The 57671-nt window shown below is 70.9% G+C and carries 54 protein-coding genes and 2 pseudogenes (1 of these 56 running past the window's edge); 47 read left to right on the plus strand and 9 right to left on the minus strand.

What is annotated here, in order from left to right; genetic code table 11:
• Positions 1-329: 329 nt before the first annotated feature.
• The 4 genes from ABZ208_RS02655 to ABZ208_RS02670 are packed head-to-tail and all read left to right on the plus strand — an operon-like array spanning position 330 to position 4437.
• Positions 330-1259, plus strand: coding sequence for an alpha/beta hydrolase (locus ABZ208_RS02655; protein WP_356907946.1), 930 nt, complete (start codon positions 330-332; stop codon positions 1257-1259).
• A complete protein-coding gene (locus ABZ208_RS02660; protein WP_356907752.1) occupies positions 1252-2421 on the plus strand; it encodes an acyltransferase in 1170 nt (389 codons plus the stop codon). The genes ABZ208_RS02655 and ABZ208_RS02660 overlap by 8 nt, the downstream gene beginning before the upstream one ends.
• Before the next feature lies 1 nt (position 2422).
• Positions 2423-3721 carry a sensor histidine kinase gene (locus ABZ208_RS02665; RefSeq protein ID WP_356907753.1) on the plus strand — a complete coding sequence of 433 codons (1299 nt, stop codon included), beginning with the start codon at positions 2423-2425 and terminating at the stop codon, positions 3719-3721.
• Between the two features lie 41 nt (positions 3722-3762).
• A complete protein-coding gene (locus ABZ208_RS02670) occupies positions 3763-4437 on the plus strand; it encodes a response regulator transcription factor (RefSeq protein WP_356907754.1) in 675 nt (224 codons plus the stop codon).
• 27 nt (positions 4438-4464) lie between these two features.
• Here the strand turns inward: ABZ208_RS02670 and ABZ208_RS02675 are convergent, their stop codons facing one another.
• Complete coding sequence (locus ABZ208_RS02675; RefSeq protein ID WP_356907755.1) at positions 4465-5265, minus strand: IclR family transcriptional regulator; 801 nt, start codon at positions 5263-5265, stop codon at positions 4465-4467.
• Positions 5266-5667: 402 nt separating this feature from the next.
• Between ABZ208_RS02675 and allB the strand changes: the two genes are divergently transcribed.
• The 9 genes from allB (at position 5668) to ABZ208_RS02720 (ending at position 14701) form a co-directional block, all read left to right on the plus strand.
• The gene (gene allB / locus ABZ208_RS02680; protein WP_356907947.1) at positions 5668-7008 is read left to right on the plus strand and encodes an allantoinase AllB; all 1341 of its coding nucleotides are present in this window, start codon (positions 5668-5670) and stop codon (positions 7006-7008) included.
• Positions 7008-8123: an allantoicase gene (gene alc / locus ABZ208_RS02685; protein WP_356907948.1), complete on the plus strand. Its 1116-nt coding sequence runs from the start codon at positions 7008-7010 to the stop codon at positions 8121-8123. Before allB ends, alc begins: the two co-directional genes overlap by 1 nt.
• A 188-nt stretch (positions 8124-8311) precedes the next feature.
• Positions 8312-8932 carry a dihydrofolate reductase family protein gene (locus ABZ208_RS02690; RefSeq protein WP_356907756.1) on the plus strand — a complete coding sequence of 207 codons (621 nt, stop codon included), beginning with the start codon at positions 8312-8314 and terminating at the stop codon, positions 8930-8932.
• A gap of 95 nt (positions 8933-9027) precedes the next feature.
• Positions 9028-9954 (plus strand): DMT family transporter, encoded by a 927-nt coding sequence (locus ABZ208_RS02695; RefSeq protein ID WP_356907949.1) that lies wholly within the window; start codon positions 9028-9030, stop codon positions 9952-9954.
• 11 nt (positions 9955-9965) lie between these two features.
• Entirely contained in the window at positions 9966-10346 is a 381-nt protein-coding gene (locus ABZ208_RS02700; protein WP_356907757.1) for a hypothetical protein, read from the plus strand.
• 484 nt (positions 10347-10830) lie between these two features.
• Positions 10831-11466, plus strand: coding sequence for a hypothetical protein (locus tag ABZ208_RS02705; RefSeq protein ID WP_356907758.1), 636 nt, complete (start codon positions 10831-10833; stop codon positions 11464-11466).
• A complete protein-coding gene (locus tag ABZ208_RS02710; RefSeq protein ID WP_356907759.1) occupies positions 11463-12806 on the plus strand; it encodes a CopD family protein in 1344 nt (447 codons plus the stop codon). The genes ABZ208_RS02705 and ABZ208_RS02710 overlap by 4 nt, the downstream gene beginning before the upstream one ends.
• Before the next feature lie 62 nt (positions 12807-12868).
• On the plus strand, positions 12869-13900 hold the full coding sequence (locus ABZ208_RS02715; RefSeq protein WP_356907760.1) for a cupredoxin family copper-binding protein: 1032 nt from the start codon (positions 12869-12871) through the stop codon (positions 13898-13900).
• Between the two features lie 96 nt (positions 13901-13996).
• Entirely contained in the window at positions 13997-14701 is a 705-nt protein-coding gene (locus tag ABZ208_RS02720) for a cupredoxin family copper-binding protein (protein ID WP_356907761.1), read from the plus strand.
• A gap of 58 nt (positions 14702-14759) precedes the next feature.
• On the opposite strand, the gene ABZ208_RS02725 is transcribed toward ABZ208_RS02720, so the two are convergent.
• Complete coding sequence (locus ABZ208_RS02725) at positions 14760-15401, minus strand: maleylpyruvate isomerase N-terminal domain-containing protein (RefSeq protein WP_356907762.1); 642 nt, start codon at positions 15399-15401, stop codon at positions 14760-14762.
• 230 nt (positions 15402-15631) lie between these two features.
• On the minus strand, positions 15632-15841 hold the full coding sequence (locus tag ABZ208_RS02730) for a hypothetical protein (protein WP_356907763.1): 210 nt from the start codon (positions 15839-15841) through the stop codon (positions 15632-15634).
• A 146-nt stretch (positions 15842-15987) separates the two neighbouring features.
• Here ABZ208_RS02730 and ABZ208_RS02735 point away from each other — a divergent pair, with 146 nt between their 5' ends.
• From ABZ208_RS02735 to ABZ208_RS02760, 6 genes and pseudogenes are all read left to right on the plus strand, one after another.
• Positions 15988-17217, plus strand: coding sequence for a histidine kinase (locus tag ABZ208_RS02735; protein WP_356907764.1), 1230 nt, complete (start codon positions 15988-15990; stop codon positions 17215-17217).
• A complete protein-coding gene (locus ABZ208_RS02740) occupies positions 17205-17885 on the plus strand; it encodes a response regulator transcription factor (RefSeq protein ID WP_356907765.1) in 681 nt (226 codons plus the stop codon). Before ABZ208_RS02735 ends, ABZ208_RS02740 begins: the two co-directional genes overlap by 13 nt.
• Positions 17886-18038: 153 nt before the next feature.
• Positions 18039-18170 (plus strand): annotated as a pseudogene (locus ABZ208_RS02745) (cytochrome P450); the annotation flags it as partial.
• Between the two features lie 6 nt (positions 18171-18176).
• Positions 18177-18872 (plus strand): hypothetical protein, encoded by a 696-nt coding sequence (locus ABZ208_RS02750; protein WP_356907766.1) that lies wholly within the window; start codon positions 18177-18179, stop codon positions 18870-18872.
• The gene (locus ABZ208_RS02755; RefSeq protein ID WP_356907767.1) at positions 18869-19087 is read left to right on the plus strand and encodes a hypothetical protein; all 219 of its coding nucleotides are present in this window, start codon (positions 18869-18871) and stop codon (positions 19085-19087) included. The genes ABZ208_RS02750 and ABZ208_RS02755 overlap by 4 nt, the downstream gene beginning before the upstream one ends.
• Positions 19084-20277, plus strand: a complete 1194-nt coding sequence (locus ABZ208_RS02760) for a cytochrome P450 (protein ID WP_356907768.1) — start codon at positions 19084-19086, stop codon at positions 20275-20277. The genes ABZ208_RS02755 and ABZ208_RS02760 overlap by 4 nt, the downstream gene beginning before the upstream one ends.
• Before the next feature lie 76 nt (positions 20278-20353).
• On the opposite strand, the gene ABZ208_RS02765 is transcribed toward ABZ208_RS02760, so the two are convergent.
• On the minus strand, positions 20354-21361 hold the full coding sequence (locus ABZ208_RS02765) for a Gfo/Idh/MocA family oxidoreductase (RefSeq protein ID WP_356907769.1): 1008 nt from the start codon (positions 21359-21361) through the stop codon (positions 20354-20356).
• A gap of 156 nt (positions 21362-21517) precedes the next feature.
• Between ABZ208_RS02765 and ABZ208_RS02770 the strand changes: the two genes are divergently transcribed.
• The 11 genes from ABZ208_RS02770 (at position 21518) to ABZ208_RS02820 (ending at position 31757) form a co-directional block, all read left to right on the plus strand.
• Positions 21518-22237 carry a GntR family transcriptional regulator gene (locus tag ABZ208_RS02770; RefSeq protein WP_328405449.1) on the plus strand — a complete coding sequence of 240 codons (720 nt, stop codon included), beginning with the start codon at positions 21518-21520 and terminating at the stop codon, positions 22235-22237.
• A gap of 205 nt (positions 22238-22442) precedes the next feature.
• Complete coding sequence (locus ABZ208_RS02775) at positions 22443-23441, plus strand: sugar ABC transporter substrate-binding protein (RefSeq protein ID WP_356907770.1); 999 nt, start codon at positions 22443-22445, stop codon at positions 23439-23441.
• Between the two features lie 119 nt (positions 23442-23560).
• Positions 23561-24577 carry a sugar ABC transporter substrate-binding protein gene (locus ABZ208_RS02780; protein ID WP_356907771.1) on the plus strand — a complete coding sequence of 339 codons (1017 nt, stop codon included), beginning with the start codon at positions 23561-23563 and terminating at the stop codon, positions 24575-24577.
• Positions 24574-25638 (plus strand): ABC transporter permease, encoded by a 1065-nt coding sequence (locus ABZ208_RS02785; protein WP_356907772.1) that lies wholly within the window; start codon positions 24574-24576, stop codon positions 25636-25638. The genes ABZ208_RS02780 and ABZ208_RS02785 overlap by 4 nt, the downstream gene beginning before the upstream one ends.
• A complete protein-coding gene (locus ABZ208_RS02790) occupies positions 25605-26480 on the plus strand; it encodes an ATP-binding cassette domain-containing protein (protein WP_356907773.1) in 876 nt (291 codons plus the stop codon). The genes ABZ208_RS02785 and ABZ208_RS02790 overlap by 34 nt, the downstream gene beginning before the upstream one ends.
• Positions 26481-26716: 236 nt before the next feature.
• On the plus strand, positions 26717-27883 hold the full coding sequence (locus ABZ208_RS02795; RefSeq protein WP_356907774.1) for an ROK family glucokinase: 1167 nt from the start codon (positions 26717-26719) through the stop codon (positions 27881-27883).
• Positions 27880-28458 carry a hypothetical protein gene (locus tag ABZ208_RS02800; protein WP_356907775.1) on the plus strand — a complete coding sequence of 193 codons (579 nt, stop codon included), beginning with the start codon at positions 27880-27882 and terminating at the stop codon, positions 28456-28458. The genes ABZ208_RS02795 and ABZ208_RS02800 overlap by 4 nt, the downstream gene beginning before the upstream one ends.
• 39 nt (positions 28459-28497) lie before the next feature.
• A complete protein-coding gene (gene pcaC, locus ABZ208_RS02805; RefSeq protein ID WP_356907776.1) occupies positions 28498-29790 on the plus strand; it encodes a 4-carboxymuconolactone decarboxylase in 1293 nt (430 codons plus the stop codon).
• A 13-nt stretch (positions 29791-29803) separates the two neighbouring features.
• A complete protein-coding gene (locus ABZ208_RS02810) occupies positions 29804-30436 on the plus strand; it encodes an MBL fold metallo-hydrolase (RefSeq protein WP_356907777.1) in 633 nt (210 codons plus the stop codon).
• Between the two features lie 30 nt (positions 30437-30466).
• A complete protein-coding gene (locus ABZ208_RS02815; RefSeq protein WP_356907778.1) occupies positions 30467-31246 on the plus strand; it encodes an exodeoxyribonuclease III in 780 nt (259 codons plus the stop codon).
• Between the two features lie 58 nt (positions 31247-31304).
• Complete coding sequence (locus ABZ208_RS02820) at positions 31305-31757, plus strand: DUF6278 family protein (protein ID WP_356907779.1); 453 nt, start codon at positions 31305-31307, stop codon at positions 31755-31757.
• Positions 31758-32017: 260 nt separating this feature from the next.
• Here the strand turns inward: ABZ208_RS02820 and ABZ208_RS02825 are convergent, their stop codons facing one another.
• Positions 32018-33616: an alpha/beta fold hydrolase gene (locus ABZ208_RS02825; RefSeq protein ID WP_356907780.1), complete on the minus strand. Its 1599-nt coding sequence runs from the start codon at positions 33614-33616 to the stop codon at positions 32018-32020.
• Positions 33617-33806: 190 nt separating this feature from the next.
• Here ABZ208_RS02825 and ABZ208_RS02830 point away from each other — a divergent pair, with 190 nt between their 5' ends.
• Positions 33807-35057, plus strand: a complete 1251-nt coding sequence (locus ABZ208_RS02830) for a cytochrome P450 (protein WP_356907781.1) — start codon at positions 33807-33809, stop codon at positions 35055-35057.
• A 79-nt stretch (positions 35058-35136) separates the two neighbouring features.
• On the opposite strand, the gene ABZ208_RS02835 is transcribed toward ABZ208_RS02830, so the two are convergent.
• Positions 35137-35922, minus strand: coding sequence for a hypothetical protein (locus ABZ208_RS02835; RefSeq protein WP_356907782.1), 786 nt, complete (start codon positions 35920-35922; stop codon positions 35137-35139).
• A gap of 104 nt (positions 35923-36026) precedes the next feature.
• On the opposite strand from ABZ208_RS02835, the gene ggt reads away from it, so the two are divergent.
• The 10 genes and pseudogenes from ggt to ABZ208_RS02885 all read left to right on the plus strand — a co-directional run bounded on the left by ggt (position 36027) and on the right by ABZ208_RS02885 (position 47832).
• Complete coding sequence (ggt, locus tag ABZ208_RS02840) at positions 36027-37832, plus strand: gamma-glutamyltransferase (protein WP_356907783.1); 1806 nt, start codon at positions 36027-36029, stop codon at positions 37830-37832.
• A 553-nt stretch (positions 37833-38385) separates the two neighbouring features.
• Positions 38386-38973: pseudogene (locus tag ABZ208_RS02845) on the plus strand (glycoside hydrolase family 75 protein); the annotation flags it as partial.
• Positions 38974-39063: 90 nt separating this feature from the next.
• A complete protein-coding gene (locus ABZ208_RS02850; protein ID WP_356907784.1) occupies positions 39064-39411 on the plus strand; it encodes a VOC family protein in 348 nt (115 codons plus the stop codon).
• A 90-nt stretch (positions 39412-39501) separates the two neighbouring features.
• Positions 39502-39882, plus strand: a complete 381-nt coding sequence (locus ABZ208_RS02855) for a PPOX class F420-dependent oxidoreductase (protein WP_356907785.1) — start codon at positions 39502-39504, stop codon at positions 39880-39882.
• Between the two features lie 96 nt (positions 39883-39978).
• Complete coding sequence (locus ABZ208_RS02860) at positions 39979-41511, plus strand: hypothetical protein (RefSeq protein ID WP_356907786.1); 1533 nt, start codon at positions 39979-39981, stop codon at positions 41509-41511.
• 161 nt (positions 41512-41672) lie between these two features.
• Entirely contained in the window at positions 41673-42515 is an 843-nt protein-coding gene (locus ABZ208_RS02865) for a nitrilase-related carbon-nitrogen hydrolase (protein ID WP_356907787.1), read from the plus strand.
• Entirely contained in the window at positions 42512-43792 is a 1281-nt protein-coding gene (locus ABZ208_RS02870) for an aspartate aminotransferase family protein (RefSeq protein ID WP_356907788.1), read from the plus strand. The genes ABZ208_RS02865 and ABZ208_RS02870 overlap by 4 nt, the downstream gene beginning before the upstream one ends.
• A 34-nt stretch (positions 43793-43826) precedes the next feature.
• The gene (gene hydA / locus ABZ208_RS02875) at positions 43827-45233 is read left to right on the plus strand and encodes a dihydropyrimidinase (RefSeq protein WP_356907789.1); all 1407 of its coding nucleotides are present in this window, start codon (positions 43827-43829) and stop codon (positions 45231-45233) included.
• Between the two features lie 21 nt (positions 45234-45254).
• A complete protein-coding gene (locus ABZ208_RS02880) occupies positions 45255-46256 on the plus strand; it encodes a TIGR03842 family LLM class F420-dependent oxidoreductase (RefSeq protein ID WP_356907790.1) in 1002 nt (333 codons plus the stop codon).
• Between the two features lie 37 nt (positions 46257-46293).
• Positions 46294-47832, plus strand: a complete 1539-nt coding sequence (locus tag ABZ208_RS02885; protein ID WP_356907791.1) for an NCS1 family nucleobase:cation symporter-1 — start codon at positions 46294-46296, stop codon at positions 47830-47832.
• On the opposite strand, the gene ABZ208_RS02890 is transcribed toward ABZ208_RS02885, so the two are convergent.
• Positions 47819-48781, minus strand: a complete 963-nt coding sequence (locus ABZ208_RS02890) for a nucleotidyl transferase AbiEii/AbiGii toxin family protein (protein ID WP_356907792.1) — start codon at positions 48779-48781, stop codon at positions 47819-47821. The genes ABZ208_RS02885 and ABZ208_RS02890 overlap by 14 nt on opposite strands.
• Positions 48782-48852: 71 nt before the next feature.
• A complete protein-coding gene (locus tag ABZ208_RS02895; RefSeq protein ID WP_328394475.1) occupies positions 48853-49644 on the minus strand; it encodes an SDR family NAD(P)-dependent oxidoreductase in 792 nt (263 codons plus the stop codon).
• 55 nt (positions 49645-49699) lie between these two features.
• Here ABZ208_RS02895 and ABZ208_RS02900 point away from each other — a divergent pair, with 55 nt between their 5' ends.
• The 5 genes from ABZ208_RS02900 (at position 49700) to ABZ208_RS02920 (ending at position 55436) form a co-directional block, all read left to right on the plus strand.
• On the plus strand, positions 49700-51130 hold the full coding sequence (locus tag ABZ208_RS02900) for an amidase (RefSeq protein ID WP_356907793.1): 1431 nt from the start codon (positions 49700-49702) through the stop codon (positions 51128-51130).
• A 5-nt stretch (positions 51131-51135) separates the two neighbouring features.
• Positions 51136-51723: a TetR family transcriptional regulator gene (locus ABZ208_RS02905; RefSeq protein ID WP_356907794.1), complete on the plus strand. Its 588-nt coding sequence runs from the start codon at positions 51136-51138 to the stop codon at positions 51721-51723.
• 248 nt (positions 51724-51971) lie between these two features.
• On the plus strand, positions 51972-52640 hold the full coding sequence (locus tag ABZ208_RS02910) for a M15 family metallopeptidase (RefSeq protein WP_356907795.1): 669 nt from the start codon (positions 51972-51974) through the stop codon (positions 52638-52640).
• Positions 52641-52713: 73 nt separating this feature from the next.
• Positions 52714-54510 carry a gamma-glutamyltransferase gene (locus ABZ208_RS02915; RefSeq protein WP_356907796.1) on the plus strand — a complete coding sequence of 599 codons (1797 nt, stop codon included), beginning with the start codon at positions 52714-52716 and terminating at the stop codon, positions 54508-54510.
• Between the two features lie 107 nt (positions 54511-54617).
• A complete protein-coding gene (locus ABZ208_RS02920; RefSeq protein ID WP_328394465.1) occupies positions 54618-55436 on the plus strand; it encodes an inositol monophosphatase family protein in 819 nt (272 codons plus the stop codon).
• Positions 55437-55494: 58 nt separating this feature from the next.
• On the opposite strand, the gene ABZ208_RS02925 is transcribed toward ABZ208_RS02920, so the two are convergent.
• Positions 55495-56268: a nucleotidyltransferase domain-containing protein gene (locus tag ABZ208_RS02925; RefSeq protein WP_356907950.1), complete on the minus strand. Its 774-nt coding sequence runs from the start codon at positions 56266-56268 to the stop codon at positions 55495-55497.
• A gap of 131 nt (positions 56269-56399) precedes the next feature.
• Here ABZ208_RS02925 and ABZ208_RS02930 point away from each other — a divergent pair, with 131 nt between their 5' ends.
• On the plus strand, positions 56400-57671 hold the 5' portion of the coding sequence (locus ABZ208_RS02930; protein WP_356907797.1) for an NAD(P)/FAD-dependent oxidoreductase. 144 nt of this gene lie beyond the right edge of the window; the window shows 1272 of its 1416 coding nt (coding positions 1-1272); its start codon is at positions 56400-56402; its stop codon lies beyond the right edge, outside the window.

The raw sequence follows: 57671 nt of genomic DNA on the forward strand, positions 1-57671 counted from the left end.
GCCCCGCGCGGCGGGGCCTCACAGACGGCGCTGTGGCGGTGTCAGGGATTGCCCGGGCGCACCTCCGGCTCCGGCCGGACGCATCGGCTCATAGAACCTGGGTTCCCCTTGTAGTACTTCGGAGCTACTCGCAAGATGCATCCCCCGGCGGGACGCGGGCGACAGAGCGGGCTCCATAGCTTCGGTACCGGACATCACGACCGACGTCCGGTACGGAAGGATCACCCGCCATGGCGTCCCGCCAGCGCACAAGCCGTCTGCGTACAAGCTCTCTGCGCGCAAGCCGTCCGCGTACAAGCTCTGTGCGCGCAAGTCCGCTGCGCCGCACCTTGCTCGCCGCCTTCATCGCCGCCTCGGTGGCCCTGCCCGTGTCGGGGGCGGTCCGCCCTTCGGCCGTCCCGGCACCCGCACCCGCTGCCCTCGCGCCTCTTGAGGACGCGACTTCCCTCGCCCTCGCCGAGCGCTACGCCGCCCAGCGCGACGAGATCCGGGCGGCCGGGCGCAGCGCCGCCGGACACGGCGACCGGAGACGGGCCAAGGCGCTGCGTGCCATGGCGGCCCCGGCACGCAGCTTCCTCTTCTTCGACGGCCGGGACGGTGGCCGCTCGGCCGAAGTCTTCGGAGACCTGTCCCGGGCCGGGCGGATCGCCGTCCTCGTCCCGGGCTCGGACACCAACCTCGACTCGTACGGACGTTTCCGGGCCGGTGCCGAGGCGCTGGCGCGGGAGCTGGGCAGCGGGTCCGCCGTCGTCGCCTGGCTCGGCTACGGGACGCCCAGCACCGTGAGCCCAGCGGTAGTGACTCCCTCCCGCGGACAGGACGCGGCCCCCGAACTCCGTTCCTTCGTACGGGAACTGAGCCAGGCCCGGCCTACGGCGCGGGTCTCGCTCGTCTGCCACTCCTACGGATCCGTGGTCTGCGCCCGCGCCGCACGCACCCTCGAGGTCACGGACGTCGTCCTGTACGGCAGCCCGGGCGTGGGCTACGACCACGCCGCGGACCTCCGCACCCCGGCCACCGTCTGGGCCGGGCGAAGCACCGGCGACTGGGTCGCCCACGTGCCGCACACACAACTCGAACTCTCCTTCACCGCAGTCGGATTAGGCGCCGACCCGATCTCGCCCGAGTTCGGCGCCCGCCGGTTCGAGGCCGGCGACGGAGGCCACAGCGACTATCTGAAGCCGGGTTCCGTACCGCTGCGCAACATCGCCCGGATCGTCTCCGGACAGACCCCCTCCGAGGGCGGCCGTCATGCGTGACCTCGTCCGGCGGATCGAAGCCGCCACGCCTCCCGACCGCGACCGTGCCGTCGACGCACTGCGTGCGCTCGCCATCCTCGGGGTGGTGCTCGGCCACTGGCTGGTCACCGCGCTGGTCGCCGACAGCGGCACACTGCGCGGGGCGAGCCCGCTCCGGCATCTGCCCGAACTCGCGCCCGTGTCCTGGGCGTTCCAGACACTGGCTGTCTTCTTCCTGGTGGGCGGGCACGTGGCCGCGCAGAGCTACGCCGCCGCCCGCATCTCGGGTACCACGTACGGGCGGTGGTTCGGCACCCGGATGGCACGGCTGTGCAGGCCGGTCGTTGCCCTGCTGGTGGTGTGGACCGTGGTGGCGGGCGTGATGCTCGCGTCCGGCGTCGGCCTGGACACCGTCCGCGTGCTGGGCAAGCTCGTGCTGTCCCCGCTCTGGTTCCTGCTGGTCTTCGCGGTGCTGACGGCGGCCACGCCCCTCGTGACGAGGCTGCACCCGCTCTGGCCGCTCGCCGTCGTTCTGCACATCGACCTGGTCCGGTTCGGCCTGGACGGGCCCGAGCGGCTCGGCTGGATCAATGTGGCGGCCGGCTGGCTGGTTCCGTACTGCCTGGGCGCAGCCTGGGCCCGGGGCGGCCTGCAACGGCGCACGACCGCATGGGCGTTGGTGCTCGGGGGAGCCGGCGCCACCACCGGACTCGTCCTGTGGGCCGGCTACCCGGCCGCCATGGTCGGGGTGCCCGGTGCCGGGATCTCGAACCTCAACCCGCCCACCCTCGCGGCCGTCACCTTCGGTCTCGCCCAGTGCGGAGCCGCTCTGCTGCTGCTCGAACCGCTGCGGCGGGCGCTGCGACGCCCCGCCGCCTGGGCGGCGGTGGCACTGGTGAACCTGTCGGCGATGACCGTCTTCCTGTGGCACCAGACCGCCATGATCACGGTCATTGCGACCGGCCTGCTCGCGGGCGGTCCGCTGCCCGGACTGCACACCGTTCCCGACGGCGGCGGCTGGGTGCTCGCCCGCCTGGCCTGGCTGCCGGTGTTCGCGGTGGCGCTGACGGTGTGCTGGGCGGCCTTCTGGCCTCACGAACAGAGGCGGCGGGGGAGCCGCGGTGGCACTCGGGTCGTACGCGAACAGCGGGCTGCCCGGCCCACGGCGAAGGGACGTACCTAGGATGGATCTTGTGGACGACGGGGGAGGAAGGAACATCGGGGGGCGGCTGACGTCCGCGGTGCTTTCGGCGCCACGCGCCCTGCGGGAGGACCTGTGGACGGTGGCCCGCGATCCGCTGCCGCGCCGGGGCTGGCTGGGGTGGCTGCCGCATGTCCATGTGGTGCTCATCGCAGTCCTCTTGGGCTGGTGGCTGCCCGCAGAGGTTCTCGACCGGTCGGGGTCTTCGCGTGACCTCGTGCTGCTGCTCGCCGTGCTCCAGACGGCGGCCGCCGTCCTCGCGCTGTCCCGGCCGCTGCCCGCCTGGTGGCTGTCGACGAGCGTGCTCTTCCTGAGCGCGCAGGTCGTGGAGGGCACCACCGGTCCCGACGCCCACTGGCCCTGGAGCGCCCCGGCGATCTTGCTGCACACCCTCGTACTGCTGCTGCTCGCGTTGCGGGTCCGGCCGCGGATCGCGGTCGAGGCACTGGGGATCACCATGCTGACGGGGCTGGCCAACACCGCCTCTGCCGAGCATGTCCACAACGGTGTCCTCACACAGTGGGGGGTCGGCGCCTTCGTGATCGCCGTGGTGATCGGTACCTCCCAGCGCAGGAGCCGCGTGGCCCGGGAACGGCTGGTCGAACAGCAGGTACTCACCGCCGAGGAGCGCGGCCGCCGCACCGTGCTGGAGGAGCGCAACCGCATCGCCCGGGAGCTGCACGACGTGGTCGCCCACCACATGTCGGTGATATCGATCCAGGCCCAGGTCGCCCCGCACCTGGTGCAGAACCCGTCGGACGAGCTGAAGGAGAATCTCGCGGGCATCCGCGAGAACGCGGTCGAGGCCCTGACCGAACTGCGCCGGGTGCTCGGCGTGCTGCGCTCCGAAGACGCACAGGCGGACGGGGTACGGCACGCCCCGCAGCCCACTCTCGACCGGCTGGAAGAACTCGTCGGCAACGTGCGCGGCGCCGGGCTCACGATCACCACCGAGACCACCGGAAGGCCGCGCCCGCTGTCACCCGGCGTCGAACTGTCCGCGTTCCGCATCGTGCAGGAGGCGCTGAGCAATGCCATGCGGCACGCGCCCGGCGCGAGCGTACGGGTGGAGATCGGCTACGGCTCCGAGGAGCTCACCCTCCGGATCGCCAACACCGCGCCGGACGCCCCCGCCCCGCCCTCGCCCGGTGCCGGGCACGGGCTGCTCGGCATGCGCGAACGCGCTGCCATGCTCGGTGGCCACCTCGCCACCGGCCCCACCCCGCAAGGCGGTTACGAAGTGGCCGCGACCCTGCCCGCACGACGCCCCGCAGCCGACTGACCGACCTTGCTGCTCAATCCACCTTGTTGAGGACGACGCCCATGACGATCCCCATCCGTGTACTGATCGCCGACGACCAGATGATGGTCCGTCAGGGCTTCACGGTGCTGCTCAACGCCGAACCCGGCATCGAGGTCGTCGGCCTGGCGGTGAACGGTCTCGAGGCGATCGCCAAGGTCGCCGAACTCGACCCGGACGTGGTCCTGATGGACATCCGGATGCCCGAGCTCGGCGGCATAGAGGCGACCCGCCGCATCACCGAACCGGACGGCGCCACCGTCAAGGTCCTCGTACTGACCACCTTCGACCTCGACGAGTACGTGTACGAGGCGCTGCGCGCGGGCGCGTCCGGGTTTCTGCTGAAGGACGCCTCCGCCGGCGAACTCGCCCAGGCGGTACGGGTGGTGGCGGCCGGCGACGCGCTGCTCGCCCCGAACGTCACCAAGCGGCTCATCGCCGAGTTCTCCCGGATGACGCGCTCCCCGCGGGCGCCGCTCAAGGACCGCGTCGGCGGCCTGACGGAACGCGAGACGGAGGTCCTGTCCCTCATCGCGCAGGGCCTGTCGAACGCGGAGATCGCCGGGCGTCTGGTCGTGGCGGAGCAGACCGTGAAGACCCATGTGAGCCGCATTCTGGTCAAGCTGGGTCTGCGTGACCGGACCCAGGCCGCGGTCTTCGCGTACGAGACGGGCCTGGTGCGCCCGGCAGGTCACTGACCGCCGGGGACGCGTACCGGGACGGGATCAGCCCTGCCCGGAGGTGTTCGCCAGCGCCTCGGAGAGATCCTTCGCCACCTGCTGCAGCACAGGGACGATCTTCTCGGTGGCCGCCTCGGTGACCCGTCCGGCCGGTCCGGAGATCGAAATCGCGGCAGAGGTAGGGGAGTTGGGGACCGGAACCGCGAGACAGCGGACCCCGATCTCCTGCTCGTTGTCGTCGACCGCGTACCCGGTCCGGCGGACCTGCTCGAGCGCGTCCAGGAAGCCCTCGGGCGTCGTGATCGTCTTCTCGGTGGCGGCCGGCATGCCGGTGCGGGCCAGCAGCGCCCGTACCTCCTCGGCCGGGGTGTGTGCGAGCAGCGCCTTGCCCACGCCGGTGGAGTGCGGCAGCACCCGACGGCCGACCTCGGTGAACATACGCATGGAGTGCTTGGACGGCACCTGTGCCACGTAGACGATCTCGTCGCCGTCGAGCAGAGCCATGTTCGCGGTCTCACCGGTCTCGTCGACCAGCCGGGCGAGATAGGGGCGGGCCCAGGTGCCGAGCAGCCGGGACGCGGACTCGCCGAGCCGGATCAGGCGGGGACCGAGCGCGTAGCGGCGGTTCGACTGCTGTCGTACGTACCCGCAGACCACCAGCGTCCGCATCAGCCGGTGAATGGTGGGCAGCGGCAGTCCGCTGCTGGCGGAGAGCTCGCTCAGCCCGACCTCGCCGCCCGCGTCGGCCATGCGTTCAAGCAGGTCGAACGCGCGCTCCAGGGACTGCACGCCACCGGTGGCGGCGGGCTTGGCTGCGTCGGTGGCGCTGGCGCTGGACGTCGGCACGGCGGCGGTCCTTTCGGGCAGGCAGGGCAAGGCTGCAGCCTACCGGGCGCTGGAGCCGGACACACCGCCTGCGACGAGGGGCGTTGCTGCCGGTCAGGGCCTGTGTCCGGGTGTCCGCAGGCGTCCGGTGGGATCGGTCGGAGGCCTCCTCGGGGGAAGCAACGTTCTGTTGTGCGAAATTCTACTTCCGCTTTGTGGAAATTACCAACAGGGATGCTGGGGGGCGCACGCTGGGAGGGTGGGTCTTGACGGGTGGCGGCGTGGAGTGAAGACTCCTTCAACAGTTCGTTGAATTTCCTGGCGGTGGTTCCTGCGCCGTGGATCGGCGTGGATCGGCGAGGATCGCCGTGGATCGCCGGGGGAAGAGTGGGACGAGAGGGGAGCGGGGTGTCCGACGTGGACGTGAACGGGGACGTGGACCTGGTACTGCGCTCGACGCGCGTGGTCACCCCGGAGGGGACGCGCGCCGCGACGGTCGCCGTCGCCGCCGGGAAGATCGCGTCGGTCGGGGCGCACGACGCCGAGGTGCCACGCGGGGCCCGCCTGGAGGACTTCGGCGACGATGTCCTGCTTCCCGGCCTCGTCGACACCCATGTCCATGTGAACGACCCTGGCCGCACCGAGTGGGAGGGCTTCTGGACCGCCACCCGCGCGGCTGCCGCCGGAGGCATCACCACCCTGCTGGACATGCCCCTCAACTCCCTCCCGCCGACGACGACCGTGGCTCATCTGGCGGCCAAGCGGGACGTCGCACGGAGCAAGGCGCACATCGACGTCGGCTTCTGGGGCGGCGCGATCCCGTCCAACGTCAAGGATCTGCGGCCGCTGTACGACGCCGGCGTCTTCGGCTTCAAGTGCTTCCTGTCGCCGTCCGGCGTCGAGGAGTTCCCTGAGCTCGACCAGGAGCAGCTCGCCCGCTCCATGGACGAGATCGCCGGGTTCGGCGGCCTGCTGATCGTGCACGCCGAGGACCCGCATCACCTGGCGTCCGCGCCGCAGCGGTCCGGGCCCGCCTATGCCGACTTCCTCGCATCGAGGCCGCGCGACGCCGAGAACACCGCGATCGAGAGCCTGATCGACCAGGCCGGGCGGCTGAACGCCCGGGTGCATGTCCTGCACCTGTCCTCGTCCGACGCGCTGCCCCTGATCGCGGCGGCCAGGCGCGAGGGCGTACGGATCTCCGTCGAGTCCTGCCCGCACTTCCTCACCCTCACCGCCGAGGAAGTCCCGGACGGCGCAACCGAGTTCAAGTGCTGTCCGCCGATCCGCGAGGCCGCCAACCAGGACCTGCTCTGGCAGGGCCTCGCCGACGGCACGATCGACTGCATCGTCTCCGACCATTCCCCCTGCACCACCGACCTCAAGACCCCGGACTTCGCTTCGGCCTGGGGCGGTATCTCCTCACTCCAGCTGGGTCTCCCGGCGATCTGGACCGAGGCCCGCAGACGCGGCCACACCCTCGACGACGTCGTCCGCTGGATGTCGGCGGCCCCCGCCGCACTCGCCGGACTGGGTGCCAAGGGCGCCATCGAGGCCGGCCGCGACGCGGACTTCGCCGTCCTCGCGCCCGACGAGACCTTCACGGTCGACCCGGCCGAGCTGCACCACCGCAACCAGGTGACCGCATACGCCGGCAAGACCCTGCACGGAGTCGTCAGATCGACGTGGCTGCGCGGCGAGCGGATCGTGGAGAACGGCACCCTGGCCGCGCCGTCCGGCCGGCTGCTCGAAAGGAACAACTGATCGTGTCCATCCCTTCCTTCACCGGCGACGCCGATCCTTACGGCGGCGGCGACCCGTACGCCGACCACCGCACCGCCGACTTCCCCTTCACGCACCACGCCGACCTCGCCGACCGGCGTCTCGGGGCGGCCGTCGTCGCCGCCAACGACGAGTTCTTCGCGGAGCGCGAGAACCTGCTGAAGCCCGGGGCCGCGGAGTTCGACCCGGAGCGCTTCGGTCACAAGGGCAAGATCATGGACGGCTGGGAGACACGCCGCCGCCGTGGCGTGTCCGCCGAGCAGCCGCACCCCACGGACGACGACCACGACTGGGCGCTCGTACGGCTCGGCGCTCCCGGCGTCGTCCGCGGCATCGTCGTCGACACCGCGCACTTCCGCGGCAACTACCCGCAGGCGGTGTCCATCGAGGCCGCCTCGGTGGCCGGATCCCCCTCGCCCGAGGAGCTGCTCGCGAGCGACGTGAAGTGGACGACGCTGGTGCCCCGCACCCCCGTCGGCGGCCACGCGGCCAACGGCTTCGCCGTCGACGTCCGGCAGCGCTTCACACATCTGCGCGTCAAGCAGCACCCCGACGGCGGCATCGCCCGCCTGCGGGTCCACGGCGAGGTCGCCCCCGACCCGGCATGGCTCGGCGCGCTCGGCACCTTCGACCTTGTCGCACTGGAGAACGGCGGCCAGGTCGAGGACGCCTCCGACCGCTTCTACTCCCCGGCCACCAACACGATCCAGCCCGGCCGTTCCCGCAAGATGGACGACGGCTGGGAGACCCGCCGGCGCCGTGACAAGGGCAACGACTGGATCCGCTACCAGCTGGTGGCGCAGGCCGAGATCCGCGCCGTCGAGATCGACAACGCATATCTGAAGGGGAACAGCGCGGGGTGGGCGGCGCTGTCCGTACGCGACGGCGAGACGGACGAGTGGCGCGAGGTACTGGCCCGCACCCGGCTGCAGCCCGACACCAACCACCGTTTCGTGCTCGGCACCCCCGCGGTCGCGACGCACGTCCGGATCGACATCTACCCCGACGGTGGCATCTCCCGGCTGCGGCTGTTCGGCTCGCTGACCGAGCACGGCGCGGCGCGGCTGACCGCCCGGCACCAGGAGTTGGGCGGCTGACGCCCTGCACACGGCGCGCCGGTGTGGAGCACCGGCGCGCCCCCGGCGTGCCCGTCACGTACCTCGACCGCTGACCGGAAGGATACGGTCCGGACCGCGGGGGGACCGGCCGGGCCGACCGATGACTTCTCGGTGCCGGCGGGGTCTGACCTGATGACCGCCATCGCACTCCGGAAGCAGGCACGGCCATGGCAAAGCTCACCTTCACCCAGTTCCTGACCCTGGACGGCGTCTACCAGGCGCCCGGCGGCCCTAACGAGGACCCGAGGAACGGGTTCGATCTGGGCGGCTGGTCCGTGCCGTACGGGGACGAGGACTTCGGCCGGTTCATGAACGAGGTCTTCGAGCGGCCGTCCGCCTTCCTTCTCGGCCGCCGCACCTACGAGATCTTCGCCGGTTACTGGCCCAAGCATGACGATCCTGCCGACCCGGTCGCATCGAAGCTCAACTCCCTGCCGAAATACGTCGCTTCCACGACGCTCGAGCAGGCCGACTGGGCCGGCACCACGATCATCGGGCGGGACGACCTGGCCAAGGAGGTCACCGAACTCAAGGAGCGCGCGGACGGGGAGGTGCAGATGCACGGCAGCGGCGGCCTCGCCCGGTCCCTGCTGGCGCACGACCTGATCGACACGCTGCACCTGCTCGTCTTCCCCGTCGTCCTGGGCAAGGGAATCCGCCTGTTCGCCGACGGCGCCGAGCCCACCGCGTTCCGGCACACCGAGGCCAGGACCACGGGCGCGGGCGTTGCCATCCACACCTACGAACTGGCGGGGCGGCCCGAGTACGGCTCCTACGTGACCGAGTGAAAGATGTAGCACTCACGTTGTCCGCCCCGGTACCGTGATCGCTCCATGTGCGAGCCGCCGAGGTCTCCACCAGCCCCTGTCCGTCGGAGATCCAGGTGTCGTCGCTCGCCGTACCCGCCCCCGCCCTCGCCCCACGCAGGGCGTGGCCGACCGATCTGCCCGTGCTGGTGGTGGCCGTGGTGTGGGGCGCGAGCTATCTCGCTGCCAAGGGCATCACCACCACGCACACCGTCGTCGCCGTACTGGTGCTCCGCTTCGCGCTCGTCCTGCCCGTGCTGGTGGTCGCCGGACAGCGCAGACTGCGCACCCTGACCGCCGCCCAGTGGCGCGGCGCCGCGGTACTGGGACTCATCCTCAGTGGGATCTTCCTGCTGGAGACGTACGGTGTGGTGCACACCTCCGCCACCAACGCCGGGCTCATCATCAGCCTCACGATGATCTTCACTCCGCTGGCCGAGGCGGCGGTGAGCCGGCGGCGCCCCTCGGGGTCCTTCGTGGCGGCGGCCGCGCTCTCCGTCGCCGGAGTCGTCCTGCTGACGCAAGGCGGCGGATTCACCACTCCCTCGCTCGGCGACCTGCTGATGCTGCTCGCCGCGCTCGCCCGCACGGTCCATGTGCTGGCGATGGCCAGGCTCACGGCGGTCCGCAGCGCGGACTCGCTCTCGCTGACGACGATCCAGCTGGGCACCGCGGTAGCGGTGTTCACCGTGCTGGCCGCCATCCCCGGCACCGGCGCTTCGCCCTGGGCCGTGGCCGTCGGCTTCGGCCCGCGGGAATGGGCCGGACTGCTGTTCCTCTCCGTCTTCTGCACGCTGTTCGCGTTCTTCGTCCAGATGTGGGCCGTACGCCGCACCTCGCCGTCCCGCGTCAGCCTGCTGCTCGGCACGGAGCCGCTGTGGGCGGCCGCGGCGGGCATCGCCATCGGCGGTGAACACCTGGGCGCCGCGGGCCTGGTGGGTGGGGCACTCGTCCTTGCCGGTACCAGCTGGGGGCGGCGCGCAGCCGACCGGACCGACTGCTAGGTTCGGCGGCCATGCGATCACTCACGTACGACATAGAGTTCCGTGCCCGCGCCAAGAAGACCATGGGATGGGGCTTTGCGCTGCTGTCCGCAGCGGCGCTGCTGTGGGTGTGGTGTGCCGTGCTGCTGGCGATGCCGTACACGGCGGGGAACGACCATGAGTGCGAGCCCCGCCTGTTCACGGAGTGGGGCACGGCCAACGAGGGCGGGGACGGGTCCTCGTGCGCGGAGGAACGCGACTGGCCCGAGGCGCTGGCCGTGCTCGGACTCTCGGTGCCGGTCTCGGTCATCGGCGCGGTCCTCTACACCAGCGGCAGCGTCAGCAACCGCATGAGCGAACACGCCGCCGAGATCACCCGCCTCAACGAGGCCGCCGACCGGTCCGGCACGTAGCGGCGCTCACCACGCGCCCCGACGAGTGCCGGGCAGCATTTGTGCTCGTCGATTCACCCCGTACCCGTCCGTGCCGCCGATGGAATTCAGCGATGCCTTTGGATTTCTCACAGGATCCGGCGCCGATGATTTGCGAATTGCCGGGCCGCAGTGAAAGTTCGCCCATGTGTTCCCATTTTCCGGCGCGCCAACGCGCAGGGGCGACGGGGCCCCGGCGGTTCGAGGGGCCGGCCGCCGGTCCCTCGGCCTTGGCCCGTCCCGCCGCGGTCGTATTCCCTGCATCTTCCGCCATCACTTGTTCGAATTCACAATTCCTGCACTATTTCAGTGAATGATTGCACCGCAGAGTCCGATCTCACAGACACCCCATGTGTGTTGGAGAGGTGCGTTAACCGGCGATTTACTGGCGTGCAGTTGCGTGGAATTGGCCTTCCTGTGCACTCGTGGTCCGTGTTGAGCCGCCCATGACAGGAGGGAGGGGCTGATGCCCTTCTTCGCCAAGGCGGCATGGCCGGGGGACCACCGCGACGAGATCGTCGCAGGCGTGCTGGTAGGCGCTGTGGTGGTCGTACTCGGCTATGCCTCAGGTATCGGGGCCGGCGGCAGTGTCGCCGGCCAGGAGACACAGGCGGTCGGTCCACCCGCCGCCACAGCGCCCCCCGGGACCGAGCAGCCGAGCGGTCCGGCCGAGTCGCAATCGGCCGAGCCGCCCGCTGTGGACCAGCCCGTCGGCGGCGGGGACATCGGGTGGGCCGCAGACATGACCGTCCCGGTGCTGCCTCCGGGCGCCGGCATGCCAGGTCACGGCCACGGCGGTGGGGAACACGGCGACGACGAGGGGCACACGGGCGGCGAGGAGCACACGGGCGGCGGGCCAGGCCCGGGTCCCGGCCCGTCCGTACCCGGCTCCGCGGCCCCGACTCCATCAGCGCCATGCAGTGACGGCGAGGTACATCTCGCCGAACCACTGCTCACAGGGGTGCTGGACCTGGTCCCGGGCACACTCTCCGGCTTGCTGGGCGGCGGCACTCCACCGGACCCGGAGCCCCGCCCGGCACCGCCGATCTGCACCGGCCTGGAGGCGGCGGTTGCCTCCCCGTCCCCGGGGGCAACGCCGTGACTGCGGCGCGCCGCCGCATTCCGGAGCTACTGGTCGTGTTGGTGGCGGCCTGGCTGTACGGGATCGCTGCCGCGCCCACTGCTGCGGCTCACACCGAACTCCGGTCCGCCGACCCCAAGGACGGCGCGCATCTGAAGTCCGTGCCGGACGCAGTGGAGTTGACCTTCAGCGAGGCGGTCCATCCGCACGGTCTGCGGGTCACAGCGGGCGGCGAACCCTTGACGGTCACCGTCCCGCCGGCCCGCCCTGCACACGCCGTGGTCGACCTGGGCACGGCGAAGCCCGCCGGCAGCCGGCTGACGCTGAACTGGCGGGTCGTCGACGAGGAGGACGGCCATGCCATGTCCGGCCATATCACCTACCGGATGGCAAAGGCGGCCGCGCCTACGCGATCGGGGGTCGTGCCGGAGCCGTCGGACGCCGCGCGCGAGGCATCTCCCGCAGTGAAGCATGCGCTGGTGGCGGCTCGTTGGGCCGGCTATCTCAGCCTCGCGCTGTTCGTGGGCGGTCTGGCATTCCTCGCGATGCTGTGGCCGCAGGGCGCGACCGACGTCGGCACGCGGCGGGTGCTTGCGCTGTCGTGGGCGGGCGGCCTGGTCGCGACCGTCGCGCAGGCCGGACTGCAGGGTGCTCACGTCGCAGCCGGCACGCCGGGCGACGCGCTCACCCCGGCTGCGTTCTCCGAAGTGCTGGACAGCGAGGCCGGTGTCGTACTTGCTGCCCGGGCGCTGCTGTGGCTGTTGGGCGCGGTGGTGCTGGCCTCCGTACTGCAAGGCGGTGAACGAGCGGCGCGCTCGCCCAGCTGGCGGGTAGGCATGGCCGCCGTCAGCCTCGCTCTGCTGCGCGCGACCGGTATGGCCGGCCACAACGCCGAAGGCTCGCATCCTGGCTGGGGCGGGCCGGCCGACCTGGTGCACCTGGCCGGGATCTCCCTGTGGATCGGCGGGCTCGTCCTGCTCGTGGTCGGCGTGCTCCCGCGCCGCAGGAGCGAGGAACTGGCAGCGGTCGTACCCCGCTATTCGCTGCTCGCCTTCACCTCCGTAACCGCCATCGCCGTGACCGGAGCGGTGCTGACCTGGCAAGTCGTCGGCTCCTTCGGGGCATTGCTGCACACCTCGTACGGACATCTGCTGCTGGTCAAGCTCGCGATCCTCGCCCTGGTGCTGGCAGCCGCGCAGCGCAGCCGCACCTGGGTACGCAACCGGCTCGACCTGGCCGTGCTGCGCTGCGATGCCGCCACTGTCCGGCCCCTGATCCGCTCGGTTGCGTTGGAGGCCTGCCTGGTGCTCGCCGTACTCGCCGCAACGAGCCTGCTGGTCACGGCCAACCCCGGCCGCTGACCATCCCTTCCCCCGTCCCCGTCCCCGATCCGCTCGTCCCACCCACCATGAGGAGTCAGTCCATGGAAGTCGAAGAACCGCAGGCGAAAGGCGTGCCGCGCCGGGGCAACCGCGCGCTGCTCGTGACCGGAACCGCGGCCGCGCTCTCCGCGGTGGCCTGCCTGGCGGCACTGCAGTCCGGCGCGGGCGCGTCGCAAGCGCCCGCACGGTCGGCGGTGGTGGCCGATCAGGCCGCTGCGGCAGAGAGGAAGTCCGCCGTCACCGTCCAGATGAAGAACAACACGTTCACCCCGGCGAAGCTGACCGTGAAGGTGGGTGACACGGTGACCTGGACGAACCTGGACACGGCTCCGCACAACGTCACCACGACCAGCGGACCGGAGAAGCCCGCCTCGAAGAATCTCAACAAGGGCGAGAGCTGGTCGTACACCTTCACCAAGGCGGGCACGTACACGTACTACTGCACGGTGCACCCGGACATGACGGCCGAGATCACGGTGGTCGCGGGCGGTGGAGGCAGCTCCGGCGGTACCAGCGGCGGTACCTCGTCCGGTGGCTCCAGTGGCGGGCACACCACTGGAGGCGGTATGTCGTCCGGTGGTTCGACCGGCGGCCACACCTCTGGTGGCAGCTCGTCCTCGGGCGGAACCACAGGTGGTTCCGGAGGCAGTTCGTCCTCCGGCGGCTCCTCCGGCGGCTCCTCCGGCGGCTCCTCCGGCGGTGGCGACGGTGGCGACCCCGAGTGCCAGGACGTCCGCCAGGTCCTGCTCCCCATCCTTCAGCACCTGAAGGGCGCACACCTGGAGGAGTCCCCGGGCCGGCAGGTCCAGGACGCCCTGCAGCTCGACCAGTACATCAAGACGCACACCGTCTGGGTCGAGAGCATCCTCACCCCGCTGGTCGACGGCAGCGGTTCGACCGCCGACAAGACTCTGACCGTGCTGCTCCAGCACGTGAAGGGGGCGCACCTGGAGACATCACTCGGGCAGCAGCTGGCTGACGCACTCAACGTCGACTCGTACGTCAAGACCCACACCGTGTGGGCCGCGAACCTGATCGGGCCGACCGAGGACTACCTGACCGGGAACTGCTGATCCCGGCACGGAAGCAGCGTGATGGCGGACCGGCCGAGTCGCAATCGGCCGGTCCGCCACCACACGGGCCATTATCTACGATCCGGAGTTCGCCGCATGAACCTCAGCCGTCCCCGAACCTTCGTCTGTCTCCTCACGGCCCTCGTGCTGTCTCTCTTCGTGCCCACGGCCCCGGAGGCGAGGGCCGCGAGCCGCACCGTCACGATGAGCAACTACTCCTACGGCCCGTCGACTTTGATCATCGACGCCGGGTCCACGGTCACCTGGGTCAACCGTGACACCGCCCCGCACGATGTGAAGACCACCTCCGCACCGGTCGCCGTCCACTCCCCGATGCTCGACAAGGGAGGCACCTGGAGCTTCACCTTCACCACCCCTGGCACCTACAGCTATTACTGCACCGTCCACCCCGACATGACTGCCCGGATCATCGTGAAGGCCCCGCCGGCCGCCCCCGCCCCACCTCCCCCACACTCGCACGCACACCCCCAGCCGCCTGCCCGGCAGCCGATGTCCAGCACGCCCCGTAACAAGGCCTCCACCAGTGCCCCGGCACAGCACCACTCCGCCGGGTCCCCTGCCGGCGCCTCCTCGTCGAGGGCCACTGCACCCACAACGACCCTCACCCCGGCGGTGCCCGCTCCCGGCCCGGCCCAGGCCGCATCCGCTCCGGCAGGCGCCTCCCGCCCTGTGCAGCCACTCCTGCTGCTCGCCGGAGTGGTCAGCGCTGTCGCCGTCATGTGCCTCCTGCTCGTTGGCTCCCGCGCCCAACACCGAGGCGGTGACGGGGACGTGGCGTAGCGGCTGGGCGGGGTCTGTTCGATCACCGGACTTCGTGCCCGATTGAGGGTGAGGCCGCCTACAGCACGCGCAACACCTGGTCGACATCACGTTCGCGTCTGGCCAGCGCATGCAACACGGCCTGATCGCCATGCCGGTCGCGGGCAGCTGCGACGAGCACGTCAACCGCGATCGCGAGTGCGGCTTCGGGCGCCTCGCAGCGAGCGCCCACGCTCAAAGCCAAGTCATCGAGGTGAACTGCCAGTTCGACACAGCGGGTCCGGAGGTAGCCGTCGAGCAGCATTTCCTCTCCTGGTCGGTGGAGGATGGCCACTCGCCGATCGGCCGGCTCCTTGTTCAACCGATGCGCCAGCCGTTGCCACGCAGCCCGCGCCTGCTCAGCCACGATGGTGGAGCCGGCTGCGGCCGTTTCCTCGCTCCGTGCACGCACGCCGACGTTGAGCGCGGAGTCGGGCACGGACGTGTCGACGAGCCTGGCGTAGTAGCGCACCGGTGACACCGGTTCCGCGCCGACCACCTGGCCATCAAGGAACCACTCGACCTGCAGAACGCTGCGCGCAAGGTGACCGGCCAGTCCACCCACCGACATCCCCGGCAGCACGGACTCTTTCTCCCAACCGTTCGCCACCTCTTCCGTCGCCAGGAGCTGCACGGCCCGTTCGGCAGCCAGCAGGTACGCCTTCCGTGTCTCCGTCGTCATGCCAGGCATCCTGCCCGCACGAAGATCGCAGCAGCCGAGGTGTCCACATGTTGACCAGTTGGGCCGACATGTGGACACGGGCTTCCGTCGGACCGCTCCGGCCGCCGTGCCGCCTGGCGCTCCGTCGGCACCCGCCGCTGCACGGTATGCGCCGCCGAGGGTTGCGGACACGCCGCGCTCGCAGGCAGACCACCCGCCGGCCGCGTCCCCGACCTCACCGGGCAATACACCTAGCCGCGACGCCCGGGGCGGTCCGCTGCCACCATCAGGGCCATGCCCACCACCGCCAGCACGATGCTTGCGTAGAGCTCGTAGCCGTCGAGGAAATCGAGGCGCCGCACGACGCCCCAGAGGCGGAACCACCCGGTCAGTTCGTGCAGCACCCCGGCCGCGCCCCAAAGGAACAGAACGAACCCCGCCACCTCACAGAATTTCCTCATGCCGCCAATCTCGCGGCCGGGCGGGCGGCAGTGCGTCGGCCGTCGGCATCGGGCCGAGCCGACGAAAGTCTGAGCCTGCGCGACTTTGGTCGCTTCCCCCGGCCGGACGGCCCGGGCCAGGCTTCCAGGCGCATAGATTTGTCGATATGACGCGTACGGAGTACCCATGGCTGCTGCCCTCCGCCATGGCCGACCCCTTCAATCCCGATCTGCCCGCCGAGCGGCCGCGGGTCCGGCCGCGGCGTACCGTGCGCGACTGGATCGTTGACACCGTCATCTTCTTCGCCGCCGCCGCAGTCGGGCTGCTCGCCGGTGAGGCGAGCTCGCAGGCCGGCAATTCCGATCTCGTCGTCTTCGCCGACCAGATCGTCGGCGCGGCGGCATGCTGCGCGCTCTGGCTGCGCCGCCGGGCGCCGGTCGCGCTCGCTGTCGTTCTGGTCGTGGTCGGCGCGGTGGCACCGGTCGCCGGAGGCGCACTGCTGCTGAGCCTGTTCAGCCTGGCCGTGCACCGCCCGTTCAAGCCCGTCGCGATCGTCGGCGCGCTCGCGATCGTGTCCTGCGCTGTACAGGCCGTCGTACGCCCCGACCCGACCATCTCGCTGCTCGGCGCGGTCGTCGTCGGGGTGCTCCTGGTGCTGCTGATGATCGGTTGGGGCATGCTCGTGCGCTCCCGCCGGCAGCTCGTGCTCGCCCTGCGCGAGCGCGCCCGCCGGGCCGAGACAGAGGCGGAGCTGCGCGCCGAACAGGCGCAGCGGCTCGCCCGTGAAGCCATCGCCCGCGAGATGCACGACGTGCTCGCCCACCGGCTGACTCTGCTCAGCGTGCATGCCGGTGCGCTCGAGTTCCGGCCCGACGCGCCACCGGCCGAGGTCGCCCGTGCCGCCGGCGTCATCCGGGACAGCGCCCATGAGGCGCTCCAGGACCTGCGCGAGATCATCGGCGTGCTGCGGGCTCCCGGGGAGAGCGACGGGCCCGACCGGCCGCAGCCCACGCTCACCACGCTCGACGCGCTGGTTGAAGAGTCCCGGCGGGCCGGGATGAAGGTCGTCCTCGACAACCGCATCGGCGACCCGGACGCCGTGCCCGCCGCCACCGGCCGTACCGTCTACCGCATCGTCCAGGAGGCCCTGACCAACGCCCGTAAACACGCGCCGGACACCGAGGTCACCGTCGGCCTGCGCGGCGCACCGGGCGACGGGATCACCGTGGAGGCCGGCAACCCGGCGCCGGTCGGTGACTTCGAGAAGGTCCCCGGTTCCGGGCAGGGGCTGATCGGACTGACCGAACGGGCCACCCTCGCGGGCGGCAGGCTGGAGCACGGGCCGCGGGAGGACGGCGGATTCGGCGTGCGGGCCTGGCTACCGTGGCCGTCATGACAATCCGGCTGATCATCGTCGACGACGACCCCCTCGTACGGGCAGGACTCTCCCTCATGCTCGGCGGCGCAGCGGACATCGAGATCGTGGGCGAGGCCGCGGACGGTGCGCAGGCCACGGATCTCGTCGAGCGACTCGCACCCGACGTGGTCCTGATGGACATCAGGATGCCCGTGATGGACGGACTCGCCGCGACCGAGGCACTGCGCCGGCGGCCCGGCGCCCCCGAAGTCGTCGTCCTGACCACGTTCCACGCCGACGAGCAGGTGCTGCGGGCCATGCGCGCGGGCGCGGCCGGGTTCGTACTGAAGGACACGCCGCCCGCCGAGATCGTGGCGGCGGTACGCAAGGTGGCGGCAGGCGACCCGGTGCTGTCCCCGGCGGTCACCCGGCAGTTGATGACGCACGCCGCGGACAGCGGGCCGGGCACACGCAAGGGCTCGGCCGGGCGGAAGCTGAGCGCGCTCGCGGAACGCGAGGTTGAGGTCGCGGTCGCGGTGGCCCGCGGCAGGTCCAACGCCGAGATCGCCGCCACGCTGTACATGAGCGTGCCGACGGTCAAGACCCATGTCTCACGGATCCTGGCCAAGCTGAACCTCAACAACCGTGTCCAGATCGCGCTGCTGGCCCATGACGCGGGTCTGCTCGACGACGAGGATGTTACGTAGGCTGAGGCGGTGACGATCACCGACCTGGGGGAGTACGGGGCGGAATTCCTCGCGAACCCGTATCCGTGCTGTGCGCACCTGTGTGAGGCAGGGCCGGTCCACCACGTGCGCTCGGCGGAGGGCGGGCTGTTCTGGCTGACCGTCGGGCACGAGGAGGCGCGGATCGCCCTCCGCTCACTGCTGTGGCGTTGCCCCGGCCTGGCGCTGGACACGTCGCCGGGCCCGTACGAGTGGCTGCCCGGCCTCTTGATGCGCGGCGTGCGGCGGCTCCCGGTGCGGTGGTAGCGGGGTATGGCGGAGAGAGCGCGCTATGTGGTGGTCCGCGACGGCGTATGGCAGCAGTACTACTGGCGCTGGGGCGCGCCGTCGTTCGGGCTCGACATCCTGGAGGGACCGGACGCTTTCAGCCGTTTCGTCGCCGGCCGACAGGAGGCGGGCCCGGGTGGCTGGATGGACGACGTCCAGTGCGAGGCCGCAGCGGTCGTGGACCACGACGCCCGGGTGCTGCTGCTGTTCACGTGGCACCTGGAGAGCTGGGACGAGCGGTCGGTGATGTTCGAGGTACTGGCCAGGACCTGGCCGGGGTGGCGGGTGCGCTGGGCGTACGACGGCCTGGAGGACATCGTCGCGCACGTGGGTGTGCAACGGGAGCTGGTGCGCAGCGAGCTCGCCACCCGCGGCGGCCATGTGCCCTTCGACCCGGCCGACTTCGACGAGCCGGACTTCACGCTCGCCGTCACCGTGGCCTACCGGGACGGCACACAGGGCCACTTGGTGGCGGGGGAGAATGTGGCGGACGTCCTGGGACACGGACCGGAAGTGGTCAGACAGCTGTTGCCCGGTACCCGGGCCCGTACGGCGCCCCGGATCCCGTACGGCGGCGTCCACATCGACGTGCCCGCAGGGGAGGTCTCGGCCTGGACGCACGGCAACTTCCTGGGCGGGGCGGCGGCCGGACGGCCGCCCGGCTGGGACGGCTGGCAGTGACCTGCTGGTTCGACGCTTATGGCAAGCAGCAAAAGGCGAGCGGCGGCGCGATCCTGTTCCCGGCGCCGCTCCGAGCCGCAGGCGTCCGCGCATGGCTCGAACAGCTCGACGAACACCACCCGCCCGGCGCCCCCGGGACCGAGCAGCGAAGGGAACTGCGCGACGTGCTCACGCAGCTCTCCACGACTCTCCATGACCTGAGAGGAAGACCGTGACCACCGACGCCGCGACAGTCGATCTCGCCGCCCTCGGCGAGGACTTCACCCGCAACCCCTATCCCGTCTACGCCGAGTTACGCGCCCGCGGCCCCGTGCACCACATCCGGATGCCCGAGGGGCACGAGGCCTGGCTGATCGTCGGATACGAGGCCGGGCGTGCCGCTCTCGCCGACGCCGCCCTCTCCAAGGAATGGCGCAACGTCTCGCCCGAGCTCGGCATCGCCCCGCTCTCCGCCGGTATCACGATGCTCAGCGCCGACGCTCCGCGCCACACCCGGCTGCGTAAACTGGTCGCCCGCGAGTTCACCATGCGGCGCGTCGAGCAACTTGCCCCGCGCGTCCAGGAGATCACGGATCAGCTGCTCGACGCGATGCTGCCCGCCGGGAAGGCGGACCTCGTCGACGCACTCTCCTTCCCGCTGCCCATCGCCGTCATCTGCGAACTCCTGGGGGTTCCGTTCCTCGACCAGGACTCCTTCCGCAGCTGGTCCAACACCGCGCTCGCGTCGACCGACCGAATCGAGCGGGAGACCGCGGCCGGGCAGCTGTCGCAGTACCTCGGCCGGCTGCTCGCGCAGAAGCGGGAACAGCCCGGCGACGATCTGATGAGCGCGCTGATCCACGCTTCGGACGACGACGGCGACCGGCTCAGCGGCGAGGAACTGATGGGCATGGCCTGGGTGCTGCTGGTCGCCGGTCATGAGACCACCGTCAACCTCATCTCCAACGGCGTACTCGCCCTGCTGACGCATCCGGACCAACTGGCGGCCCTGCGCGCCGACTTCTCCCTGATGGACGGCGCGATCGAGGAGATGCTCCGCTACGACGGCCCGGTGGAGACGCCCACCTACCGCTTCACCACCCATCCCTACGACCTCGGCGGCATCACCATCCCCGGCGGCGGCCAGCTGGTCCTGGTGGCTCTGGCCGACGCCGATCGGGACCCGGGCCGCTTCCCCGACCCGGACCGCTTCGACATCCGCCGCGACACCCGCGGCCACCTGGCCTTCGGCCACGGTATGCATTACTGCCTGGGCGCTCCGCTGGCCCGCCTGGAGGCCCGTATCGCGATCCGTTCGCTGCTGGAGCGCTGCCCGGACCTGTCCCTGGACGCGCACCCGGCAGCTGTCCCGTGGCGCACCGGCATGCTGATCAGGGGCCCGGAGCGGCTGCCCGTCACCTGGTAGGCGGGGGCACGGGCCGGAGGCGGCCGGACAGCTGCTGTCCGGCCGGGAGCTACGGTCCGTGCTGCACCGGGCGCGGTCAGTCCGCCGGGATCTCGTCCAGCCGCACCGGCCGGTGCTCGCGGCGCGACAACTCGCACGCCTCCGCGACCCGCAGCGCCGTCAGCGCCTCGCGTCCGTCGCACGGGTTCTCGTCCCTCTCCCCGTTCACCAGGCGGACGAACGCGTCCAGCTCCGCCTCGTACGCAGGGGCGAAGCGCTCCAGGAAGCCCGGCCACGGCTTGTCCGCCGCCGACGGGCCCTTGGGCTCGGTCGAGCTGATCGGGGTGCGGTCGTCCAGGCCGACGACCACGGTGTCGGACTCCCCGGCCAGCTCCATCCGGACGTCGTATCCCGCGCCGTTGCAGCGGGTGGCGGACGCGGTCGCCAGCGTGCCGTCGTCCAGGGTGAGCAGCGCGGCCGCCGTGTCGACGTCGCCGGCCTCACGGAACATGGCGGGCCCCGTGTCCGAGCCGGTCGCGTACACCTCGACGATCTCGCGGCCGGTCACCCAGCGAAGGATGTCGAAGTCGTGCACCAGACAGTCCCGGTACAGCCCGCCGGACAGGGGCAGATACGCGGCGGGCGGCGGCGAGGGGTCGGCGGTGACGGCGCGTACGGTGTGCAGCCGGCCGAGGGACCCCGAGCGCACCACCTCACGGGCCTTGATGTACCCGGCGTCGAACCGCCGCATGAAGCCCAGCTGCAGGACGGTGCCCGCCTGCTCGACCTCGTGCAGCGCGCCGAGCGTGCCGGCCAGGTCGAGGGCGATGGGCTTCTCGCAGAACGCGGGCAGCCCGGTGCGTGCGGCGCGGGAGATGAGATCGGCGTGCGAAGCGGTCGCGGACGCGATCACCACGGCGTCCACGCCCCAGGTGAAGATCTCGTGCGCGCTGGGGGCGGCCGTCGCCCCGATGCGCTCGGCCACCGCGGCCGCACGGGCCGGGTCCGCGTCCGTCACGACCAGCGAACCCACCTCTCGGTGGCGGCTGAGTACACCCGCGTGAAACGTGCCGATACGTCCCGTTCCGATGAGTCCGATGCGCATGGCCCAAAGGTGGAGTCCTGCCCGCCACCGTGTCAAGGCTTTGTCCTGACAATCGAACCTCACGACTTCCCGTCAACATTCCCTGCGACTACGCTCCCCCACGTGCCCAAGCAGCCCAGACACGAGACGGAACCGTCCCTGTCGCTCCAGTTGAGCGTGGACCGCACCAGTCCGGTCCCGCTCTACTTCCAGCTCTCGCAGCAGCTGGAATCGGCCATCGAGCGGGGGAGTCTCACGCCCGGCAGCCTGCTCGGCAACGAGATCGAGCTCGCCGGCCGTCTGGGGCTGTCCCGGCCCACCGTCCGCCAGGCCATCCAGTCCCTGGTCGACAAGGGTCTGCTGGTGCGCCGCCGCGGCGTCGGCACCCAGGTCGTGCACAGCCAGGTCAGACGTCCGCTGGAGCTCAGCAGCCTCTACGACGACCTGGAGGCGGCCGGCCAGCGCCCCGCCACCGACGTGCTGCGCAACCTCGTCGAACCCGCGAGCGCCGAGGTCGCCGCCGCCCTCGGTATCCCCGAGGGCAGCGACGTGCAACTGATCGAGCGGCTGCGTTACGCCCACGGCGAGCCCATGGCCCGACTGCGCAACCATCTGCCGGCCGGGCTGCTCGACTGCGACACACGGCAGCTGGAGTCCACCGGGCTGTACCGGATGATGCGTGCCGCGGGTATCACCCTGCACAGTGCCCGCCAGTCGGTCGGCGCCTGTGCCGCCACCCTGGCCGAGGCCGAGCTGCTGGGGGAGGCGGCCGGCGCGCCGCTGCTGACCATGGAGCGCACCACGTTCGACGACACCGGCCGGGCCGTCGAGTTCGGCTCGCACATCTACCGCGCCTCCCGGTACGCCTTCGAGTTCCAGCTTCTCGTGCGCCCCTAGGCCGTGTCTGACACATCCCGCCTGGCGCGCCCTGCGGGCGGACGGCGCGATGTGTCAGACGCGACCTGGCGTCACTCCCGCCACCTGTCCCGGAGTGATCCCTTCCGAGTAAGAATGTTCGGACAAAGTCTTGACGGGGTCGCGGGGCCGCCGTAGAAACTCACCCAGCCGCAACCCGGCGGCCGGGAGAGAAGGCGGACCCACCATGCGAACCACCCGCACGGCAGCAGCCCTGCTCGCCGCAAGCGCCCTGGTCGTCCTCGCCGGATGCAGCAGTTCCGGCGGCAAGGAGGGCGACGAGAAGCCCTCGGCGGCCGGCGGGGGAGGCGAGAGTGCCAAGACTCCCCGGCTGAAGATCGCGATGGTGACCCACTCCGGCGAGGGCGACACCTTCTGGGACATCGTCCAGAGCGGCGCCGAGGTCGCGGCCAAGAAGGACAACGTCCAGTTCCTCTACGCCGCCGCCCCGGAGGCCAAGGAGCAGGCGCAGCTCGTCCAGACCTACATCGACCAGGACGTGGACGGGATCGTCGTCACCCTCGCCAAGCCGGAGGCGATGAGCGACGTCGTCAAGAAGGCCGTCGCCGCCGGCATCCCCGTCGTCACCATCAACTCCGGCGCCGAGTTCTCCAAGGACCTCGGCGCGCTCAGCCACATAGGACAGGACGAGTCCGTGGCGGGCGAGGCCGTCGGCGAGGAACTCAACAAGCGCGGCAAGAAGAAGGCGCTCTGCGTCATCCACGAGCAGGGCAATGTCTCGCTCGAGGCCCGCTGCGCCGGTGTGCGCAAGACCTTCAAGGGCAGTGTCGAGAACCTCAACGTAGAGGGAACCAACATGCCCGCATCCACCTCCTCCATCGAGGCGAAGCTGCAGAGCGCCAAGGACATCGACGCCGTCGTCACGCTCGGCGCACCGTTCGCCGCCGCCTCCGTCAAGGCCAAGGCGGGCGCCGGTTCCGGCGCCGAGGTCAACACGTTCGACCTCAACGAGGACGTCGTGAAGCAGCTGAAGGCCGGCGACATCGGCTTCGCCGTGGACCAGCAGCCCTACCTCCAGGGGTATCTCGCCATCGACGAACTGTGGCTCAACAAGACCAACCTCAATGTCATCGGCGGCGGCAAGCCGATCCTGACCGGCCCCGCACTCGTCACCGAGAAGGACGTTGCCGCCCTGGAGAAGCTGACCGCCGACGGCACCCGATGACGCACCCGATGCCGACCCTCCCACCTGCGGTGATCCATACTTGGGCGGCCGGGCCACCTCGATCCGCGACCCGGCCGCGCAAGGCAGCGCAGCGAGTACGGCAAGAAGGGCACGGCGTCGTGGCACGGGCAGGAAGAGGGATACGGGCGCTCGGCGCCGTGCTGGCGGCGGTACTCGGAGCCTCCCTCGCGGGATGCAGCAGCACCGGCGGAAAGCGCGCCGAGGAGGCCCGCGAAGCAGCCCGGAACGCCACCGGCAAGGCCGCCGTCACCACCCCGAGGTGGACCTTCGCCATGGTCACCCATTCGGGGGACGGCGACACCTTCTGGGACATCGTCCAGAGCGGGGCGAAGCAGGCCGCGGAGAAGGACAACATCAACTTTCTGTATGCCCACAGCGACGAGGGGCAGCAGCAGGCCCAGCTCGTCGACTCGTACATCACCAAGAAGGTCGACGGGCTCGTCGTCACCCTCGCCAAGCCGGACGCCATGAAGGATGTCGTGGCCAAGGCCCGCAGGGCCGGTATCCCGGTGATCACCGTCAACTCGGGCTCCGAGGCGTCCAAGGCCTACGGCGCGCTCACCCACATCGGGCAGGACGAGACGATCGCCGGCGAGGCCGTCGGCGACGAGCTCGAACGGCGTGGCAAGAAGAGGGCGCTGTGCGTCATCCACGAGCAGGGCAACGTGGGCCACGAGCAGCGCTGCGCCGGGGCGAAGAAGACGTTCGCCGGCCAACTGCAGAACCTGTACGTCGACGGCACGAGCATGCCCGACGTCCTGGCCTCCATCGAGGCCAAGCTGCAGGCCGACCGGTCCATCGACTCCGTCGTCACCCTGGGCGCGCCGTTCGCCGACGCGGCCGCGCAGGCGAAGCGGTCCGCCGAGTCGGAGGCCGAGATCGACACGTTCGACCTGAACCCGAAGGTCGTGACCGGACTGAAGGACGGCACGCTCGGCTTCGCCGTCGACCAGCAGCCGTACCTCCAGGGCTACCAGGCCATCGACCTGCTGTGGCTCTACAGGTACAACGCCGACGTCCTCGGCGGCGGGCGGCCCGTCCTGACCGGCCCGCAGATCGTCACCGAGAAGGACACCGCCGAACTGGAGCGATACACGGAACGGGGGACCCGATGAGCGCGACCGCACCACCTGCCACACCCGACAAGGCCCCGAGCGCGGCCGACGAGCGGCTGCTGCGCGTCTCGCCGCTGCGCAGGCTGATGGGCCGCCCCGAGCTCGGCTCGGTCGTCGGCGCCGTGGCCGTCTTCCTCTTCTTCTCGGTCGTCGCGGACTCCTTCCTCCAGGCGTCCAGCTTCTCCACCGTGCTGTACGCGGCATCGACGATCGGCATCATGGCCGTGCCGGTTGCGCTGCTGATGATCGGCGGAGAGTTCGACCTCTCGGCGGGCGTGCTGGTGACCAGCTCCGCGCTGATCTCCTCGATGTTCAGCTACCAGATGACGGCCAACGTCTGGGTCGGGGTGGGCGTCTCGCTGCTGGTCACCCTGACCGTCGGGGTCTTCAACGGCTTCATGCTGACCCGGACCAAACTGCCGAGCTTCATCATCACGCTCGGCACGTTCCTGATGCTGACCGGCCTCAACCTCGGCTTCACCAAGCTGATCAGCGGCACGGTCTCCACCAAGTCGATCAGCGACATGGAGGGCTTCGCCTCGGCCAAGGAGGTCTTCGCCTCCGAGTGGACCGTCGGTGACGTGACGTTCAAGGTGACCGTCCTGTGGTGGTTCGTCCTGATTGCTCTCGCCACATGGATCCTGCTGCGCACCCGCTTCGGCAACTGGATCTTCGCGGTCGGCGGCGGGGCGGACGCGGCCCGCGCGGTCGGCGTCCCGGTCCAGCGAACCAAGATCGGCCTCTACATGGGCGTCGCGTTCGCCGCCTGGGTCTCGGGCCAGCACCTGCTGTTCTCGTTCGACGTGGTGCAGTCCGGCGAGGGCGTCGGCAACGAGCTGACGTACATCATCGCGGCCGTCATCGGCGGCTGTCTGATCACCGGCGGCTACGGCTCCGCGATCGGCTCGGCGATCGGTGCGTTCATCTTCGGTATGACCAGCAAGGGCATCGTCTACGCGGAGTGGAACCCGGACTGGTTCAAGTTCTTCCTCGGAGCGATGCTCCTTCTGGCCACCCTGCTCAACGCATGGGTGCGCAAGCGCGCGGAGGCGACACGGTGACATCTGTGAAGAGCGGGACCGCTCTCGTACAGCTCGACGACGTCAGCAAGTACTACGGCAACATCCGCGCCCTCGAAGGTGTCTCCCTCGAGGTCCACGCAGGCGAGATCACCTGTGTCCTCGGTGACAACGGTGCCGGCAAGTCCACCCTCATCAAGATCATCGCGGGTCTGCACCGGCATGACGCAGGCACCTTCGAGATCGACGGCGAACCGGTCACCCTCACCAGCCCACGCGAGGCGCTGGACCGAGGTATCGCCACGGTCTACCAGGACCTCGCCGTCGTCCCGCTGATGCCGGTGTGGCGCAACTTCTTCCTCGGCTCCGAGCCGACGAAGGGCGCCGGCCCCTTCAGGCGCCTCGACGTCTCGACGATGCGCGAGACCACCCGGTCCGAGCTGCTGCGCATGGGCATCGACCTGCGCGACGTCGACCAGCCCATCGGAACGCTGTCCGGCGGCGAGCGCCAGTGCGTCGCCATCGCCCGCGCGGTGTACTTCGGCGCCAAGGTGCTGGTGCTGGACGAGCCGACCGCGGCGCTCGGCGTGAAGCAGTCCGGGGTCGTGCTGAAGTATGTGGCCGCCGCCAGGGACGCAGGACTCGGCGTGGTGCTCATCACCCACAACCCGCACCACGCCTATCTGGTCGGTGACCGCTTCATCCTCCTCAAGCGCGGCGTCATGTCGGCCACGCACACGAAGGACTCCGTCACTCTGGACGAACTCACCCGCCAGATGGCCGGCGGCAGCGAGCTCGAGGACCTGCGCCACGAGCTGGAACGTGCCCCCGCCCCGACCCACATCGGCGGCCGTGCAACCGGGGAGCCGGCCCCCGCCGACTAGGGCCTCTCGGCCCGGATCAGGCCGGACCGGTGAGCGGGTCCGGTGCATGTGGGGTCTCCCCAGGCCCTGCAGGCCCTGCAGGGCCTGGGGCGCCTGCCGTGGCCGAAGGGCCGGGGGAGTGCCGTGCCAGGCGCGCGGGCCCGGCAAGATCCGGAAGAATGGCCCTAGCATCAAGAGCGGCGGGCGCCGTCCGCCCCGGGTATCCGGACCGGCCACAACGAACCCGCAGGGACGACTTGAGTACGTACCGCGACTTCACGCAGCGAGGCACTGCCCGCGCCACCGTCCTCAAGACCATCGGCACCCGCGAGCGGCGCTCGCATCTCACCGCGCCCCGGGTCCCCACCGTCGGTATCGACATCGGCGGCACCAAGGTGATGGCCGGTGTCGTCGACGCGGACGGCGTCATCCTCGAGAAGGTCCGCACCGAGACCCCGGACAAGTCGAAGAGCCCCAAGGTCGTCGAGGACACCATCTGCGAGCTGGTCCTCGACCTCTCGGACCGGCACGACGTCCACGCGGTGGGCATCGGAGCAGCGGGCTGGGTGGACGCCGACCGTTCCAAGGTGCTCTTCGCGCCTCACCTCGCCTGGCGCAACGAACCCCTGCGTGACGCGCTCTCGGCCCGGCTCGCCGTCCCGGTCCTGGTCGACAACGACGCCAACACCGCCGCCTGGGCGGAGTGGCGCTTCGGTGCCGGCCGTGGTGAGGACCATCTGGTGATGATCACGCTCGGCACCGGCATCGGTGGCGCGATCCTGGAGGACGGCCAGGTCAAGCGGGGCAAGTACGGGGTGGCCGGTGAGTTCGGTCATATGCAGGTCGTGCCCGGTGGGCACCGCTGCCCCTGCGGCAACCGCGGCTGCTGGGAGCAGTACAGCTCCGGCAACGCGCTGGTGCGCGAGGCCCGCGAGCTCGCCGCAGCCGACTCCCCCGTGGCGTACAGCATCATCGACCGCGTCGGCGGCAACATCGGCGACATCACCGGGCCGCTGATCACGGAGCTCGCCCGCGAGGGCGATCCCATGTGCGTCGAGCTGCTGCAGGACATCGGCCAGTGGCTCGGCATCGGCATCGCCAACCTCGCCGCCGCCCTCGACCCGTCCTGCTTCGTCATCGGCGGCGGCGTCAGTGCCGCCGACGACCTGCTCATCGGCCCCGCCCGGGACGCCTTCCGCCGCCATCTCACCGGCCGCGGCTACCGCCCCGAGGCCCGCATCGCCAAAGCCCAGCTCGGACCCGAAGCAGGTATGGTCGGGGCCGCAGACCTGGCCCGGCTCGTGGCGCGACGCTTCCGCAGGGCCAACCGCCGCCGTGTCGAGCGCCATGAGCGCTACGAACGCTACGCACAGGCGCTGCGCAGTCCCAGCTCCACCCGCGCGACCCAGGAACCCCCGTCATGACCGTGCCCCGCCAGACCATGCCTCCGGACACGAGCACGCCGCCGCGCGAGACCCGCCGCCACATGCTCGTCCGCCGCTGGCTCACCGCGATCACCATCGTGCTGCTCGTCGGCATCCCGGCCGGCTATCTCGTGATCTCCGCGGAGCAGAGCCGTGACAGCGGCCGCGACAAGGAGGCCGAGTCCTCGGCCACGGGCCTGCGCGACAAGTGGCCCTCGCTCATGAAGCGCCGCATCTTCGAGGTGCCCATCCCGGAGGGCTCCTGGCGCGTCGGCTACTACGAGACGAGCAACTGGAAGACCAGTCGGCTCTACGTCCAGTTCCGTACCTCCTCCGACGGCCTCGACGCATTTCTCGACGGCGTCGGGACCAGCCGTGCCGCTCTGAAGGACGGGAAGGTCACCATCAGTGACCGCGACGCAGAGGTGGTCGGCTGGAACTTCGGCCTCGAGGGCCGCGCCTGGGCGGGTACCACCCACCCGCATAAGGATCCCCGGCCCACCCAGGACATCACGGTCGATCTGACCGAACCGACCCGTCCATGGGTGTATGTCGTCTCGACGTCCGCCCCCTGATCGACCCCCTGACCGGAGCAGGTCATTCCACTCACTACCGTGGGGCACGTGAGTGAGACGCAGACGCCCCCGAAGACCCTGCAGTACCGGATCGACGGCCCCGACGACGCTCCCGCGCTCATCCTCGGCCCGTCGCTGGGCACCACATGGCACATGTGGGACCGGCAGATCGACGAGCTGTGCGAGCGATGGCGGGTGATCCGCTTCGATCTGCCCGGCCATGGCGGCGCGCCCGCGCATGCGGCCTCGTCCGTGCCCGAGCTGGCCGAGCGGCTGCTGGCCACCCTCGACCAGCTGGGCATCCAGCGCTTCGGCTACGCCGGCTGCGCCATAGGAGGTGCCATCGGCGTCGAGCTGGCGCTGCGTCATCCGCACCGGGTCGCCTCGCTCGCGCTGGTCGCCGCGTCGCCGCGGTTCGGGACCGCCGACGAGTTCCGTCAGCGCGGCGTGGTCGTACGCACCAACGGCCTCGAACCCATGGCCCGCAGCGCGCCCGAGCGCTGGTTCACCGAGGGCTTCGCCGCAGCCCAGCCGGCGATCGTCGAGTGGGCGGTCCAGATGGTCCGCACCACCGACCCCGGCTGCTACATCGCGGCATGCGAGGCGCTCGCCGCCTTCGACGTACGGGCAGAGCTCGGGATGATCGGTGTGCCGACGCTGGTGCTGGTCGGCTCCGAGGACCGGGTCACCGGCCCCGCCGAGGCCCGGACCCTGGTCGCCGGGATAAGGGACGCCCGGCTGGCGCTGGTCCCCGGCGCCTCCCATCTCGCGCCGGTCGAGCAGCCCGCCGCCGTCACCGACCTGCTGCTGCACCACTTCGCGACCGCCTGGCACGACACCCTCACCGCCATCCCGGTGCCGGCCATGCCCCCCACCTCGGCACCCGTCGCCCCGGTCGCCGAGATCGCACCCGCGGTGCCCGACCGCACGGCGGGGGACCCGTCGCTGCGCCCCGATCCGTACGACACCGGGATGAAGATCCGCCGCGAAGTGCTCGGCGACGCGTATGTCGACCGGGCGACGGCCGCCGCCGACGACTTCACCGGCGACTTCCAGGAGCTGCTCACCCGCTACGCCTGGGGCGAGGTCTGGGCCCGCGAGGGACTGGACCGGCGAGCTCGCAGCATCGTCACGCTGACCGCGCTGGTCGCGGGCGGACATCTGGACGAGCTCGCGTTCCACACCCGCGCCGCCCTGCGTAACGGGCTCACCCCCACCGAGATCAGGGAGGTCCTGATCCACACCGCCGTCTACTGCGGTGTCCCCGCGGCCAACGCGGCGTTCCGGGTGGCGCAGACGGTCATTCAGGAGGAGACCAGACCCCCGGCGTAGCAGGATGGGAAGCATGAGGCTCACCAAGAGGATCCATGCCTGCATCGAGCTGGAGAAGGACGGGAGCCGGCTCGTCGTCGACCCCGGCGGCTTCAGCGAACCGGATGCCGCCCTGGGGGCGGACGTCATCCTGGTCACGCACGAGCACCCGGACCACTTCGACGAGGGCCGGATGCGGGCGGCGCTGGAGGCGAACCCGGCGGCGGCGCTGTGGACGCTCCGCAGCGTCGCCGACCAGCTCTCGGCGGCGTTCCCGGGCCGCGTGCACACCGTCGGCCACGGCGACTCCTTCACCGCGTCCGGCTTCGACGTGCAGGTGTACGGCGAGCTGCACGCGGTGATCCACCCCGACATTCCCCGGATCACCAACGTCGGTTTCCTGGTGGACGGTTCGGTCTTCCATCCCGGAGACGCGCTCACCGTCCCCGACCATCAGGTCGAGACGCTGCTGCTCCCCGTGCACGCCCCGTGGAGCAAGATCTCCGAGGTGATCGACTATGTGCGCGAGGTGAAGCCGCAGCGCGCCATCGACGTCCACGACGCACTGCTCACCGAGCTCGCCCGGCCCATCTACGACCGGCAGATCGGCGGGCTCGGCGGTGCGGACCACGGCCGGCTCACCCCGGGCGAGGCGCGGGATCTGTGACTGTCACACCTCGCCGTTAGGCTTTGGGACATGCGCATCGCCACCTGGAACGTCAACTCGATCACCGCCCGGCTGCCCCGGCTGCTGGCCTGGCTGGAGAGCACCGGCACCGACGTGCTGTGCATCCAGGAGACCAAGTGCACCGAGGAGCAGTTCCCCGCTGACCAGCTGCGTGAGCTCGGCTACGAATCCGCGATCCAGGCCACCGGCCGGTGGAACGGCGTGGCGCTGGTCTCCCGGGTGGGCCTGGACGACGTCGTGCGGGGCCTGCCCGGCGGCCCCGACTACGACGGCGTGCAGGAGCCGAGGGCGATCTCCGCGACCTGCGGCCCGGCCCGCGTCTGGTCGGTCTATGTGCCCAACGGCCGCGAGATCGCCCACGAGCACTACGCGTACAAGCTGCGCTGGCTGGAGGCGCTGGGTACGGCGGTGGCGGCCGACGCCGCGGGCGAGCGGCCGTTCGCGCTGCTCGGCGACTTCAACATCGCGCCCACCGACGACGATGTGTGGGACCCGTCCTTCTTCGAGGGCATGACCCATGTGACCCCGGCGGAGCGCACCGCGCTGGAGGCCCTGCGCGGCCGCGGCCTCACCGATGTGGTGCCCCGGCCGCTCAAGTACGACCACCCGTTCACCTACTGGGACTACCGCCAGCTGTGCTTCCCCAAGAACCGCGGGATGCGTATCGACCTGGTGTACGGGAATGAACCATTTACGAAGGCCGTCAAGGACAGCTATGTCGACCGGGAGGAGCGCAAGGGCAAGGGAGCATCGGACCATGCGCCGGTCGTTGTCGACCTGGACATCTGACGTTGGTTGACGCGCGCCTTGTGGTGCGCCTTGCACCCCGGATGCGAGGCTGAGCGGTATGAACATCCCTTTCTTGGACAACTGGCTCGGACGCCACGGCGATGAACGGGGGAAGAGGGAACCGGCCACCGCCGTCGACACCGACCCGGAGCGCGCCGAGGCGGTCGCCGAGCTGCTGTCCGAGTGCGAGCTGCTGCGCGTCCGGGCCGGCCAGGCCGGGCTCGAACTGGACGACTCGCCGGGTTCGTTGAGCGCGCTGGACCAGCTGCCGCCGCGCTGGCGCGACGACCCCGAGGAGCTGCCCTGGCTCGGCAACGACGCGGGGCTGTATCTGGGGACCGTCATCGTGCGCACGGTGCCCGGTGCGCACTGGCACGTCTGGCCGGGCGGCCATCCGGTGGTCCGGCTGGCCTCCGGCCGTGAGATCAGCGTGGTCGAGGCAGGGCTGGAATGGGCTGTCAACGGAGCGCCCGAGCTGTCCCAGGTGTACGCGGAAGCGGCCGAAGCCTGATTAATACGGCTTATGCCCGGCTCATGCGTGTCGGTGTGAAGTCCCTTGCCGGGCTGGATAGTTTGCGCTGACCGGACACAGCCGAGAGGGGACAGGGCAGCGTATGGCCGTCGATCCGCCAGAGGCCGTCGATCTCCCGAAGACCGTTGATCCGCCAGGGGCCGTTGATCCGCCACGGGGAGGGCAGCAGCTCGAGGAGCTCATGGAGCACCACCCTCCCCGTGCCTGAGGCAGGGGCACCCTTCGCATGCAGCCGGTGATCACTCCTTGCGCAGCGGGACCGACAGGTAGGACGGGTCGGCCGCGGGCGAGGAGAAGGTCAGCTGTGCGCCGGACGGGTTGTGCTCGATGTAGAGCGGGTCGACAGTGTCGATGACCACGGCAAGACGGTGGCCGGCCGGTACGTCGTAGGCGGTGGAGAACAACTCCAGGTCCACGGTGAACGGCTGACCCGGCGTCTTCCCGTGGAAGGTGTAGGGGGCATTGCTGACCAGCTTGCCGAGGCCGAGCGGGCCCACGTCGTACAGATAGGCGACGAGGGTACCGCTCTCCTTGGTGCCGGTGACCGTGGTGTGGAGCTTCGCGGTGCCGCGGATCCGCTGCTTCGAGTCGTACCGCTCGGACTTCCACACGGCGGCAAAGGCCCGAGGGAGCAGGGGGATCGAGGCCATCGGGGGCAGCCTGACGAACTGGTCCAGGATGCTGGACAGGAAGACGATCCCGCCGTTGGCGCCCGAATCGACGTTGGCGAAGACATGCTCCGAGTCGGCCAACGCGATCTTGCGCCGGTCGGCGCCCACCGACTTCCAGTCCGGGTATGTCTCGTACCCACCGGTCGAGCGGCTCTTGATCCGGACCGGCTGCTCACCGTCCACGCCGTTGTCGGCACCGCGCAGATGGTGGTCGAACCAGCGGTGGGCGCTGGTCCACGTGTCGTTGGGCAGGCCCAGCAGACCGCCGCCTTCGGCCGTGGCGTGGTCGCCGGGGCGGAACTCCAGACGCTTGGGGCCGGTGAGCTTCTCGTAGAAGTCCGCGGTCTGATTGGGCGGGAAGATCGTGTCGCCCCAGGCGTTGCCGAGCATGATGGCGGCGCCATTGGCGTTGATCTTGTCAAGATAGGTGGCGGGGGAGCGCTTCTTCCCCCAGGCGATCAGCCCTGGCTCCTTGCTGAGGTCGCCGGAGAAGTAGTCGGCCGTGAGCTGCTGGAACTCCGCGCTCGGCCGTCCGGTGACATATCCGGCGCCGACGAGGAACGCCGTGGCCTGCTTGTGCTGGGTGCGCTGACTGTAGATGGAGTCGACGAGGTCGCCCCAGCCACTGAGTGCCGCCACCGCCTTGATCCGCTTGTCGTGGCCCGCGGCGAGGAGACAGATCCCCGCGCCGTACGAGACGCCGGCCATGCCCACCCGGTCGGGGTCGGAAGGGGTGTTCGCGAGGGTCCAGTCGATCACCTTGGAGGCGTCGGCGGTGTCCGGCGGGCCCGCCACCTCGATCTCGCCGCCGGACTGCCAGAAGCCGCGGGTGTTGTAACTGACCACCACATAGCCGGAGTCGGCGAGCTTGGCGGCCTGCGCGACGTACTCGACCTGAGGCAGCGCCCAACTCGTCGGCAGCACGATCACGGGGTAGTTCTGCCGGCCGTCGTAGCCGGCCGGGGTGAAGACGTTGGCCTTGAGTACGGTGCCGCCGTCGCCCTCGATGTCCACGAACCGCACACCCGGCACGCCCGCTTGCCGGGTCAGTGCCTGCTGTCCGGATGCCGCCACCGCAGGGGTGGCGACGACGGCGGGCGCGGCGAGAAGCGCGGCGGAGACGGTACCGATGGCGGTGGTGCGCAGTGCCTTGCGCGGAAGTCCCACGGGTCACTCCTCACTCGTCTGACTCAACTGTCACAGCGAAGTGACTCGACGGTAACGTCGAAGGCGTACCTGGGGTAACTCCCCGGTAAGTTACGCACGCGTAACAATTATTGGATGCCGCGTCAGTGAACGTCCAGAGGGCCGCACGCAGTTCGTGTCCTGCCGCACCGTGCCGTGCGAGAGTTCCGGCATGAGCGTGCCCGATGTCTTCGATCCGCGGATCTACGCCGCAGGGCTGCCGCACGACGCCTTCCGCCTCCTGCGCGACCGCCACCCCGTGGCCTGGCAGGAGGAGTACGAGGTCCTGGGCTGGCCGCCCGGACCGGGATTCTGGGCGGTGACCCGCCACGCCGACGTGGTACGGGTCCTCAAGGACGCCGCTGTCTTCTCCTCGCACCTCGGCGCCACCCAGATCCGTGACCCCGACCCGGCCGATCTCCCCTTCATCCGCCGCATGATGCTCAACCAGGACCCCTCCCCTCGTGTCGCGGGGCAGACGCCGTCGGACCACGGGCGGCTGCGGCGGCTGGTCAGCCGGGCCTTCGTCCCGGGCCGCATCGACCGCTTCACCGCTGCCGCGCGTTCACGTGCTCGGCAACTCCTCACCAGGGCAAGGGAATCGGGCAGCGAGTTCGACCTGGTGCACACCGTCACCGACGACTACGCCCTGCTCAATCTCGCCGATCTCCTCGGTGTGCCCGAGAGTGACCGCGGACTGCTCCTGACGTGGACCGAGCGCGTCATCGCCTATCAGGACCCCGAGGAACCACCGGTGCTCGGCCCCGACGGCAGGCCCGTCAACCCCCGCTCACCGGCCATGCTGCAGGAGATGTTCGAGTACGCGCAGCAGCTCGCCGCGTACAAGCGCCGCCATCCGGCCGACGACGTCATGACCGCGCTCGCCGGGTCCGCACTCCTCGACGCCGAGCTGGAGATGTTCTTCTTCCTGCTCACGGTCGCGGGCAACGACACCGTGCGCAGCGCCGCGCCCGGCGGCTTTCTCGCCCTGGCCGAACACCCTGAGGAGCAGCGCAGGCTACGGGCCGGGAAGGTGGACGTGGACCATGCCGTCGACGAACTGCTGCGGTGGCATCCTCCGGTCCTCAGCTTCCGCCGGACCGCCGCACAGGACGTCACCCTCGCAGGGCAGCCGATCCGGGCGGGAGACAAGGTCGTCGTCCTCCACGCGTCCGCCAACTACGACGAGGGCGTCTTCCAGGAGCCGCTGCGCCTCGACCTGTCGCGTACGCCGAATCCGCACGTCTCCTTCGGGGACGGCCCGCACGTCTGCCTCGGAGCGCACTTCGCCCGCCTCCAGCTGCGGGTGCTGCACGAGGAGGCGCTGCACCTGCTGCCGCCGTACGTGCCGGCGGGCCCGCCGCGCCGGCTGGTGTCCAACTTCATCAACGGGCTCACATCGCTTCCGCTGACAGTGACGTGACCGAGCGGACAAGAGCGCGGCCGTCCCGACGAGGGTCTGTGGTGCTCCGCTCGCCGCCGCTGCCGGACCGCTGGTGGTGCTACTGGCTCGCCGTGCGGCGGGACCTGCGCTTCGACGGTGCCGGATCCGGTGCCGAGGCGTCCGCCGCCGGGAGCGGGGCGGGAGCCTGCGCCGCCCTGGTCACGTCGGCGACCAGCTCGACCACATCGGGGCCGTACGCCTGCGAGTTGACCACCTTCAGCAGCAGGCAGAACGAGTTGCCGCCGTGCTTGCGGGCCAGCTTCTCGTGGTGCCGGGCCAGATAACGGGTGGCGGCCTGATTGGTGATCGCGCGCTGGCCGCAGAACAGGAAGACGGGGCGTGCGTCCTGCCCCGCGGTCAGCCGCGCCAGCAGCACGTACTCGGCCGTGCCCGGCTCCATGCGGTAGCGCTCGGAGCCGATCTGGAACGCGCCCTGGTCCGGACCGGGCTCCGGGTCCGTGTTGATCTTCACACCAGGCAGCAGGGAGTGCAGATGCGCGGCCATCCGGCGGTTGGACACGGGGCCGCCGACGCAGAACTCGGTCCGCTCGCCGAACCCCTGCTGGGCTATGTCGTGCCAGACGATCTGGGCGTTGGCACCGCAGTCCTTGATCAGCGCGGAGAGTTCGAGCAGCGCGAAGACGTCGAAGCGGTGCACGGCCCCGTCGCGGCCGGCCTCCCGGTTGACGACGAGCATGCACTCGGAGTTTCCCGGCAGTCCGAAGAAGTCCTGCTTGCGCCGGAGTCTGCGCCGCCAGAGGTACGTGCGGGTGAGCCAGCCGATCGTGGCGCTGATTCCGGCGGCAGCCACGCCGAGCACGATATTGCGAAGGTCGTCAGTCATGGGCGCGCATGTTAGCGGTCCCGTCGGTCATTGTTCGAGGCGGTCCTGACGCCATGGCTGCGTCAAAGTTACGCTGCGCGGACGTTGGTTGACTGGAGGTACGCATGCGTCGCCCCACCGCACGGAATGTGTCGTTTCTGGCTGTTGTCGCGGCCGTGGTCTCGATCGGGGCGGCCGTACCGCCCACCCACGCGCCACCGGCCTGGACGCCGCCCGTCAAGTCACCGGTGGCCGTCGGCCAGGGCGGCGCGGTCGCCAGCGTCGACGCCGACGCATCGGCCGCCGGGATCGAGGTGCTGCGGCGCGGGGGCAACGCCGTCGATGCGGCGGTCGCCACCGCCGCCGCTCTCGGCGTGACGGAGCCGTACTCGGCCGGCATCGGCGGAGGCGGCTTCTTCGTCTACTACGACGCCAGGTCCCGTACGGTCCACACGATCGACGGCCGCGAAACGGCACCGCGCTCCGCCGACGCCTCCCTCTTCCTGGAGAACGGCAAGCCCATACCGTTCGAGGAGGGGATGACCAGCGGGCTCGGGGTCGGCACTCCCGGCACCCCCGCCACCTGGGAGACCGCCCTGGACGCCTGGGGCAGCAGGCCGTTGCGGCAGTTGCTGCGGCCCGCGCAGCACCTTGCCGAGGCCGGCTTCACCGTCGACGCGACCTTCCGTTCCCAGACCGAGGCGAACCGCGCCCGGTTCGCGGACTTCCCCGCCACCGCGGAGCTGTTCCTGCCGGGCGGCGAGCTGCCGGTCGTCGGAACGGTCTTCAAGAACCCCGACCTGGCCCGCACCTACCGGGAGATCGGCCGCGAGGGCGTCGGCCCGCTCTACCGCGGTGCCATTGCCGAGGACATCGTCCGCACGGTACGCAAGCCCCCGGTCCGCGACGGCGCCACCCGGGTGGTGCGCCCCGGCGACCTGACCCTGCGCGATCTGCGCGCGTACGAGACGGTGCGCCGCGCGCCCACCAGGGTGTCCTACCGCGGCCTCGACGTGTACGGCATGGGGCCGGTCTCGTCGGGCGGTACGAGCGTCGGTGAGGCGCTCAACATGCTGGAGCGCACCGACCTGTCCAAGGCCTCGCAGGCGCAGTATCTGCACCGCTTCATCGAGGCGAGCCGGATCGCGTTCGCGGACCGCGGGCGGTGGGTCGGCGATCCGGCCTTCGAGGACGTACCGGCGCGGGGGCTGCTGTCGCAGCGGTTCGCGGACTCGCGCGCATGCCTGATCAAGGACGACGCCGTGCTGACCAGTCCGCTGGCGCCGGGCGACCCGGCCGATCCCGTCGACTGCGGGTCCACGGGGGCGGCGGCCCCGACCACCTACGAGGGTGAGAACACGACCCATCTGACGACTGCCGACAAATGGGGCAACGTCGTCGCGTACACGCTGACGATCGAGTCCACGGGCGGCAGCGGCATCACCGTCCCCGGGCGCGGCTTCCTGCTCAACAACGAGCTGACGGACTTCTCCTTCGCCCCGGCCGACCCGGCGGTGCATGACCCGAACCTGCCCGGTCCCGGCAAGCGGCCGCGGTCCTCCATGGCGCCGACGATCGTGCTCGACCACGGCCGTCCCGTGCTGGCCCTCGGTTCGCCGGGTGGCGCGACCATCATCACCACGGTGCTGCAGACCCTGACGGGGCATCTGGACCGGGGCCTGCCCCTGGTCGAGGCGATCGCGGCGCCGCGCGCCAGCCAGCGCAACCAGACGACCACCGAGCTCGAGCCCGGGCTCTGGAACAGCCCGCTGCGGGCCGAACTGGAGGCGATCGGCCACGGGTTCCGGCAGAACCCGGAGATCGGCGCGGCCACCGGCATCCAGCGGCTGGCGGACGGCCGCTGGCTCGCGGCGGCCGAGAAGGTCAGGAGGGGCGGCGGCTCGGCGATGGTGGTGCGTCCCAGCAGGTGACCGCGGTCACGGCCCCGGGACAGTGCGCGGGGCCGTAACCCGTCCGGCGGCTGATCGGAGAGGGGTCGGGCCCTCGGCGGGTAGGGAGCCTTCCGGACAGAAAGGTCTCCTTGTGCGTATTCGACATATTGCTCTCCAGGCCGTGCTTGCCGGCGCCGGCGGCGTTGCCCTGCTCGCTGTGACCGCCCTGCCGGCAGCCGCCGCTCCGGCGATGCCACCGCCCGACCCCGCCGACGCCGCCCACCGCGCCGGGGCTGCGCCTCCGGACGAATCCGGTGAGGCTGCAGCGGCCGCCGAGGCCGTTGCGGCTGCCGGACTCACCGAGACTGCTGAGGTCTCTGTGTCTGCAAGGGGAGAAGAGTCCGCCGACGTCCCTGGGCTCCCCGTCCCCGAGCCCAGTGATCTCCCGGGGTTTCCCGAGGCTCTCGAGCCCGGCGATGTTCCGAGAGTTCCTGAGCGCCCCGATGTTCCCGGGGTTCCCGGCGTTTCCGGTGCGCCCGGTGCGCCCGGTGTTCCCGAGACCCCCGAGCAGCCCGACCTTCCCGAGGCTGCCGAAGGGTCGGTGACCGCGGCCCAGCTGCTGGCGAAGGTCGCGAAGTGCAAGCAGATCTCCAAGGGCAAGTACCGCACCGACCAGAAGGCCTCGGCGAGCATTCCCGTCTGCGATGCCGGGAGCGCCGTGTTCTGGAAGGCGGACATGGACATCGACTGCGACGGCCGGCGCACCACGCGCTGCAACCGTCAGACCGATTCGTCCTTCCAGGAGGCGACCGCCTTCCTGCAGTCCGACGGCGCCTACCTGAACGCCGAGAAACTGCCCTTCATCGTGGTGCCCACGCCCAGCCCGATCTGGAACTACAAGTCGTCCGGCATCCGGGGCGGTTCGGTCGCGGCCGTCGTGTACCGCGGCAAGGTGCAGTACGCGGTCGTGGGCGACACGGGCCCCACCGGGATCATCGGCGAGGCGTCGTACGCCACGGCGAAGGCGCTGGGCATCAACCCGGACCCCGCCAAGGGCGGGACCCCTTCGGGCGTCACGTACATCGTCTTCAAGAACTCGAAGGCGTCGCCGATCCAGAGCCATGGCGCGGCCGTCACCCTCGGAGAGCGCCTCGCCAAGAACTTCGTCAAGAGCCGCTAGAGCATTTATCGAATACATGCGCGAAGGTGCAGGTGTCGTAGTACATGTGATGAGGCGTGAGCACCTGTCTGCCTTCCCCTGGAGCCGTCGATGACCGTTCGCCGAGTGGTGCCCGATATTCGGACCCACGACATGCACAGGAGCCGGGAGTTCTACGATCTGCTGGGCTTCGAGGAAGTCATGAACCACGGCTGGATCGTGACCCTCGCCTCCCCGTCCCACCCGGCGGCGCAGGTCAGCATCATGACCGGGGACAGGACCGCACCGGTGACGCCTGACATGAGCGTGGAGGTGGACGACGTGGACGCCGCCTACGTGGCGCTGCGTGAGCGTGGCGCGGAGATCGTCCACCCGCTCCAGGACGAGCCGTGGGGAGTGCGCCGCTTCTTCGTCCGTGACCCCGACGGCCGGGTGGTCAACGTGCTGAGCCATCGCTGACGCCCAGGGCCCGCCTGCATCCGGGCGCTTCTGGACGCGCTCGTGGCGGCCCGTGACGCCCACGGCAAGGGCTGACGTACGCTTCGCAGCGTGAGTGCCGAGAAGTTCGCCAGCGCCAGGTACGTCAGCATCACCACGTTCCGCAAGAACGGGACCGGGGTGGCCACGCCCGTGTGGTTCGCGGTGGACGGTGATGAGCTGTTCGTGTGGACGCGGACGGACTCGTGGAAGGTGAGGCGCCTGCGCAACGACAGCCGCGTGGTGATCACGGTGTGCGACGCACGGGGCAACATCGCCGAGGGCGCGCCCACTGCGGAGGGAACGGCGCGACTGCTGGACCAGGAGGGCACCGCCGCGGTGCGCAGGCTCCTGGCCCGTAAGTACACCTGGCAGTTCTGGATCGTCGACTGGCCGGCGATGATCGTCCGGCTGGGCAAAAGACCGCACACCGGCATCGCGGTCACTTTCTGAAAACACTGCGTAGCCTCTCCGTAACCTTGCTGCGATCGAATGCCTCCGGTTCCTCGGGATCGGACGGGTCCAGTCGGCAGTGGGGCAGGGGCGGCGATGATGGTGCATCAACTCCCGGTGGATGTCGGGGTGTTCGCGCGGTACCTGAAGGAACTGGTCGCGCTGCTCGACCGGTCCGGCGGCTGGTACGGGATCTTCTGGCAACGTGACCCCGACGGCATGCAGGCCTGTCTGGACGGCGTGGAGATTCCGCCCTGGGACGTGGTCGAATCGCTGCTCCAGGATCTGGCTGCCGAGCGCGGGCCCGCCTTCGTACAGCAGGAGTCGGTGCGGGCGAGCCGGCTTCAGGCGTCCGCCGCGGCGGCCCACGACCGGCTGCCCGGCGGCCGCGAGGCGCTGGCGGAACGGCTGGAGCTCATGCTCAGGGAGCAGACGTATGCGCAGGGCCGCGCCGAGGAGTTGATACGGCTGCTTGCCGAGGAGGCCGAGGGCGCACCGGCGGCGGAGCAGTACGCCCATGAGCTGTCCTGGACGCGCGACGACCACGTGCGCGCGACGGCACGCATCATGGAGCTGCGTTCCCGGCAGGCAGCCCTCGCTCCGCCCGAGCCGCCCGCTGCCCCGGCGGACTGGGCACGGCACCCGGCCGACGGCAGCGCGGCTCCCGGGCCGGGTCACCGGCTCCGGCCGCCCGCCGCCGCTGCGCACGGGCCGAGTCCCGACGCCTCGCCCCGGGACGGCGTCCGGGCCGCCGACGCGTACGCGCACCCGGGCGGCGCCACCGCAGGGTCGGTAGCGGCCGAGGAGGGGTTCCGGCCCGTGGCCGACGCCCACGACCGGGCCGGCCGGGCGGAGTTCGCGGCCGCCGAGCCGCATCCGCCCGGCGGAACACAGGCCCACCCCGCACCCGAGCCGCCCCGGGCGAAGAAGCGCCGGCGTCCGCGCGGGGCCCGGTTCGCCGGAGTCGAGGAACAGGCGGAGGAGGCGGTGGTACAGCCCGTGCCCGTTCTTCCGGTGGCGGACGACGTTCCCCGTGGGGCGCGCTACGGCGGGGCCGCAGCAGCGGTGGAGCATGCCGCACCCGCCCCGGTCGTTGCCCCCGCAGGCGCCTCCCGCGCCGCGCGCGAGACCGTCGCCGCGCTCGGGCGGCTGCGGGCCGAAGGGCGCGGCGGCGAGGCCCACGCCGTGATCTGCGAGGCCGCCGCCCGGCCCGCCTCCTGGCTGCCGGCCCTCGCCGGTGAACTGCACCGCTCCGGTCTCGCCGCCGACTGGGCCACGCTGCTGTGGGAGGTGGCGTCGCAGCCCGCGGCACGGCTTGCCGCGGCCGCCGACGCGCTTGCCGCGGCCGGCCGCAGCGACGACGGCCATCAGCTCCTGCGCCAGGGCGTCTCCCGCTCCGCCGACGAGATCGCCGGTGCCGTCATCGCCCTCGAGGACGAGGGCCTGGCCGCGCGGGGCGGTGCGCTGCTCGCCGCGTTCGTGCAGGTCCGCAGTGCGGAGGATGCCGCCAGGGTCCCCGACCGCGACCCGGCGCGGCTGGTCCCGCAGGTGCTGGCCGCTGCGCGTGCCGTATCCACGGCACGGGAGCGGGACGTTGTCCATGCACTACGCGTTGCAGGTCATCTCTGACAGTGAATCGACCGGTGTGGACCGCTCGGGTGTGAAACATGATCGACTCTGCGGGTTAATGGCGATGGTCTTGCCCCAGTGTGTGACGGGGCTTACGTTCTCCTCCTACGCATCGCATCTACGTGCGTAGAGCTCTTGACGTCCCGTCGAAGGAGCAACTCATGGCCAATGTCGTACGCGCAGCTCTGGTCCAGGCCACCTGGACGGGCGACACCGAATCGATGATTGCCAAACATGAGGAACACGCCCGTGAGGCGGCCCGGCAGGGCGCCAAGGTGATCGGATTCCAAGAGGTCTTCAACGCCCCCTACTTCTGCCAGGTCCAGGAGCCCGAGCACTACCGCTGGGCCGAGCCCGTCCCGGACGGTCCGACCGTCCGGCGGATGCAGGAACTCGCCCGCGAGACCGGCATGGTGATCGTGGTTCCGGTCTTCGAGGTCGAGGGGGCGGGCTTCTACTACAACACCGCCGCCGTGATCGACGCCGACGGCACGTACCTCGGCAAGTACCGCAAGCACCACATTCCGCAGGTCAAAGGCTTCTGGGAAAAGTACTACTTCAGGCCCGGCAACGCCGGCTGGCCTGTGTTCGACACGGCGGTCGGCAAGGTCGGCGTATACATCTGCTACGACCGTCACTTCCCCGAGGGCTGGCGCCAACTCGGTCTGCAAGGCGCACAGTTGGTCTACAACCCGTCCGCCACCTCGCGCGGCCTTTCCGCCTATCTCTGGCAGTTGGAGCAGCCCGCGGCCGCCGTCGCCAACGAGTACTTCATCGCCGCGATCAACCGCGTCGGCCAGGAGGAGTACGGCGACAACGACTTCTACGGGACGAGCTACTTCGTCGACCCCCGCGGGCAGTTCGTCGGCGAGACCGCCAGTGACAAGGCGGAGGAACTCCTCGTCCGCGACCTCGACTTCGACCTGATCGACGTCGTACGCCAGCAGTGGGCGTTCTACCGCGACCGGCGCCCCGACGCCTACGACGGGCTGGTGCAGCCGTGACCCATCTGTTCGACCGGCACAAGGCGGTCATCCCCGACTGGGTCGCCCTCTACTACAAGCAGCCCATCGAGATCACCCATGGCGAGGGCCGCCATGTCTGGGACGCGGACGGCAACCGCTACCTCGACTTCTTCGGCGGCATCCTCACCACCATGACCGCGCACGCACTGCCCGAGGTCACCAAGGCGGTGAGCGAGCAGGCCGGGCGGATCATCCACACCTCCACCCTCTACCTCAACCGCCCGATGGTGGAGCTCGCCGAGCGGATCGCCGCCCTGTCCGGCATCCCCGACGCCCGCGTCTTCTTCACCACCTCCGGCACCGAGGCCAACGACACCGCACTGCTGCTCGCCACCGGCCACCGCCGCTCCAACCAGATCCTGGCGATGCGCAACAGCTACCACGGCCGGTCCTTCTCGGCCGTCTCCATCACCGGCAACCAGTCCTGGTCCCCGACCAGCCTGTCCCCTCTGCAGACGCTGTACGTGCACGGCGGTGTCCGGACCCGCGGGCCCTTCGCCCACCTGTCGGACGCCCAGTTCATCGAGGCGTGCGTCGCCGACCTCGAGGACCTGCTCGGGCACACCCGCGACGTTGCCGCACTGATCGCCGAACCCGTCCAGGGCGTAGGCGGCTTCACCGCCCCGCCCGACGGCCTCTACGCCGCCTTCCGCGAAGTTCTCGACCGCCACGGAATCCTGTGGATCTCCGACGAGGTGCAGACCGGCTGGGGCCGCACCGGCGACCACTTCTGGGGCTGGCAGGCGCACGACAGGAACGGCCCGCCGGACCTGCTCACCTTCGCCAAGGGCATCGGCAACGGAATGTCCATCGGCGGCGTCGTCGGCCGCGCCGAAATCATGAACTGCATGGACGCCAACTCCATCTCCACCTTCGGCGGCAGCCCCGTCACCATGGCAGCCGGCATCGCCAACCTCACCTATCTGCTCGAGCACGACCTCCAGGGCAACGCCCGCCGGGTCGGCGGACTGCTGATCGAGCGGCTGCGCGCGATCGGCGCCGGTCTGCCGGCCGTACGGGAGGTGCGCGGGCGCGGGCTGATGATCGGCATCGAGCTGGTGCAGCCCGGCACCGACGAGGCCGACCCTGCGGCCGCGACCAGGGTCCTGGAAGCCGCGCGCGAGAGCGGGCTGCTGATCGGCAAGGGCGGCGGCCACAACACGAGCGCGCTGCGTATCGCGCCGCCCCTCTCGCTGACCGTGGCCGAGGCCGAGGAAGGCGCAGCGATCCTCGAACAGGCCCTGCGCAGCGCGTAGCCGACCGTACGTACACATAGGGAGCGCACCAGCAATGAGCAGTACCCGCACCCTGATCCGCGGCGGACTGGTCATCACCGCCGCCGACGAGATCCATGCCGACGTGCTGATCGAGGACGGGCGGATCGCCGCCCTCGCCGCCCATGGCACCGCGGCCGCCGGGACATGGACGGCGGACCGCACGATCGACGCCGCGGGCAAGTACGTCATCCCGGGAGGTGTCGACGCCCACACCCACATGGAGCTGCCGTTCGGCGGCACGTCCGCCTCCGACACCTTCGAGACCGGAACCCGCGCCGCGGCCTGGGGCGGCACCACCACGATCGTCGACTTCGCCGTGCAGAGCATGGGCCACTCCCTGCGCGAAGGGCTGGACGCCTGGTACGCCAAGGCCGACGGCAACTGCGCCATCGACTACGGCTTCCACATGATCCTCTCCGACGTCAACGAGTCGTCGCTCAAGGAGATGGACCTGCTGGTGGAGGAGGGCATCACCTCCTTCAAGCTCTTCATGGCCTACCCAGGCGTCTTCTACAGCGACGACGGGCAGATCCTGCGCGCCATGCAGCGTTCGTCCACCAACGGCGGGCTGATCATGATGCACGCCGAGAACGGCATCGCCATCGACGTGCTCGTCGAGCAGGCCCTCGCCCGCGGCGAGACCGACCCCCGCTACCACGGCGAGGTGCGCAAGGTCCTGCTGGAGGCCGAGGCCACCCATCGCGCCATCCAGCTCGCCCGGGTCGCCGGCGCCCCGCTCTACGTCGTGCACGTCTCGGCCGAGGAAGCCGTGGCCGAACTCGCCGCCGCCCGGGACAAGGGGCTTCCCGTATTCGGCGAGACCTGTCCGCAGTACCTGTTCCTGTCCACCGACAACCTTGCCGAGCCGGACTTCGAAGGCGCCAAGTACGTCTGCTCCACGCCGCTGCGGCCTCGCGAGCACCAGGCCGCCCTGTGGCGCGGACTGCGCACGAACGACCTCCAGGTCGTCTCCACCGACCACTGCCCGTTCTGCTTCTCCGGGCAGAAGGAGCTCGGCCGTGGCGACTTCTCCAAGATCCCCAACGGGCTGCCCGGCGTGGAGAACCGGATGGACCTGCTCCACCAGGCCGTGGTCGACGGGCACATCAGCCGCCGCCGCTGGATCGAGATCGCCTGCGCGACCCCGGCCCGGATGTTCGGCCTCTACCCGAAGAAGGGCACCATCGCGCCGGGCGCGGACGCCGATGTCGTCATCTACGACCCGCACGCCGAGCAGACCCTCTCCGCCGCCACCCACCACATGAACGTCGACTACTCGGCGTACGAGGGCAGGACCGTCACCGGCCAGGTGGAGACCGTGCTGTCGCGCGGTGAAGTCGTCATCGACCAGCGCGAGTTCACCGGTCGGGCCGGTCACGGCGTCTACACCCCCCGCTCCACCTGCCAATACCTGAACTAGCCCGAACCAGGAGGCCCCGACGTGGACTTCGGACTCGTCCTGCAGACCGACCCGCCGGCATCGGCCGTCGTCGGACTGATGCGGCGCGCGGAACGCAACGGATTCCGCTACGGCTGGACCTTCGACTCCGCGGTGCTGTGGCAGGAGCCGTTCGTCGTCTACAGCCGGATCCTCGAGCACACCCAGAAGATGATCGTGGGGCCGATGGTCACCAACCCGGGTACCCGTACCTGGGAGGTGACCGCCTCCACCTTCGCCACGCTCAACGACATGTACGGCAACCGCACCGTGTGCGGTATCGGGCGCGGCGACTCGGCGATGAGGGTGGCCGGCCGCAAGCCCAACACCCTGGCCAGGCTCGGCGAGGCGATCGGCGTGATCCGCGATCTCGCCGAGGGCCGGGAGGCGGTCGTCGACGACAGCCCGATCCGTATCCCCTGGGTGAAGAACGGGAAGCTGCCCGTATGGATGGCGGCGTACGGCCCCAAGGCCCTGGCGCTCGCCGGGCAGAAGGCCGACGGCTTCATCCTGCAGCTCGCCGACCTCTATCTGACGGAGTGGATGGTCAAGGCCGTGCGCGACGCGGCCGCGGACGCGGGACGCGACCCCGCGTCCGTCACCATCTGTGTGGCCGCGCCGGCGTACGTCGGTGACGACCTCGCCCACGCCCGCGACCAGTGCCGCTGGTTCGGCGGGATGGTCGGCAATCATGTCGCCGATCTGGTCTCCCGTTACGGCGAGCACTCGGACATGGTTCCGGAGGCGCTGACGGCGTACATCAAGGAGCGGCACGGCTACGACTACAGCCACCACGGCCGCGCCGGGAACCCGTCGACCGACTTCGTCCCGGACGAGATCGTCGACCGGTTCTGTCTGCTGGGCCCGGCCGAGGCGCACATCGAGAAGCTGACGGCACTGCGGGACCTGGGCGTCGACCAGTTCGCGGTCTACAACATGCACGACGCGAAGGAAGCGACGATCGACGCGTACGGCTCCGAGATCATCCCCGCACTCAACCGCTGACGTCCGCGCACCGCGCCCGCCTGAAGGGTCAGCCGCCATGACCTCGACCGTTCCCCCCACCCCCTCCGACGGGCCGATAGCCACCCCCATGTCCGTACAGACCGCTCGCATCGAGCTCGCACCCGGCGAGGTCCCCGCCGACAACCGCTTCGTCAACGACGATCTGCTGCCCGTTCCGATCGCCGACCGTCACTGGACGACCTACAACTTCGCGGCCCTCTGGGTCGGCATGGCCCACAACATCCCGTCCTGGCTGCTCGCCTCGGGCCTGGTCGCGCTCGGCATGGACTGGAAGCAGGCGGTGTTCACCATCGCGCTGGCCAATCTGATCGTGCTGGCGCCGATGCTGCTCACCGGGCACGCCGGGCCGAAGTACGGCATCCCCTTCCCGGTCCTGGCCCGGGCGTCGTTCGGCATGCGCGGCGCCAACCTGCCCGCGCTGATCAGGGCCGGGGTCGCCTGCGCGTGGTTCGGTATCCAGACCTGGATCGGCGGCCAGGGCATCTTCATCCTGCTCGGCAAGATCTTCGGCGGCTGGGCGGAGGCGGCCGAGATCGGCGGGCAGCCGTGGACGCTCTGGGTGTGCTTCGTGCTCTTCTGGGTACTCGAACTGGCCATCATCTACCGGGGGATGGAGACACTGCGCCGGTTCGAGAACTGGGCCGCGCCGTTCGTCATCGTCGGTGCGCTGGTCCTGTTCGTGTGGATCACGAACAAGGCGGGCGGCCTCGGGCCACTGCTGGACCAGCCGTCGCAGCTCGGCTGGGGCGCGGACTTCTGGCCCGTCTTCTTCCCCTCGCTCATGGGCATGATCGCCTTCTGGTCCACGCTGTCACTGAACATTCCGGACTTCACCCGCTTCGGCAAGGGCCAGCGTGCGCAGGTGTGGGGCCAGACGCTCGGCCTGCCGACGACGATGACCCTGTTCGCACTGCTGTCGGTGTTGGTCACCTCCGGCTCCCAGGCCGTGTACGGCGCTGCCATCTGGGACCCGGTGGCTCTGGCCGCCAAGACCGACAACGTCTTCGGGCTGCTGTTCGCGCTGGTGACCGTGCTGATCGCGACGATCTCGGTGAACATCGCGGCCAACGTCGTCTCGCCCGCGTACGACCTGGCCAATCTGGCGCCGCGGTTCATCAACTTCCGCAGGGGCGCGCTGATCACAGGCGTCGTCGGTGTGCTGATCATGCCGTGGCAGCTCACCGAGACGCCGGAGCTGTACATCTTCACCTGGCTCGGACTGGTCGGCGGACTGCTCGGCACGGTCGCGGGCATCCTCATCGCCGACTACTGGCTGGTGCGCCGCACCGTGCTGGACCTTGCCGGCCTGTACACGCCGGGCAGCCGCTACTGGTACACCTCCGGCTGGAACCTGCGCGCGGTGGCCGCGTTCGCGGTCGGCGGGCTGCTGGCCATCGGCGGCTCCCATTCCGCGCCGGGCAAGGGCCCGTTCCCCGAGGACGGCCTGATCCCGCTCCTCAAGCCGCTCGCGAACTACGGCTGGGCGGTGGGTCTCGGGGCATCGCTGCTGCTCTACATGCTGCTGATGAGGCCCGAGCGGGTCAGCCGGCGCTGAACACCGGCCCCAGTGCCCGGACCAGCCGCTCCTTGAGCCGGTCCGGGTCGCCGGGACACGAGGCGGCGATGTGCCAGGTGCGGACGGAGCCGGGGCCGAAGTCCGCCGCGTGGCTGCCGAGCACCCTGCGCAGCAGCCGCGTGTGGGGGCACTCGGCCAGCAGGGCGGCGTCGTACAGATCCTTGCCGCCGGCCGAACCGTCCTTCCCGTGGTCCGTGATCAGCCACAGCAGCTTCCAGGCGAGCGACAGTTCGCGGCTTGCGGTGCGGACCGCAGTGGGCGGGCCGCCGTCGCCGCGCGGGACGGCGGTCCACACCGGGGCGTCGTGCAGCACCTCGTCGAAGGCGAAGTCGACCTGGATCTCTCCCTGCGCCCTGCCGGGGAGCGACCCGGGCGTCTGCCAGGGAATGGCGGCCCGGACGCCGGGCGTGTCGTACTCCCACTCCTCGTCCCGGTCGCCGTAGCTCACATCGCCGTCGTACCCCTGGAGGTCGTCGCCCCGGACGCCGTCCGGGTCCAGGGTCACACCCCCTGCTGCGACCGGGTGCTCCCGGATCGCCTCGATCAGATCCTGCAGGGGCGAGGCGGCCACACCGAGCGCCGGGGCGTCCAGCCAGCGCAGCCCCTCCGGCGGGAGCAACGGCCGTGACCCGTACGCCGAGAACTCCTCCTCGCCCCACATCTCGTACCGTGCCGCTCCGTCCGCGGCCTCGGGCCACTGCTGCAGCGTCTCGACGGTGTCGACGTACGGGAACGGGCTGAGCGCGTCCGGGCAGTTCGCCGGCCCGGGCGTGTGCACGATCCAGTCCAGGTCACCCGGCTCGCGGGCGGCGTCACCCGCCCACGCCTGAAGCGTCATGCTGCCGCGCAGCACCAGCCCGTCGCTCCACGGCGCTTGTGCGATCAGCCGCAGCACATGGTCCAGTGCGGCACGGCGCGCACTCTCCATGGAGGGCCCTCACTCCCTGTCGGTCCACCGGCGCGGCCGACCGTAGCAAGGGCCACTGACAGGCCGGCTGCTCAGCGACGGGAGCGCTGGGCCTCCACGATCTCGCGGATCACCGGCTCGGCGCCCGCCCGGCGCTGCACCCGTTCGGCCAGGCCCGGGAACTGGGCGGCGACTGAGGTCAGGAACCGGAGTTCCAGCGGCGCGACATTGATCTCGGCGACATTGCGCTCGACGGCACGTACCACCTTGTCGACGACCTGGCGGGGCGAGACCGTCCGCACACCGCCGGGGGTCTTGGACCCGGTGGCGGCGAACATCCCCAGGTCACGTACGAATCCGGGCTGGACGATCGAGACACCGACACCCGTGCCGTGCAGATCCTGGCGGAAGGCGAGCGAGAACCCGCGCAGCCCGAACTTGGTGGCGTTGTACAGAGACGATGACTTGGTCGCCGCCAGGCCGGAGAGCGAGCCGACGAAGGCGATATGACCCCGGCCCGCGTCGATCATCGCCGGCGCGAGCAGCCGGGCCAGCATGACCGGGGCGCGCAGGTTCACCGCAAGTGCACGGTCGATCTGCTCCGGCGTGTAGTCGAGCACGTCACCGCTGGACGGCAGCGCGGCGTTGGCGAGAAGGATGTCCGTGCCCGCGGCCTCGTCGGCCAGCCGCCGGACATCGTCGGCATCGCCGAGGTCGGCGACGATCGTTCGCGCGCCGTAGCGCTCGGCGAACGGCTCCAGCGCCTCGCGGCGGCGGCCGGTCACCACCAACTTCGCCCCCTTGGCGGTCAGTTCGGCGGCGAGTGCGCCGCCGATGCCGCCAGTGACGCCGGTGAGCAGAACGCTTGCTCCGCTGATGCGCATCTGGTTACCCTCCAGTTCTGTTCGTTCGAACGAACAATAGGGAGGCGGGGCGGTCGTGTCCACAGATGAATTCGGCGGACTGGCGGAACACATCCGGGAGTTGCGGGACGGGCACACCTCGTCCGAGACCCTCGTGGCGAGCGCCATCGAGCGCATCGAGGCAAGCCAGAGCACCATCAACGCATTTCGCTGGGTACGCGGCGAACAGGCACTCGCGGAGGCGAGAGAGGCGGACCGGCGACTGGCCGCGGGGGAGCAGCTGCCTCTGCTGGGCGTACCGATGGCCGTCAAGGACGACACCGATGTGGCGGGCCTGCCCACCCTCTTCGGGTGCCAGGGCGAGACCGCGGCAGCGGCCGCCGACGGCGAAACCACCCGCAGGCTGCGCGCGGCCGGAGCCGTGATCGTCGGCAAGACGAACTCCTGCGAGCTCGGCCAGTGGCCGTTCACCGAAGGGCCGGCCTTCGGCGCCACCCGCAACCCCTGGTCGCTCGACCACACCCCGGGCGGGTCCTCCGGTGGTTCGGCGGCGGCCGTCGCGGCCGGACTCGTGCCCGCGGCAGTCGGCTCGGACGGCGCGGGGTCCATCCGCATCCCCTCGGCCTGGACGCATCTCGTCGGCATCAAGCCCCAGCGCGGCCGGGTCTCCCTGTACCCGTACACCGACGCCTTCCACGGCCTCGCCGTCAACGGCCCGCTCGCACGCACCGTGGCCGACGCGGCCCTGCTGCTCGACGTCGTGCAGGGCTCGCACCCCGAGGACCTGCACCGGCCGGACGCGATCGACGCCTCGGCCGCCGCCCGCCGTGAACCGGGCACCCTCCGGATCGCCCTGGCCTGGCGGCCCCCGATGACCCTCACCGGCACCAAGCCGCATCCCGAGGTGCGCCGTGCGGTGACCGCACTCGCCGAGGCGCTCGCCCGGCTCGGCCACACCGTCGAGGAGGCCAGGCCGCGTTACGGGCTGATCGGCCTGAGTCTGGTGGCGCGCGGTACGACGGGTGTCGGGGAGCTCGCGGCACTGCATCCCCAACCCGCGCTGCTCGACCGGCGTACCCGCAGCGCCATGCGCAGCGCCCGGCTGCTACGGGGCCCGGTCGTGCGCGCCGCACGCGCCCGCGAAAGCCGCCAGCACCGCCGTATCGGCGCCATCTTCGACACCTACGACGTGATCCTCGCTCCGACGACCGCCACCCCGCCCCCGCGCATCGGCACCTTCGACGACCTCGGCACCTGGCGCACCAACGCCACGATGACGGCTGCCTGCCCGTACGCCTTCCCGTGGAACGTCCTGGGCTGGCCCGGCGTCAACGTGCCCGCCGGCCTGACCGCCGACGGACTGCCTGTGGGCGCCCAGCTGCTCGGCCCCGCCGGCAGCGAGGAGAGGCTGATCTCGCTCGCGGCCCAGCTGGAGGCCGACCAGCGCTGGTACGAGAAGCGCCCGCCCGCCCCCGCGATCAAGGGGACCACGCCAGTGGAACAATGACCCTCATGTCCAACGCCGCCCGCTCCGCGCCCACCCGGCAGCGCATCATCGCCGCCGTCCTGCACATCATCGGTCAGGACGGCGTCGCGGCGGTCACCAACCGGAGGATCGCCAAGGAGGCCGGGGTCTCGCTGGGCTCGGTCACGTACCACTTCGAGACCCAGCACGAACTGCTGCGGGAGAGCCTGCTGCACTTCGTCCGCGAGGAGACCCGCCGCTTCACCGAGCTGGCCGACCGGTACCAGGGCGAGGGCATCGACATCGCCGGTGCCGCCTCGCTCGCGGGGCAGGTGGCGGGCGGCATCCCGTTCGGGAGCGAGCACATCGCGACCTTCGAGCTGTATGTCCAGGCCGGGCGGGACGAGCGGCTGCGGGAGGCCGCCTCCGAGGCGTTCTCCGCCTACGACCGCCTGGCGGTGCAGATCCTCACCGGTCTAGGAGTCCCGGACGCCGAGGCCTACGCGGCGACCATCGTGGCTCTGGTGATGGGCCTCCAGCTGCGGCGTCTCGCCACCGGCAGCCCGGCCGACGACCTCGTGGACGCGCTGCTGCTGCTCGCCCGGGGCGCGGTCAGCCAGGACGCCGGGATCTGACCTCCCAGGCGTTCCCGGACGTGCCCCGCCGGGCTGATACACCCCTCGGCGACCTGCGTCCGCCGCGTCATGACGCAGCAGAGCACCTGGGCCCAACTGGGCGTACTCGCCCATGCTTCGGCCGGTGCGAGCCGCGCGCAGCCGGTCACGGCGGCCGTTCCAGGATATTCCGCGGCAGGCAGCGCGGCACCTGCGGGGCCGGATACGTCGCCGGGTGCGGGAGTCGGTCCGCCAATTACCCTGAAAGGGTGCATATCGTGCGCCGGGCGATCGCGCCCGTCCTCTCCGCGGTCATGGTTCTGACGGCGGCCTGTGCCGCGACGCCCGCCCAGTTCACCTCCGCCGCGCCACCCCGGCTCTCGCCCCGTGTCAGCGACGTACCCCCGGCCAAACTCGGTGCGAGTTACGAGCCGACCTGCCCGGTGCCTCCCTCCCGGCTGCGGCTCATCCGAATGAACCACTGGGGCTTCGACGGGCGGGTGCACCGCGGCGAACTGATCGTCCATCAGGACGAGGTGCGCCCACTGCTGCGGGTGTTCGGGAAGGCCCTCGACGAACGTTTCCCGATCCGCCGGATGCGGGTGATGGCGGAGTACGGCGGCAGTGACGCGGCAGCGATGGCGGACGACAACACCTCGGCGTTCAACTGCCGCCGGGTGACCGGCGATCCCCGTCACCTCTCCCGCCACTCGTACGGTGACGCGCTGGACATCAACCCCGTGGAGAACCCGTATGTGGACGGCTCCGGCGATGTCCACCCCCCGGCGGGGCGAGCCTGTCTCGACCGCTCCCGCCCCGCCAACGGCATGATCACGCCCGATGGCGTCATCGTCACGCAGATGCGGGCCATCGGCTGGCACTGGGGTGGCCGCTGGCACCCGCCGGACTACCAGCACTTCTCGGCGGACGGCACCTGACCCGAGCCCGGTGACCGCGCGGCGGGCGCGGCGTACCGTCGGTCGGACCCCGCCGCACCAAGGAGCCGCCACGTTGTTCACCACCCGGCCGACCCTCCAGGGCACCTTCGGCATGGTGTCCTCCACCCACTGGCTGGCCTCGCAGTCCGCGATGGCCGTGCTCGAGGACGGCGGGAACGCCTTCGACGCCGCCGTCGCCGCCGGATTCGTCCTTCATGTGGTCGAGCCGCACCTCAACGGGCCCGCGGGCGAGGTCCCGGTCATCCTCGCCCCCGCGGGCGGCGAGGTGCGTGTCCTGTGCGGGCAGGGCGTCGCGCCCGCCGGCGCGGCCATCGGCCACTACCGCTCACTCGGGCTCGATCTCGTGCCCGGAACCGGACCGCTGGCCGCGGCCGTGCCCGGGGCGTTCGACGCGTGGATGGTGCTGCTGCGCGACCACGGCACCAGGACGCTCGCCCAGGTGCTGAGGTACGCCATCGGGTACGCGGAGGACGGCCATGCGCCGGTCGAGCGGGTCGGGCAGACCGTGGAGCAGGTGCGGCAGCTGTTCGAGACGGAGTGGACGACGTCCGCCGACGTCTATCTGCCCGGCGGAAAGGCCCCGCGGCCGGGCCGGCTGCTGCGCAACCCCGCGCTGGCCGCGACCTGGCGGCGGCTGATCGAGGAGGCCGGCGCGGGCGGGCGGACCGAGCAGATCGAGCGGGCGCGGACTATCTGGCGGGAGGGCTTCGTCGCCGAGGCGCTGGTACGGCAGTCCGCCGTGCCGACCATGGACACCAGCGGCACCCGGCACACCGGCACGCTCACGAGGGCGGACCTGGCCGGCTGGTCCGCCTCGTACGAGGATCCGGTGACCTACGACTGGAACGGCTGGACCCTGTGCAAGGCAGGCGCCTGGAGCCAGGGGCCCGCCTTCCTCCAGCAGCTGGCGCTGCTGCCGTCCGAGCTCCCTGCCTACGGGTCCGCCGACTACGTCCACCTGCTGATCGAGGGCTGCAAGCTCGCCATGGCCGACCGTGAGGCCTGGTACGGCGACGCCGCCGACGTACCCGTGGCCGCGCTGCTGTCGGAGCCGTACAACGCCGTGCGCCGTGCGCTGATCGAGGAGAGGGCGTCGTACGATCTCCGGCCCGGCAGTCCCGAGGGGCGGACACCCGCTCTCAGCGCGCACGCCACCGCCGTCGCGGCCGGGAAGCCCGGATTCGACGTGATGGGTCCCCCGGCTCCCGGTGCCGGCGAGCCGACCGTCGCCGACGACGGTGCGACCCGTGGCGACACGTGTCACCTGGATGTCGTCGACCGCTGGGGCAACATGGTCGCGGCCACGCCGAGCGGCGGCTGGCTGCAGTCCAACCCGGTCGTGCCCGAGCTGGGTTTCCCTCTCGGCACGAGGCTGCAGATGGCGTGGCTCGACCCCGGTCTGCCGAACTCGCTCACCCCGGGGCGCCGCCCGCGGACCACCCTCTCGCCGTCGCTCGCGCTGCGGGACGGAATACCGTGCATGGCGTTCGGCACGCCCGGCGGCGATCAGCAGGACCAGTGGCAGGTGCACTTCTTTCTGGCCGTGGCCCTGCGTGACCGGGTACGGGGCGGGCTCGACCTGCAGGGCGCCGTCGACGCACCGGGCTGGCACAACGACGCCTTCCCCGGCTCCTTCCACCCGAGGGGCATGCGGCCCGGGTCGGTGACCGTCGAGTCGCGGATGGACCCGGAGGTGGTCGACGGGCTGCGGCGACGGGGCCATGACATCACCGTCGGGGAGGCCTGGGCGGAGGGCCGGATGTGTGTGGTCTCCAGGGATCCCGCGACGGGGATCGTGTCGGCCGCGGCGAACCCGCGCGGCATGCAGGGTTATGCGGTAGGCCGCTGAACGGACATCGCGTGTTCATGTGGTCGTACCCTGGCGGCCGTCCGGCGTCCATCGGCCGGTCGCCGGGCGTCGGCGGGGATGTCAGTCGGCCGTGCTTAGCTGGACACATGATCGATGAGTTTCTGACCGGTGATCTCTCCGACGTCGAGGAGGCGGTCCGCAAGGCGGCCGCCGCCGAGATCACGCCGCGCTTCCGCCAGCTCGCCGCGCACGAGATCGTCGAGAAGAGCGGGCCGCACGATCTGGTGACGATCGCGGACCGCAGCGCCGAGGAGCACCTGACCGCCTCGCTGACCGCCCTGCTGCCCGGCTCGGTCGTGGTCGGCGAGGAGGCCGTGCACGCGGACCCCGCTGTGTACGAGGCCCTGCACGGCGACGCGCCCGTGTGGATCGTCGACCCCGTGGACGGCACCCGCCAGTTCGTGCACGGCGACCCCGCGTTCTGCACCCTGGTCGCGCTCGCGGTGCGCGGCGAGGTGCTCGCCTCCTGGACGTACGCACCCGTGCTGGACGAGATGGCGACGGCGGTGCGGGGCGCGGGAGCCATGCTCAACGGCGCACCGATACGGGCGGGTTCCCCCATCCCGGGCGCGGTGCTCGAAGTGGCCATGTCCCATCCGGACTACACGACGCCGGACCAGAAGCGCGCGCTGCTCGGCCTCGCGGTGCCCTCGGTGCACGCCCGGCCGTGCGGCTCCGCCGGCCTGGAGTATCTGGATGTGGCCCGCGGCGACCTGGACGGCGTTGCCTTCTCCTGGGAGCACGCCTGGGACCACGCCGCCGGCCTGCTGCTGGTGACGGAGGCGGGCGGCGCGCATCTGACACTCGCGGGGGAGTTGTTCCGTATCGGCGGCGGCAATGTCCTGCCGTTCACGGCCGCCCGCGACGAGGCGACGGCCCACCGGATACGGGACCTGCTCACCTGAGGGCGGCCCGCGCCGCGTGGATCAGGTGAGGCTGCCGGATCGGGTGAGGCTGCGGGGATCAGGTGAGCCGGGCCCTCGTCTCACGGACCAGTTCGCCCGCCGACTCCACCGCGGCCGGATCCAGAGCGGTGAGGGCGGCTGTCACGCGTGCCGTGAAGTCCTCCGGGACACCGGGGAACGCGGCGGCAGCCGCCAGCGCGCCCTTCTCGTTGAGGCACCACACCCGGTGGTGCGCATGCAGCGACTGCACGAGCACACCGAAGGCCCGCGACAGACACAGCGCCACATGCAGCGCATCCCCGGACCCGGCCGACTTGCGCGCCGCCGCGACCGAGAACTCCGCCTCCCACGCCGCATGCACCAGCGTCTCGCGCAATGGCTCCGGATACCGCTGTGTCGCGTCCCGAAGCACCGTCAACTCGCCGTGCGGGTCGGCCAGTACGCGGCAGATCGCCACCTCCCCGGCGTACGCGGGCGACCAGAAGCCCAGCGGATGGCCCGCCTGCACCCCCGTCTCGTACCGCCCCGCCCGGCACTCGGACCAGACCCGCTCCACCCGGTCCAGGTCCCGCAGGATCCAGTCCACCGCCGCACCGTCGACCGACAGCCACGCGCCGCCGTCGACCCATGGACCCCAGCCGCCGGGGCCGGCGACCTCCACCCGCTCACCGGTCAGCTCCGACGCCAGCGCGGCGAGCGCGGGGACATCGACCTCACCCCGGTAGTAGAGGCCCAGATCCCAGTCCGAACCGGGGCGGTGCGCCCCTCGCGCCCGGCTGCCGCCGAGCGCGACCGCGCGCACGCCGCGCACTTCGGTGAGCCATTGCGCCATGTCATCGATCGCGTCCTGCAACGCGCTGTTCAGCCTGTTGTCCATCGCGCCGGACAGTACCCCGCCTCCCGCTGCCGGCGCCGCGGAATATCCTGGGACTCTTGGCCATCGGCTGACAAAGGAGTCCGAAGGTGCCGTCGATGTTCGATGCCGTCGTCGTGGGGGCGGGACCCAACGGACTGACCGCCGCGGTCGAACTGGCCAGGCGCGGCTTTTCGGTCGCGGTCTACGAGGCCATGGACACGGTCGGCGGTGGCGCGCGGACCGAGGAACTGACTCTCCCCGGCTTCCGCCACGACCCGTGCTCCGCCGTCCACCCGCTCGGCATCGGCTCGCCGGCCTTCAGGGCGATGCCGCTGGCCCGTCACGGCCTGGAGTGGCTCCACCCCGAACTGCCCCTCGCCCACCCGTTCCCGGACGGCGGCGCCGCCGTGCTCAGCCGCTCGGTCGGCGAGAGCGCCATGTCGCTCGGTGCCGGGGACGCGGGCGCGTACCGACGGCTCGTCGCCCCCTACCTCGGCCACTGGGACACCCTCGCGGCGGACTTCCTGCGCACGCCCTGGGACGGGCTGCCCCGCGATCCGTACCGCATGGTCCGTTTCGGACTGACCGCGCTGCAGCCTGCGACCTGGCTCACGCGACGGTTCACCGGCGAGCGGGCCCGCGCCCTGCTCACCGGCCTCGCCGCCCATGCCATCGCCCCCACCGGCGGCCTCGCCACCGGCGGCATCGCCCTGATGTTCGCCCTTGCCGCGCATGAGGTGGGCTGGCCCGTGCCGCGCGGCGGATCGCAGGCGATCAGTGATGCCCTGGCCGCCTATCTGCGCGAACAGGGCGGCGTGATCCACACGAACACACCGGTGAAGCGCCTGGACGAGCTGCCCCCGGCCCGCGCGTACGTCTTCGACACCTCGCCCACCGCACTCGCCCGGATCGCCGGGCTGGGCGATGCGTACGGGCACTACCGCTACGGCCCGTCCGCGTTCAAGGTCGACTACGCCCTGTCGGGGCCCGTGCCCTGGACCTCGAAGGAGGCCCGTGCGGCGGGGACGGTGCACATCGGAGCCACCGCGGGCGAGATCGAGGCGGCACTCGACGCGGCGGTCAGCGGCCGCGACCCCGACGTCCCCTTCCTGATCACCGCCCAGCCCAGTCTGCTCGACCCGACCAGGGCACCGGCCGGCAAGCACGTGCTGTGGGCGTACGGCCATGTGCCGTCGGGCTGGGACGGCGACGCCACCGAGGTCGTCGAGCGTCAACTGGAGCGCTTCGCACCGGGGTTCCGCGACCTGGTGCTGGCCCGGGCGGTCGCCGGACCGCCTCAACTGGCCGCGCGCAACGCCAATTACGTGGGCGGCGACATCGCCTGCGGTGCCTTCGCCGGGCTGCAGACGGTGCTGCGC

Source organism: Streptomyces sp. NPDC006208 (assembly GCF_040613775.1).
GTDB lineage: Bacteria > Actinomycetota > Actinomycetes > Streptomycetales > Streptomycetaceae > Streptomyces.

Excerpts from the sequence above, each read along its gene's own strand:
- ABZ208_RS02660 (WP_356907752.1), top strand. The coding sequence starts at position 1,252 with ATGCGTGACCTCGTCCGGCGGATCGAAGCCGCCACGCCTCCCGACCGC.
- ABZ208_RS02665 (WP_356907753.1), top strand. The coding sequence starts at position 2,423 with ATGGATCTTGTGGACGACGGGGGAGGAAGGAACATCGGGGGGCGGCTG.
- ABZ208_RS02670 (WP_356907754.1), top strand. The coding sequence starts at position 3,763 with ATGACGATCCCCATCCGTGTACTGATCGCCGACGACCAGATGATGGTC.
- ABZ208_RS02690 (WP_356907756.1), top strand. The coding sequence starts at position 8,312 with ATGGCAAAGCTCACCTTCACCCAGTTCCTGACCCTGGACGGCGTCTAC.
- ABZ208_RS02700 (WP_356907757.1), top strand. The coding sequence starts at position 9,966 with ATGCGATCACTCACGTACGACATAGAGTTCCGTGCCCGCGCCAAGAAG.
- ABZ208_RS02705 (WP_356907758.1), top strand. The coding sequence starts at position 10,831 with ATGCCCTTCTTCGCCAAGGCGGCATGGCCGGGGGACCACCGCGACGAG.
- ABZ208_RS02715 (WP_356907760.1), top strand. The coding sequence starts at position 12,869 with ATGGAAGTCGAAGAACCGCAGGCGAAAGGCGTGCCGCGCCGGGGCAAC.
- ABZ208_RS02720 (WP_356907761.1), top strand. The coding sequence starts at position 13,997 with ATGAACCTCAGCCGTCCCCGAACCTTCGTCTGTCTCCTCACGGCCCTC.
- ABZ208_RS02725 (WP_356907762.1), bottom strand. The coding sequence starts at position 15,401 with ATGACGACGGAGACACGGAAGGCGTACCTGCTGGCTGCCGAACGGGCC.
- ABZ208_RS02730 (WP_356907763.1), bottom strand. The coding sequence starts at position 15,841 with ATGAGGAAATTCTGTGAGGTGGCGGGGTTCGTTCTGTTCCTTTGGGGC.
- ABZ208_RS02735 (WP_356907764.1), top strand. The coding sequence starts at position 15,988 with ATGACGCGTACGGAGTACCCATGGCTGCTGCCCTCCGCCATGGCCGAC.
- ABZ208_RS02750 (WP_356907766.1), top strand. The coding sequence starts at position 18,177 with ATGGCGGAGAGAGCGCGCTATGTGGTGGTCCGCGACGGCGTATGGCAG.
- ABZ208_RS02765 (WP_356907769.1), bottom strand. The coding sequence starts at position 21,361 with ATGCGCATCGGACTCATCGGAACGGGACGTATCGGCACGTTTCACGCG.
- ABZ208_RS02775 (WP_356907770.1), top strand. The coding sequence starts at position 22,443 with ATGCGAACCACCCGCACGGCAGCAGCCCTGCTCGCCGCAAGCGCCCTG.
- ABZ208_RS02785 (WP_356907772.1), top strand. The coding sequence starts at position 24,574 with ATGAGCGCGACCGCACCACCTGCCACACCCGACAAGGCCCCGAGCGCG.
- ABZ208_RS02790 (WP_356907773.1), top strand. The coding sequence starts at position 25,605 with ATGGGTGCGCAAGCGCGCGGAGGCGACACGGTGACATCTGTGAAGAGC.
- ABZ208_RS02800 (WP_356907775.1), top strand. The coding sequence starts at position 27,880 with ATGACCGTGCCCCGCCAGACCATGCCTCCGGACACGAGCACGCCGCCG.
- ABZ208_RS02810 (WP_356907777.1), top strand. The coding sequence starts at position 29,804 with ATGAGGCTCACCAAGAGGATCCATGCCTGCATCGAGCTGGAGAAGGAC.
- ABZ208_RS02815 (WP_356907778.1), top strand. The coding sequence starts at position 30,467 with ATGCGCATCGCCACCTGGAACGTCAACTCGATCACCGCCCGGCTGCCC.
- ABZ208_RS02820 (WP_356907779.1), top strand. The coding sequence starts at position 31,305 with ATGAACATCCCTTTCTTGGACAACTGGCTCGGACGCCACGGCGATGAA.
- ABZ208_RS02830 (WP_356907781.1), top strand. The coding sequence starts at position 33,807 with ATGAGCGTGCCCGATGTCTTCGATCCGCGGATCTACGCCGCAGGGCTG.
- ABZ208_RS02835 (WP_356907782.1), bottom strand. The coding sequence starts at position 35,922 with ATGACTGACGACCTTCGCAATATCGTGCTCGGCGTGGCTGCCGCCGGA.
- ggt (WP_356907783.1), top strand. The coding sequence starts at position 36,027 with ATGCGTCGCCCCACCGCACGGAATGTGTCGTTTCTGGCTGTTGTCGCG.
- ABZ208_RS02850 (WP_356907784.1), top strand. The coding sequence starts at position 39,064 with ATGACCGTTCGCCGAGTGGTGCCCGATATTCGGACCCACGACATGCAC.
- ABZ208_RS02860 (WP_356907786.1), top strand. The coding sequence starts at position 39,979 with ATGATGGTGCATCAACTCCCGGTGGATGTCGGGGTGTTCGCGCGGTAC.
- ABZ208_RS02865 (WP_356907787.1), top strand. The coding sequence starts at position 41,673 with ATGGCCAATGTCGTACGCGCAGCTCTGGTCCAGGCCACCTGGACGGGC.
- hydA (WP_356907789.1), top strand. The coding sequence starts at position 43,827 with ATGAGCAGTACCCGCACCCTGATCCGCGGCGGACTGGTCATCACCGCC.
- ABZ208_RS02885 (WP_356907791.1), top strand. The coding sequence starts at position 46,294 with ATGACCTCGACCGTTCCCCCCACCCCCTCCGACGGGCCGATAGCCACC.
- ABZ208_RS02890 (WP_356907792.1), bottom strand. The coding sequence starts at position 48,781 with ATGGAGAGTGCGCGCCGTGCCGCACTGGACCATGTGCTGCGGCTGATC.
- ABZ208_RS02895 (WP_328394475.1), bottom strand. The coding sequence starts at position 49,644 with ATGCGCATCAGCGGAGCAAGCGTTCTGCTCACCGGCGTCACTGGCGGC.
- ABZ208_RS02905 (WP_356907794.1), top strand. The coding sequence starts at position 51,136 with ATGTCCAACGCCGCCCGCTCCGCGCCCACCCGGCAGCGCATCATCGCC.
- ABZ208_RS02920 (WP_328394465.1), top strand. The coding sequence starts at position 54,618 with ATGATCGATGAGTTTCTGACCGGTGATCTCTCCGACGTCGAGGAGGCG.
- ABZ208_RS02925 (WP_356907950.1), bottom strand. The coding sequence starts at position 56,268 with ATGGCGCAATGGCTCACCGAAGTGCGCGGCGTGCGCGCGGTCGCGCTC.